At 36.2% G+C, this 57,671-nt stretch carries 43 protein-coding genes and 1 tRNA gene (2 of these 44 only partly in view); 7 read left to right on the plus strand and 37 right to left on the minus strand.

The genetic code is table 11. The features are described from left to right. Positions 1 to 343: the end of a DMT family transporter gene (locus tag Q2T76_RS00690; RefSeq protein ID WP_302083153.1), read on the plus strand. 638 nt of this gene lie to the left of the window's left edge; the window shows 343 of its 981 coding nt (coding positions 639-981); the start codon falls outside the window, past its left edge; the stop codon is at positions 341 to 343. Between the two features lie 15 nt (positions 344 to 358). Next, complete coding sequence (locus Q2T76_RS00695; RefSeq protein ID WP_302083155.1) at positions 359 to 1,414, plus strand: linear amide C-N hydrolase; 1,056 nt, start codon at positions 359 to 361, stop codon at positions 1,412 to 1,414. A gap of 28 nt (positions 1,415 to 1,442) precedes the next feature. Here Q2T76_RS00695 and Q2T76_RS00700 read toward each other — a convergent pair whose 3' ends face one another. The 6 genes from Q2T76_RS00700 to Q2T76_RS00725 form a co-directional block, all read right to left on the minus strand. Next, entirely contained in the window at positions 1,443 to 2,348 is a 906-nt protein-coding gene (locus Q2T76_RS00700; RefSeq protein ID WP_302083157.1) for a DUF5692 family protein, read from the minus strand. A gap of 68 nt (positions 2,349 to 2,416) precedes the next feature. After that, positions 2,417 to 2,971 (minus strand): TetR/AcrR family transcriptional regulator C-terminal domain-containing protein, encoded by a 555-nt coding sequence (locus tag Q2T76_RS00705; protein WP_302083159.1) that lies wholly within the window; start codon positions 2,969 to 2,971, stop codon positions 2,417 to 2,419. 75 nt (positions 2,972 to 3,046) lie between these two features. Continuing rightward, positions 3,047 to 6,712: a DNA-directed RNA polymerase subunit beta' gene (gene rpoC, locus Q2T76_RS00710; protein WP_302083161.1), complete on the minus strand. Its 3,666-nt coding sequence runs from the start codon at positions 6,710 to 6,712 to the stop codon at positions 3,047 to 3,049. Between the two features lie 11 nt (positions 6,713 to 6,723). Continuing rightward, positions 6,724 to 10,353 carry a DNA-directed RNA polymerase subunit beta gene (locus tag Q2T76_RS00715; protein WP_302083163.1) on the minus strand — a complete coding sequence of 1,210 codons (3,630 nt, stop codon included), beginning with the start codon at positions 10,351 to 10,353 and terminating at the stop codon, positions 6,724 to 6,726. Between the two features lie 207 nt (positions 10,354 to 10,560). Further along, a complete protein-coding gene (locus Q2T76_RS00720) occupies positions 10,561 to 13,044 on the minus strand; it encodes an ATP-dependent Clp protease ATP-binding subunit (protein ID WP_302083164.1) in 2,484 nt (827 codons plus the stop codon). A 120-nt stretch (positions 13,045 to 13,164) separates the two neighbouring features. After that, complete coding sequence (locus Q2T76_RS00725; RefSeq protein ID WP_302083166.1) at positions 13,165 to 14,385, minus strand: MFS transporter; 1,221 nt, start codon at positions 14,383 to 14,385, stop codon at positions 13,165 to 13,167. A gap of 272 nt (positions 14,386 to 14,657) precedes the next feature. On the opposite strand from Q2T76_RS00725, the gene Q2T76_RS00730 reads away from it, so the two are divergent. Then, on the plus strand, positions 14,658 to 15,851 hold the full coding sequence (locus tag Q2T76_RS00730) for a multidrug effflux MFS transporter (protein WP_302083168.1): 1,194 nt from the start codon (positions 14,658 to 14,660) through the stop codon (positions 15,849 to 15,851). A gap of 65 nt (positions 15,852 to 15,916) precedes the next feature. Here the strand turns inward: Q2T76_RS00730 and Q2T76_RS00735 are convergent. The 17 genes from Q2T76_RS00735 to pth all read right to left on the minus strand — a co-directional run bounded on the left by Q2T76_RS00735 (position 15,917) and on the right by pth (position 38,541). Continuing rightward, positions 15,917 to 15,987 (minus strand) — tRNA-Gly (locus tag Q2T76_RS00735). Between the two features lie 97 nt (positions 15,988 to 16,084). Further along, positions 16,085 to 17,131 carry a 2,3-butanediol dehydrogenase gene (locus Q2T76_RS00740; RefSeq protein WP_302083170.1) on the minus strand — a complete coding sequence of 349 codons (1,047 nt, stop codon included), beginning with the start codon at positions 17,129 to 17,131 and terminating at the stop codon, positions 16,085 to 16,087. 122 nt (positions 17,132 to 17,253) lie between these two features. Next, the gene (locus tag Q2T76_RS00745) at positions 17,254 to 18,135 is read right to left on the minus strand and encodes a DUF1266 domain-containing protein (RefSeq protein ID WP_302083172.1); all 882 of its coding nucleotides are present in this window, start codon (positions 18,133 to 18,135) and stop codon (positions 17,254 to 17,256) included. Positions 18,136 to 18,163: 28 nt separating this feature from the next. Beyond that, a complete protein-coding gene (locus Q2T76_RS00750) occupies positions 18,164 to 19,078 on the minus strand; it encodes a DUF1266 domain-containing protein (protein WP_302083174.1) in 915 nt (304 codons plus the stop codon). Positions 19,079 to 19,104: 26 nt separating this feature from the next. Then, entirely contained in the window at positions 19,105 to 19,626 is a 522-nt protein-coding gene (locus Q2T76_RS00755; protein WP_302083176.1) for a DUF1307 domain-containing protein, read from the minus strand. A 109-nt stretch (positions 19,627 to 19,735) separates the two neighbouring features. Further along, positions 19,736 to 24,442, minus strand: coding sequence for an InlB B-repeat-containing protein (locus Q2T76_RS00760; RefSeq protein ID WP_302083177.1), 4,707 nt, complete (start codon positions 24,440 to 24,442; stop codon positions 19,736 to 19,738). A gap of 157 nt (positions 24,443 to 24,599) precedes the next feature. Continuing rightward, the gene (gene lysS, locus Q2T76_RS00765; RefSeq protein ID WP_302083893.1) at positions 24,600 to 26,081 is read right to left on the minus strand and encodes a lysine--tRNA ligase; all 1,482 of its coding nucleotides are present in this window, start codon (positions 26,079 to 26,081) and stop codon (positions 24,600 to 24,602) included. A gap of 45 nt (positions 26,082 to 26,126) precedes the next feature. Next, on the minus strand, positions 26,127 to 27,122 hold the full coding sequence (gene dusB / locus Q2T76_RS00770) for a tRNA dihydrouridine synthase DusB (protein ID WP_302083179.1): 996 nt from the start codon (positions 27,120 to 27,122) through the stop codon (positions 26,127 to 26,129). Between the two features lie 72 nt (positions 27,123 to 27,194). After that, positions 27,195 to 28,064: an Hsp33 family molecular chaperone HslO gene (gene hslO / locus Q2T76_RS00775; RefSeq protein WP_302083895.1), complete on the minus strand. Its 870-nt coding sequence runs from the start codon at positions 28,062 to 28,064 to the stop codon at positions 27,195 to 27,197. A 43-nt stretch (positions 28,065 to 28,107) separates the two neighbouring features. Continuing rightward, positions 28,108 to 30,255, minus strand: a complete 2,148-nt coding sequence (gene ftsH, locus Q2T76_RS00780; RefSeq protein WP_302083181.1) for an ATP-dependent zinc metalloprotease FtsH — start codon at positions 30,253 to 30,255, stop codon at positions 28,108 to 28,110. Between the two features lie 75 nt (positions 30,256 to 30,330). Continuing rightward, the gene (gene hpt / locus Q2T76_RS00785) at positions 30,331 to 30,876 is read right to left on the minus strand and encodes a hypoxanthine phosphoribosyltransferase (protein ID WP_302083183.1); all 546 of its coding nucleotides are present in this window, start codon (positions 30,874 to 30,876) and stop codon (positions 30,331 to 30,333) included. After that, a complete protein-coding gene (gene tilS, locus Q2T76_RS00790; RefSeq protein WP_302083185.1) occupies positions 30,863 to 32,215 on the minus strand; it encodes a tRNA lysidine(34) synthetase TilS in 1,353 nt (450 codons plus the stop codon). Before tilS ends, hpt begins: the two co-directional genes overlap by 14 nt. A gap of 35 nt (positions 32,216 to 32,250) precedes the next feature. After that, entirely contained in the window at positions 32,251 to 32,643 is a 393-nt protein-coding gene (locus tag Q2T76_RS00795; protein WP_302083187.1) for a septum formation initiator family protein, read from the minus strand. 45 nt (positions 32,644 to 32,688) lie between these two features. Then, entirely contained in the window at positions 32,689 to 32,928 is a 240-nt protein-coding gene (locus tag Q2T76_RS00800) for an RNA-binding S4 domain-containing protein (protein WP_302083189.1), read from the minus strand. Further along, on the minus strand, positions 32,925 to 34,451 hold the full coding sequence (locus tag Q2T76_RS00805; RefSeq protein ID WP_302083190.1) for a polysaccharide biosynthesis protein: 1,527 nt from the start codon (positions 34,449 to 34,451) through the stop codon (positions 32,925 to 32,927). Before Q2T76_RS00805 ends, Q2T76_RS00800 begins: the two co-directional genes overlap by 4 nt. Next, positions 34,448 to 37,969: a transcription-repair coupling factor gene (gene mfd / locus Q2T76_RS00810; RefSeq protein ID WP_302083192.1), complete on the minus strand. Its 3,522-nt coding sequence runs from the start codon at positions 37,967 to 37,969 to the stop codon at positions 34,448 to 34,450. The genes Q2T76_RS00805 and mfd overlap by 4 nt, the downstream gene beginning before the upstream one ends. 14 nt (positions 37,970 to 37,983) lie before the next feature. Beyond that, a complete protein-coding gene (gene pth, locus Q2T76_RS00815; RefSeq protein WP_302083193.1) occupies positions 37,984 to 38,541 on the minus strand; it encodes an aminoacyl-tRNA hydrolase in 558 nt (185 codons plus the stop codon). Positions 38,542 to 38,671: 130 nt separating this feature from the next. Between pth and Q2T76_RS00820 the strand changes: the two genes are divergently transcribed. Together Q2T76_RS00820 and cbpA are read left to right on the plus strand one after the other, a co-directional pair. Then, entirely contained in the window at positions 38,672 to 39,649 is a 978-nt protein-coding gene (locus Q2T76_RS00820; protein ID WP_302083195.1) for an L-lactate dehydrogenase, read from the plus strand. Between the two features lie 157 nt (positions 39,650 to 39,806). Further along, positions 39,807 to 40,472 (plus strand): cyclic di-AMP binding protein CbpA, encoded by a 666-nt coding sequence (gene cbpA, locus Q2T76_RS00825; RefSeq protein WP_302083197.1) that lies wholly within the window; start codon positions 39,807 to 39,809, stop codon positions 40,470 to 40,472. A gap of 36 nt (positions 40,473 to 40,508) precedes the next feature. Here the strand turns inward: cbpA and Q2T76_RS00830 are convergent, their stop codons facing one another. From Q2T76_RS00830 to Q2T76_RS00855, 6 genes are read right to left on the minus strand one after another with little or no spacing between them, the layout of a single operon-like run. Further along, positions 40,509 to 42,662, minus strand: coding sequence for a hypothetical protein (locus Q2T76_RS00830; RefSeq protein ID WP_302083199.1), 2,154 nt, complete (start codon positions 42,660 to 42,662; stop codon positions 40,509 to 40,511). A gap of 21 nt (positions 42,663 to 42,683) precedes the next feature. Next, positions 42,684 to 43,739: a DUF916 and DUF3324 domain-containing protein gene (locus tag Q2T76_RS00835; protein ID WP_302083201.1), complete on the minus strand. Its 1,056-nt coding sequence runs from the start codon at positions 43,737 to 43,739 to the stop codon at positions 42,684 to 42,686. Positions 43,740 to 43,792: 53 nt separating this feature from the next. Beyond that, a complete protein-coding gene (locus Q2T76_RS00840; protein WP_302083203.1) occupies positions 43,793 to 44,527 on the minus strand; it encodes a WxL domain-containing protein in 735 nt (244 codons plus the stop codon). Between the two features lie 46 nt (positions 44,528 to 44,573). Then, positions 44,574 to 45,221: a WxL domain-containing protein gene (locus Q2T76_RS00845; protein ID WP_302083205.1), complete on the minus strand. Its 648-nt coding sequence runs from the start codon at positions 45,219 to 45,221 to the stop codon at positions 44,574 to 44,576. Between the two features lie 27 nt (positions 45,222 to 45,248). Beyond that, positions 45,249 to 45,830 (minus strand): WxL domain-containing protein, encoded by a 582-nt coding sequence (locus Q2T76_RS00850; RefSeq protein WP_302083207.1) that lies wholly within the window; start codon positions 45,828 to 45,830, stop codon positions 45,249 to 45,251. Then, entirely contained in the window at positions 45,827 to 46,126 is a 300-nt protein-coding gene (locus tag Q2T76_RS00855; protein WP_302083209.1) for an LPXTG cell wall anchor domain-containing protein, read from the minus strand. Before Q2T76_RS00855 ends, Q2T76_RS00850 begins: the two co-directional genes overlap by 4 nt. 282 nt (positions 46,127 to 46,408) lie before the next feature. On the opposite strand from Q2T76_RS00855, the gene Q2T76_RS00860 reads away from it, so the two are divergent. Then, positions 46,409 to 47,845, plus strand: a complete 1,437-nt coding sequence (locus Q2T76_RS00860) for a helix-turn-helix domain-containing protein (protein ID WP_302083211.1) — start codon at positions 46,409 to 46,411, stop codon at positions 47,843 to 47,845. A 27-nt stretch (positions 47,846 to 47,872) separates the two neighbouring features. Here the strand turns inward: Q2T76_RS00860 and alr are convergent, their stop codons facing one another. The 4 genes from alr to murF form a co-directional block, all read right to left on the minus strand. Next, a complete protein-coding gene (gene alr / locus Q2T76_RS00865; protein ID WP_302083213.1) occupies positions 47,873 to 48,979 on the minus strand; it encodes an alanine racemase in 1,107 nt (368 codons plus the stop codon). A 4-nt stretch (positions 48,980 to 48,983) separates the two neighbouring features. Then, entirely contained in the window at positions 48,984 to 49,337 is a 354-nt protein-coding gene (acpS, locus tag Q2T76_RS00870; RefSeq protein ID WP_302083215.1) for a holo-ACP synthase, read from the minus strand. Positions 49,338 to 49,393: 56 nt separating this feature from the next. Beyond that, positions 49,394 to 50,926, minus strand: a complete 1,533-nt coding sequence (locus Q2T76_RS00875; RefSeq protein WP_302083217.1) for a DEAD/DEAH box helicase — start codon at positions 50,924 to 50,926, stop codon at positions 49,394 to 49,396. A gap of 104 nt (positions 50,927 to 51,030) precedes the next feature. Continuing rightward, positions 51,031 to 52,401 carry a UDP-N-acetylmuramoyl-tripeptide--D-alanyl-D-alanine ligase gene (murF, locus tag Q2T76_RS00880; RefSeq protein ID WP_302083219.1) on the minus strand — a complete coding sequence of 457 codons (1,371 nt, stop codon included), beginning with the start codon at positions 52,399 to 52,401 and terminating at the stop codon, positions 51,031 to 51,033. Between the two features lie 125 nt (positions 52,402 to 52,526). Between murF and Q2T76_RS00885 the strand changes: the two genes are divergently transcribed. After that, on the plus strand, positions 52,527 to 53,744 hold the full coding sequence (locus Q2T76_RS00885) for a multidrug efflux MFS transporter (RefSeq protein WP_302083221.1): 1,218 nt from the start codon (positions 52,527 to 52,529) through the stop codon (positions 53,742 to 53,744). A 65-nt stretch (positions 53,745 to 53,809) separates the two neighbouring features. Here the strand turns inward: Q2T76_RS00885 and Q2T76_RS00890 are convergent, their stop codons facing one another. From Q2T76_RS00890 to Q2T76_RS00905, 4 genes are all read right to left on the minus strand, one after another. Beyond that, a complete protein-coding gene (locus Q2T76_RS00890) occupies positions 53,810 to 54,241 on the minus strand; it encodes a GNAT family N-acetyltransferase (RefSeq protein WP_302083222.1) in 432 nt (143 codons plus the stop codon). A gap of 83 nt (positions 54,242 to 54,324) precedes the next feature. Continuing rightward, on the minus strand, positions 54,325 to 54,576 hold the full coding sequence (locus Q2T76_RS00895) for a type B 50S ribosomal protein L31 (protein ID WP_302083224.1): 252 nt from the start codon (positions 54,574 to 54,576) through the stop codon (positions 54,325 to 54,327). A 75-nt stretch (positions 54,577 to 54,651) separates the two neighbouring features. After that, on the minus strand, positions 54,652 to 56,175 hold the full coding sequence (gene abc-f / locus Q2T76_RS00900; RefSeq protein ID WP_302083227.1) for a ribosomal protection-like ABC-F family protein: 1,524 nt from the start codon (positions 56,173 to 56,175) through the stop codon (positions 54,652 to 54,654). Positions 56,176 to 56,961: 786 nt separating this feature from the next. Next, positions 56,962 to 57,671, minus strand: the 3' portion of a protein-coding gene (locus Q2T76_RS00905; protein WP_302083228.1) for a UDP-N-acetylglucosamine 1-carboxyvinyltransferase. 553 nt of this gene lie beyond the right edge of the window; only the last 710 of its 1,263 coding nucleotides appear in the window; the start codon falls outside the window, past its right edge — the gene reads right to left on this strand; its stop codon occupies positions 56,962 to 56,964.

Raw genomic sequence — 57,671 nt, forward strand, 5'->3', positions numbered from 1 at the left:
ATTTTCATTACTCGGTGGTGTATTACTTGTTCGTGTCCTTATGGGTCAAATCAGTATCTCTCTTCCAACAACATGGTGGATGTACTTAGGTGGACCACTAGGATTGCTTTCAATCGCTTTAATGGCTTTATTAGTACGCGGCTTAGGATTATTACTACTAGGATTAGCTTCAACTGCTGGACAATTGATAGGATCCGTTTTAATTGATTGGTTAATTCCTGATTTAGGAAATAAAGTCTATCTATTAACTATAGTAGGAGCAGTCGTAGCATTATTAGGTGCTGGTATTGCGATGATTCCTTCTAGCAATAAAAAAGTTAAACTTGATGAAATTGAAAATTAGTAAAGGAGACTACAAATGGCATGTACTGGTATTGGATTAACAAGTAAACAAGGCAATCCCTTTTGGGCAAGAACACAAGATTTCGAACAGCATTTTGAATACTCTGGTGTTAAAATTCCAAAAGGTTATACATTTTCCTCTGCATTTACACCATTCAAATCAGAAAAATTTGTCATGGGAATTGTATGGGCAAATGACGTACGAGAAGCTCCTGTAATTTTAGATGGAATCAATGAGGACGGAATTTGTGGAGGTTCTTTCTACTTTGATCATTTCTATAAATACTCAGATACTGATTCAATAACTAAATCTGGAAAAACACCGATTCGTGGCGAAGAACTATGTACCTGGATTTTGACTCATTATAGTAGTTTAGATGAAATCAAAAATAATCTTTCGAATGATATTGAAATAACAAATGAACCTGGACCAATGATGGGTATGTCAGTCCCACAACATTGCGTATTCAACGATGAAACTGGCCGTTCAATTGTTGTCGAGCCATCAGTTAATCATGGTTTCTCATTCTTTGAAAATCCTTTAGGAGTTTTCACTAACGCTCCTACCTTTGATTGGCATCTAAGTAATTTAAAAACGTGGTTAGAAAGAATAAGTAAAAGAACCTATTCATATGACGTCAATGAACCAATTAATTCATTTAATTTAGACGAATTCACAACTGGTCTGGTGGGTATCCCCGCTGATTACAAACCAGAATCACGCTTTTTAAGAGCTTCAATGGCAAAATTGTTATCAATCAAAGTTGATGACGAAGATACTTTGAACCAAATCTTTCAACTCTTGACTACTGTGAATACTCCCAAAGGTTTGTTACGTATTCATCAAGAAAAAGAGGTTCTAGTTCCTTGGACTCAATACACATCAGGTTATGATATTAAAAATAAGAAGCTCTACGCTTATACCTATGACAATCAAAATCTTAAAGTTTTGGAGTATGGAGATTTTAAAGATTGGTCTAAAGAAATAGAATATTATACTTTTATTTCACCAAGAAAAGCTGAGCCATTCACAAAAATCAGTGACTGGAAGACTGGTGATATTACATTATAGTAAAAAGACATCCCCAAGGGATGTCTTTTTATTTAACTTCTTCGTAGGCTTTTGTTCCTTGATAAATTTCGTCCTTGAAGATGTTCTTGTGATATTTTCTAACTCTGTAAATATGTAGTATTAGTACTGCTACGTTGATAGCAAGTGCTAAGAAACTAACTATGAATAGTGCTGTACTATTGTGAGAACTTGCTACCGAGAACTGACTGTCAGTTACGAAAGCTGGATAACTCATAGTAAACATCATCCAAAATGCTAATGTTTGAGCACGTGCTTGTAACCAAGTTCCTTTTTTAATAAAGAAAGCTGCAGTTGTTGGAGCAATCAATAATGCTAGTCCAGCATAGAATGCGTGGTCGCCGACACAGTTGTAAACATAAGCAAAGTTCCAAACATCATATGCTATAATCCAAGGCCAAATTTGATCAGGCCAAAGCATGTCTTGATGTTTATCTTTACCAATTCTAATGCCGAACCAACCAGTAATCGTAATAATATTAATTATTCCGGCAATTCCGTTCATGATATTCCATGAACCACCATTCATGAATACTCCGTCAATCATTCCGTGCATTCCTGATACTTGAAAATCACGAATAACCGCTTCACAGATATTAAATGCCAAGATAAATGGTGGGAAAATCAAGAGCCACTTATTAGCTGATAGTTTTGGATAATAACGTAATGCCATGAATCCTAGACATCCGGCTAATGCTGAATAGACTTTAACCCAGTGGAACCAAGTTCCAGTACTACTTCCTGGACCTGCAGTGTGTGGCCAAACAAAAATTGTTAGACAAATAGGTAAAATAATAAATAATAGCACTGACATAAGTTTACTTGATCTAGCAATTTCGTTTAATAACATTAAGGCTAGCATTACTACAATCCATGCAACAATATCTAACCATTGTAAATTATGAAATAAAAACATTTTTCTATCCTCCTTCTTATAACTTAAGTATAAAAATGGAGGAAAAACTTTCATATGGTCATTATTACCTAATTGTCCAAATCAGTATTCTTTTGAACAACATGGATAATTGTTGTGTGAAGCATCTTGTAAATACGTGCGAGGAATTCTTCCTTTGATTCTGACAAACTCGTCGTCAACCATTGAACAATCTGCATAACAATCGCCCAGCCGTAGAAATTCCCAATTTCATCACGCAATTCATCTGAACAGTTGGGATTAATCTCATCAACCACTCTCACTACCATGTTAAACAAATGACCATACAAGAAACGATTCAATAAGTCACGATTTACCGAGCGAAAAGTGTTGAGACAAAATTCTTTATTATCTTCAATGTAATTCAAAACCTTGAGCAAGCCATCGCCCCAGTCACGTTGATTCTGATAGTCATCTAATTGGGCAATCACTTCATGGTCATATATCCAGGTCAGTGTTTCATGGATATCAACAAAATGATAATAAAAAGTATTGCGGGAAACTTTGGCATAGTCGGTTAATTGATTGACGGTAATATGGTCAACAGCTTCAGACTGCATCAATTCTTTCAACGATGTTGCTAGTTTTTGTTTCGTGTCTTCCATGTCGTTACCTCATTTATGCCTCAGCTTTTCTTTTAATTATACAAAAAAAGACATCCCTTAGGATGTCTTTTCAAATTATTCTTGGTTTTCTTGCTCTTCAGCTTCTTTCATCTGTGCTTCGATGTCAGAAATTGTATAAGCACCGTTAACAGCGTTCATTGCCACAGGACCATTTTTCTTAGGTTCCATATGACGATACTTAGCCATACCAGTACCAGCTGGGATAATCTTACCAATAATAACATTTTCTTTAAGTCCAAGTAATGGATCATTCTTACCACGGATTGAAGCGTCAGTAAGAACACGAGTAGTTTCTTGGAATGAAGCGGCAGACAAGAAACTGTTTGTTTCAAGACTGGCTTTAGTAATACCAAGAAGTACTGGTCTACCAGTGGCAGGAATTCCACCCTTGTTAATTACAGAACGGTTGATTTCAGTGAAATCAGCGATATCAAGTAATGCACCTGGCAATACATCTGCATCACCTGGATCAAGAATACGCATCTTTCTAATCATTTGACGAAGCATAACTTCGAAATGCTTATCTGAAATATCGATACCTTGCATACGGTAAACTTTTTGAACTTCAGAAAGCATGTATGTTTCGGTTTCTAATACGTCAGTAATTTGAATTAATTGTTTAGGATCAATTGAACCACCAGTTAATTTACCACCACGTTTGACGAAATCACCTTCGGCAACTTCAACGCTTGAAGCATAAGGAACACTATAAGTTCTAGTATCTGTCTTACCTTCAACGGTAATCTCTCTAGTATGTTCAGCAGGATTTTCATCAATAGCTGTAACCACACCAGCAACTTCAGAAATGATTGCTTGTCCTTTAGGATTTCTAGCTTCCACAATTTCTTGGATACGAGGAAGACCTTGAGTAATATCGTTTCCACCAGCAACACCACCAGTATGGAAGTTACGCATAGTAAGTTGAGTACCTGGTTCACCGATTGATTGAGCAGCAACAGTACCTACTGCTTCACCAATTTCAACTTCTTCACCAGTAGCCAAGTTACGACCGTAACATTTCTTACATACACCGTGTTTGGTGTTACATGTAAAGGCTGAACGAATAGTTACTTCTTCAACACCGGCATCAATGATTTCTTGAGCCATTTCTTCATTTAGTAATGTACCTTTAGCAGCAATTACGCCATGAGTTTCTGGGTTGAAGACAGTCTTTTGTGTATAACGTCCCACGATTCGATCGAATAATGGTTCGATAATTTCATTACCTTCTTTGAAGGCAGTAACTACTAAACCACGATCTGTGTGACAATCTTCTTCACGAACGATAACGTCTTGAGCAACGTCGACCAAACGACGAGTTAAGTAACCTGAGTTAGCAGTCTTCAAGGCGGTATCAGTCATACCTTTTCTGGCACCGTGAGTTGACATGAACATTTCCAAAACAGATAGTCCTTCACGGAAGTTTGAAATAACAGGAACTTCCATCATACCACCGTTAGGAGCAGCCATAAGTCCACGCATACCAGCAAGTTGGGTAAAGTTAGAGATGTTACCACGAGCACCAGAATCACTCATCATACTGATAGGGTTAGTTGGATCAAATGAATCAATCAATTTTTGTTGAATTGAATCTTTAGCATCATTCCAAATTGAAATAACACGATCATGACGTTCTTCATCAGTAATCAAACCACGACGGAATTGTTTTGAAACAGTAGCAACTGAGTCATGTGCTTGAGCGACGATTTCTGGTTTTTCATCTAGTTCTGGAACGTCTTTAACACCGACAGTTAATCCAGAAACGGTACAGATTGTGTAACCTAATTCTTTCAAATCATCAAGTAATTCAGATGTTCTTTGAACTCTGTATACTTTGAAAATTTGAGCAATGATGTCACTTAGGAAACCACTCTTGAATGGGTCAATCAAAGGAGCATCACTAAGATATTCTTTGATATCTTCACCAGATTCAAGGAAGTACTTATCAGGAACACCATTTTCAATATTATCTTGAGTTGGTTCGTTCAAGAAATTGAAATCTTCTGGCAATACTTCATTAAAGATAACTTTACCAACACTAGTTACCATAATCTTATTTCTTTGATCATCGGTAAATGGTTTTTCTGGCATTGAGTTAACTGCCAATCCAATTCTTGAATGGAAGTGAACACGGCCTGTACGATAAGCCATGATAACTTCATTAGGGTCTTTAAAGATTGTTCCTTCACCACTACGTCCTTGTTCTTCAATAGTTAAGAAGTAGTGACCTAAAACAACGTCTTGAGAAGGTGTAACAATTGGTTTTCCATCTTTTGGTGCCAAGATATGATGGGCAGCAAGCATTAACATTCTAGCCTCAGCTTGAGCTTCATCAGATAGTGGCACGTGGACAGCCATTTGGTCACCGTCAAAATCGGCATTGTAGGCTTCACAAGCAAGTGGGTGAAGACGCATAGCCTTACCATCAACTAAGACTGGTTCAAAGGCTTGAATACCTAATCTATGCAATGTAGGGGCACGGTTAAGAAGAACTGGTCTTTCTTTAATAACGTCTTCTAGAACATCCCAAACTTCATCATCTTGACGTTCGATTTTTCTCTTAGCGTTCTTGATGTTTGAAGCAATCTCACGATCAACCAATTCGTGCATTACAAATGGTTTGAATAATTCAAGTGCCATTTCACGAGGTAATCCACATTGGTAGAACTTAAGTGTAGGTCCAACATCGACAACTGAACGACCAGAATAATCAACACGTTTACCAAGTAAGTTTTGACGGAAACGTCCTTGCTTACCTTTAAGCATGTGTGAAAGTGACTTCAATGGGCGGTTACCTGGTCCAGTAACTGGACGGCCACGACGACCGTTATCAATCAATGCATCAACAGCTTCTTGAAGCATTCTCTTTTCGTTTTGCACAATGATACTTGGAGCATTTAAATCTAACAATCTCTTCAAACGGTTGTTACGGTTAATAACACGTCTGTACAAATCATTTAGGTCAGATGTAGCAAAACGTCCACCTTCTAATTGCACCATTGGACGCAAGTCAGGAGGAATAACCGGGATACAATCTAAAATCATCCATTCAGGATTGTTTTCAGATTTCTTGAAGGCATCTAAGATATCTAAACGACGAATTGCACGAGTTCTCTTTTGTCCTTGTGCAGAATTAAGAGTTTCTTTCAATTCTTTAATTTCTTTTTCAAGGTCTACTTGAGCTAACAATTCTCTGATAGCTTCAGCACCCATTTTGGCTACAAAAGTATCACCGAATTCTTCAACCTTCTTACGGTATTCAGCTTCAGTCATTAATTGTTTTGCTTCTAGATCTGTCTTACCAGGATTGATAACAACATAAGCAGCAAAATAAATAATTTCTTCTAGAGCACGAGGTGACATGTCTAAGACAAGTCCCATACGACTAGGGATACCTTTGAAGTACCAAATATGTGTAACAGGTGCAGCAAGTTCGATATGAGCCATACGTTCACGACGAACTTTAGATCTTGTAACTTCAACACCACAGCGATCACAAACAATTCCCTTATAGCGAATACGTTTGTATTTACCACAAGCACATTCCCAATCTTTTTGAGGTCCGAAGATTCTTTCGTCAAAAAGACCGTCACGTTCTGGCTTTAAAGTACGATAATTAATTGTTTCTGGTTTCTTAACTTCACCATAAGACCAACTACGAATCTTATCTGGAGATGCTAAACCAATTTGCATACTTTCAAATTTATTAACGTCTATCACTTGGTATCCTCCTATTCTTCACTATTATCGACATCTTCAGTTGCTGGAGCCGATTCAGGTATATTAATTGTTTCTTCAACTTCGTTATTTTGAGCTTCTTCTTCAGCTCTTCTTTGTTCTTGTTCTTGAGCAAATTTAGAAAGTGCATCAACACTTACAACTTCGTCATCATCATCCATATCACGTAGTTCAATTTCTGTATGATCAACGTCTAAGACTTTCATGTCAAGACCTAGAGCTTGTAATTCTTTAACAAGAACTCTAAATGATTCAGGAACACCTGGTTTTGGAATTGGTTCACCCTTAACAATTGATTCGTAAGTCTTCACACGACCAACGATATCATCTGACTTGTAAGTCAAGATTTCTTGCAAGGTATAAGCAGCACCATAAGCTTCCAAAGCCCAAACTTCCATTTCACCAAATCTTTGTCCACCAAATTGTGCCTTACCACCAAGTGGTTGTTGTGTAACCAATGAGTAAGGTCCAATTGATCTAGCATGAAGTTTGTCTTCAACCATGTGAGCTAGTTTCATATAGTACATAACACCAACAGCAACACGGTTTTGGAATGGTTCACCAGTGCGTCCATCATAAAGAATTGATTTAGCGTCTGAATCCATACCAGCTTCTTCAACAATATCCCAAAGATCTTTATCGTTAACACCATCAAAAACAGGTGATGCAACTTTGATACCAAGTTTTCTAGCAGCCATACCTAAGTGTAGTTCTAGAACTTGTCCAATGTTCATACGTGATGGAACACCCATTGGGTTCAATAGAATATCTACTGGAGTACCATCTGGTAAGAATGGCATGTCTTCTTCAGGAACAACGATTGAAACGGTACCTTTGTTACCGTGACGACCGGCCATCTTATCACCGACTTGGATTTTACGTTTTTGTGCGATGTAAACACGAACCATCATGTTAACACCAGGACTTAATTCGTCTCCTTCTTCACGAGTGAAGATTTTAACGTCTTGGATGATTCCACCACCACCGTGAGGTACACGAAGTGAGGTATCACGAACTTCACGAGCTTTTTCACCGAAGATAGCATGTAATAGTCGTTCTTCAGCTGATAATTCAGTCACACCTTTAGGGGTAACTTTACCAACTAGAATGTCACCATCATGAACTTCAGCACCAATACGGATAATTCCATCTTCGTCAAGATCTTTCAAAGCATCTTCACCAACATTAGGAATTTCACGAGTGATTTCTTCAGGTCCTAATTTAGTATCACGAGCTTCTGATTCATATTCTTCAATATGAATTGATGTATATTTATCTTCGCGAACCATCTTTTCAGACAAGACAATCGCATCTTCATAGTTGTACATGTTCCATGTCATGAAGGCGATAATTGGGTTTTGTCCTAAAGCCAATTCTCCGTTTTCCATTGCTGGTCCATCAGCGATGATATCACCGGCATCAACCTTGTCACCAACTGAAACAATTGGTCTTTGGTTGTAACTCTTACCTGAGTTTGAACGACGGAATTTAGTTACATTATAGGTTTTAACACCTGATTTTTCTTTAATTCTAATTTCTTTAGCGTCAACGTAGTCAACAACACCTTTTTCATCAGCAAGAAGTGCTGAACCAGCATCGTGAGCAGCTGTATATTCCATACCAGTTCCTACAAGAGGTGCTTCTGGTTTAATCAATGGAACAGCTTGACGTTGCATGTTGGCACCCATCAAGGCACGGTTAGAGTCATCGTTTTCCAAGAAAGGAATACATGCAGTAGCAACAGAAACTACTTGTTTAGGAGAAACGTCCATGTAATCAAGTTTTTCTGGAGTTGTTTCAATATTGTCATCTTTGTGACGAGCAAGTACTGTTTCTTCAACAAATGAACCATCATCATTTAGCGGTGTATTAGCTTGAGCAATGATGTAGTTATCTTCTTCGTCAGCAGTTAGATAATCAATTTTGTCGGTAACTTTATGAGTCTTCCAGGAAACACGACGATATGGTGTTTCAATGAAGCCATAACGGTTTACAACCGCATAAGTTGCCAAGTTATTAATCAAACCGATGTTAGGTCCTTCGGGTGTTTCAATCGGACACATACGACCATAATGAGTATAGTGAACGTCACGAACTTCATATCCGGCACGGTCACGAGTCAAACCACCAGGTCCAAGAGCTGATAGACGACGTTTGTGGTTAACTTCACCCAATGGGTTGGTTTGGTCCATGAATTGTGAAAGTTGAGCTGAACCAAAGAATTCTTTGATTGAGGCAACAACAGGTCTGATATTAATTAATTGTTGAGGTGTAATAGTATCAACGTCTTGAATTGACATTCTTTCGCGAACAACACGTTCCATTCTTGAAAGACCAATTCTAAATTGATTTTGTAGCAATTCACCAACTGAACGAATACGACGGTTACCTAAATGGTCGATATCGTCAGTGTTTCCTAAACCTTCTTGAAGGTTTAGGAAGTAATTTAAGGCCGAAAGAATGTCTGCAGGTAGAACAGTTCTAACATTTTCAGGAATGTGACCATTACCAATTATCTTAATTACTTTTTCAGGATCTTCTTTTGAATAAACTTCAATTGTTTGAAGAGTAATAGGATCCTTTAAAACACCATCTTCTGATGGTTGGTATGTAGTAGTCTTGAAGTCTTCACGTTCTAAGTATGGAGTTAAAGTATCCATAGCTTCACGGTTTAAGACCGTATCTTTATCTAAGATAACTTCACCAGTATCTGGATCAGCAAGTGTTTCAGCCAAAGTTTGACCCATCAAACGAGTTCTCAAGTTAAGTTTCTTATTGATCTTGTAGCGACCAACTTCTGCCAAGTCGTAACGTTTTGGATCGAAGAAACGAGCATAGAATAACGAACGAGAACTGTCCGCTGTCTTAGGTTCACCAGGACGAAGTCTTTCATAAATATCTTTCAAGGCTTCATCGGTACGTGAATCAGACATTTCTTTATGAACATCTTTTTCAAGTGTTAGGTTAAGTGAATCACTTTCACCAAACATGTCTAAGATGTCAGCGTCAGAACCGAATCCTAAAGCACGCACTAATTCAGTCACAGGTAACTTTCTAGTACGGTCAATTCTTACATAAGAAATATTCTTTGCATCTGTTTCGTATTCTAACCATGCACCACGGTTAGGGATTACGGTAGTACCGTAAGTTACACGACTGTTCTTATCAGTATCTGAGTTAAAGTAAACCCCAGGTGATCTAACAAGTTGAGAAACGATAACACGTTCAGCACCATTAATAATGAAAGTTCCTTCACTAGTCATGATTGGGAAATCACCAAAGAACACGTCTTGAGTCTTGATTTCACCAGTTTCATGGTTAGTCAATTTCAAAGTAACGTGTAGTGGAGCTGAATAGTTAGCATCGTGGTTACGTGCTTCTTCAACCGTATACTTAGGTTCCAATAACTTATAGTCGACATATTCCAATGAAAGATTTCCTGCAAAATCTTGGATTGGCATAATGTCTTCAAACATTGAACGTAGACCTTCGTCCAAGAACCATTGATATGAATTCGTTTGAATTTCAATCAAGTTAGGAAGTTTCAAAACTTCTTTGATTCTTGCATAGCTACGTCTAGTTGTCTTTTTTCCAAATTGGACGTCTTGTGCCAAATTTTCCACCTCTTCATTAAATTCGAGAAATATTACAATTTGATTACAATTTCATATTCTATGAAATTTGGGCAAAAAAAATACAAAAGTAACGCTGTTACTTTTGCTTTTTATTACCGTTCCTGGACAATAGATCAGGATCGATTGCGACATTTCATCACTTATGAATCTGTCAAATATATTACTCTCTTTCACTAGTAAAGTCAATGACTTGGCTTACTGTAAAACTTGTTCAGAATTTGTAACTTTTAATTCAATTACACCTTTGTTGGAACCGACAGTTACGACGGCATGATCGCCAATTTCACGATTCAAAATCAATTCACTTAATTTATCTTCAACTTCTCGTTGCAACTCACGTCTTAAAGGACGTGCTCCATATTCCTTGCTGTAACCTTTATCAACGATGATATCAAGAGCCGAAGCAGTGAACTTCAAAGTAATATCTTGTTGTTGCAAACGTTTGGTGATATTTTTTGCCATGATCTTAACTACTTGACGAAGTTGCTTCTTATCAAGTTGTTTAAAGACAACAAACTCATCTAAACGATTCAAGAATTCTGGTTTAAAGAAACTCTTCATTTCTTCAAAGATAGTTTTCTTCATAGCTTCATAGTTTTGAACGTTGTTGCTGTTGCCAAAACCAACATTCTTCTCTTCTTGAAGCTTAGTTGCACCAAGATTAGAAGTCATGATGATAATTGTATTTCGGAAATCCACTCGTCTTCCTTTGGCATCAGTTAGATAACCATCATCTAACACTTGTAACAAAATGTTGAAGACATCTGGATGAGCTTTTTCTACCTCATCTAAAAGCAATACTGAATATGGATGATTACGAACTTTTTCAGTCAGTTGACCACCTTCTTCATAACCAACATAACCAGGAGCAGAACCAACCAACTTAGAAGTAGAATATTGTTCCATAAATTCAGACATATCAACACGAATCATGTCATCTTCTGAACCGAATACTTCAGCAGCCAATGCTTTAGCCAATTCAGTCTTACCAACACCAGTTGGTCCTAAGAATAAGAAAGAACCAATTGGACGATTAGGATCTTTGATTCCACTTCTTGCTCGACGAATCGATTTAGAAATAACATCCACCGCTTCGTCTTGTCCAATCACTCGTTTGTGCAGTGATTTTTCTAAGTTGATTAGACGTTCACTTTCTTTTTTGCTCATTTGTTCAACTGGCACACCTGTCCATTGGGAAACCACTTGAGCAATATCCTCATCACCAACTTGAACATTCTCATTGATGCCATTAGCATTACGATCATTTAGCTTAATTAATTTGTCTTGGAGCTTCTTTTCTTCTTGACGATAAGTTGCTGCCAATTCGAAATCTTGGTTTTCTAAGGCAGTATTTTTTTCGTCAATTTTGGCTTTCAATTCATCTTGAATCTTATCAACTCGTTTAGCCTTTGAACCATTAGCAGCACTAATTCTAACCTTGGCAGCTGCTTCATCAACCAAGTCAATTGCCTTATCTGGCAAGAAGCGATTGGTTAAATACCGACTCGATAAGTCAACCGCAGCCTTAATAGCTTCATCAGAAATCACAATTTTGTGGAATTCCTCATAATTCTTCTTTAGACCTTCAAGAATTTGATATGATTCATCTTTACTTGGTTCTTCAATTTTTACTGTTGCAAAACGACGTTCAAGAGCAGCATCTTTTTCAATGTATTTTTGATATTCATCAAGGGTTGTTGCACCGATTAATTGTAACTCGCCACGAGCTAGTGCTGGCTTCAAAATATTGGAAGCATCAATTGCACCTTCAGCTCCACCGGCACCAACCAAGGTGTGCAATTCATCAATGAATAAGATGACTTGTCCATCATCATAAATTTCTTCGATGATTTTTTTAATACGATCTTCAAATTCACCACGATACTTAGTTCCAGCAACCAAACTTCCCATATCTAACATCATGATTCGTTTGTTTTGCATATCAAGTGGTACTTCTTTGTTGATAATTGCCGTTGCTAATCCTTCAACAATAGCTGTTTTACCAACACCAGGTTCACCAACTAAGACTGGATTGTTCTTAGTACGACGACTTAGAATTTGAATCGTTCGCTTCACTTCTTTTTGGCGACCAATCACTGGATCTGACATCTTTTGACGAGCCACTTCAGTAAGATCACGAGCTAGTGCATCCAAAGTAGGAGTTCCTGCTTGTTCTTGATCTGAAATGTTTTTCAGAGCACGCTTAAATTGCTCACTATTCCGAGCTTTCTTAGGTAGTCCGATTTCATTAAAGAGATGTTCACGAAGTTTGGTGACACTAACGCCCAAATTAATAAGAATCCGATTAGCCAAGGAATCGCCGTTGGTTAGAAGTGCCAATAATAAATGTTCAGTTCCAATATTTTCTGTTCCCATGAAAGCAGCTTGTTCGTCAGCTGTCTGTAACAAAGCACGAGATTTGGCAGAAAAAGGAAGTTCGATATTTTTGACTGACTTAGATGAAGTATTGCCGTATCCAGTCAAGCTTTCGATTTCTTCATCAATATCGTTAGCTTGAACAGCCATATCACGAAGAACAATTCCGGCAATTCCATTATTTTCTTGCGTTAGACCAAGCAAAATATGTTCAGTTCCAACTGCATTATGTCGATATCTTTTTGCGGCTTCTTGAGCCAATGCCAAAACGGTTTTGGCGCTATCTGAAAATTTGTTAATCATTCATTGCCTCACTTAGTTATTTCTATCAATTATAACAATAGTTTAAACAGTATAAAACTTTCTGACTTAATTGCAAAATAAAAAGCCATCAAAATTGATAGCTTTCATATTTATATTAAATTAATCGCCGAAATAACTAGCTGCCTTTAAATTCTTAACCGTAAGCATGACTATGAAACTAAGAATATAGAGTGCTGAAATGAAGAACATCACGGTTGTTACTGAATAGTTGTCTAAAATCCAACCAATAATCAAACTAGAAAACCCACCAACACATCGTCCCACATTCATAATTACATTATTGGCAGTGGCACGCACTTCGGTTGGATAGAGACGACTGACAACCGCACCATATCCGGCAAACATTCCGTTTGAAAAATACCCAACCATTGTTCCAACAAATAATAATGACATCATATCTCTAGGCAATGTTAACCAGAAGACTCCTAAAGCTGAAGCAACTAAGAAAATTCCAAAAGCTACTCGAGGACCAATCTTGTCTAAGATCCATCCAAAAGTAAGCATCCCTATCGACATTCCAAAAATAGTCGATAACATCCAACTTGATGAACCTGCAACTGATAAGTTTAATTGCTTCTGCATAATTGTGGGCAACCAATTCATCAAGCCAAAGTATCCGGCAATTTGAACAATTGCCATAATCATTAGTGCGATTGTTTGATATGCTAAGGACTTAGTTTGAAACAATGCTCTTATTTGACCTCTTTGTTCTTTTTCTTTCTTAAAAGTTGCGCTCTCAACTAAATGCTTTCTAATAAAGAAAGTTATTACAACTGGAAATAGTCCAAAGAGGAATAATACATGCCATCCGTACATTGGTAAGATAAGTGTTGCCAGTAATGATGCTCCAATTGCTCCAATCTGACCAGCTATCCCAACATACGATGAAACCTTTCCTAATTGTTTCTTAGGAAAACTTTCTGCTAAAACTGTCATACCAATTCCATACTCACCACCAGCACCAATACCAGCAATGAATCTGCAGAGATAAATCGTCCATAAATTATTAGCTACGGACATCGCTGCAGTCGCTAAAGCAAAGATGAAAATCGTATATGTAAATACCTTAATTCTACCGATCCGATCGGCTAAAACACCAAAAAAGACGCCACCCAACAACATTCCGATATTTGTTACCGTTGCTATTGATCCTGCCTGCATACTACTTAAATGCAATTGACTGATTATAGATGAAAGAGCAAAGGACAAAAACATCACGTCCATATTCTCTAATCCAAATCCTGCAGTGGTAGATGCTACTACCTTAGCTTGGTATCCACTTATCCGATGTTGGCTTGGCGCCGTCGTCATAGATTTCATATTCAATTTTCCTCCAAAAGGGATGCTCTCTGTCATCCGTTATTTTAGTTCTTAAATAGACTATCACAGCAAGGTTATTGCTGGCAATGGTAAATTGCTTTGAATCTCGATTCATGATATTCTCGTATGCATTGAGCAAGTAACTAAATACTTGCACACAGAAAGGGGTGATTACATGAATTTTTATAATTGGATAAAAATCATGATTCCACCATTTCCCTGTAGAGGATGTTTTTTTCCCAGATAATTAACGAATTAGGAGTTTTAAAACATTGGAAAAAAACATCGAAAATAATAAAAGTAAGAAAATTAGTCTAGCATTACTCATCTGTCTAGTTGGCTTTCCACAAATCAGTGAAACCATATATACACCTTCATTGACAGAGATTGCTCGTAACTTCAACGTTCAACTGAATGTTGCACAGATGACCTTGAGTATTTATTTTGTAGCGTTTGCTTTAGGAGTTTTCTTTTGGGGAATCAGTTCGGATTATATTGGCCGTAGAAAAGCTATGAACTTTGGAATTTTGATATATATCCTTGGTTGCATAATGTGTGTACTTTCAAGAAATATTGAATTACTTTTTGTTAGTCGCTTTGTGCAAGCATTTGGTGCTAGCACCGGCTCTGTTACAACTCAGACAATTCTGCGAGATAACTATCAAGGTACAGTTAGACATCAACTCTTTGGTAAAATTTCGGCGGCACTTGCTTTCTCACCAGCAATTGGTCCGTTGGTTGGTGGATTCATTGGTGATTATTACGGATTCAAAACTGTTTTCGTATTCTTAGTAATAATAGGGATGACCCTACTCTTCTGGAGTTTAAGTAAACTTCCCGAAACCGGAACGATTACATCAACAAAATTTGACGTGAAGAAAAATTTAAATATTGGTAAAAGTATATTATTAGATCGCTATACAGTCGTATTTGGCTTCTTGATTGGAATTTTCAATGGAATTCTTTTTAGCTATCATTCCGAAGCTCCTGCTGTCTTTATTGAAAGATTTCATTTCACTCAGAGTCAGTATGGATTCATGGGCTTTGTCGTTGCGACGGCAACCATTTTAGGAGCTTGGCTTTCTAATCACGAATTAAAGAAAAACAAACCTCAACTAATAGTAGAGCGTGGCATTAAGTTGGCACTCTCTGGTGCTCTTTTTCTAGGAGTTATTTCATTATGTAATCTAAACATAACGATTCAAATAGTGATGTATATATTGGGAATCTTTATCCTATTAGCTGGAGTCGGAATGGCACTCCCCAACTGTTTAAGTTTAGCATTGGTGAAATTCGCAGAAGTTGCCGGAGCCGCAGGCGCCTTCTTAAGTCTCGGTTATTATATTATTGTCAGCATTTGTACTTTCATCATTAGTTTGCTTCACAACGGATCATTATTTGTACTTCCGGCTTTTTGTTTCTCATTGTTACTTCTCGCATTAGTATCAATTAAATACGCAAAATAAAAAAAGTACCTCGTTTTAAGATTATACAGTCTTAATTCGAAGTACTTTTTTATTTACATTAATTAAGCGGGTGACGAGAATCGAACTCGCGACAACAGCTTGGAAGGCTGTGGTTTTACCACTAAACTACACCCGCATTACTTAAATAATTCTAAAACTCCCATCACTATTTAGCAATAGTTTTTTGAGAAAACAAAAAAGCCTGGCTAAAATAACCAAGCTTTTTAATTTATTTATTCTTTACTAAATCCAACCAAAATTTTTGCTTGTGATTTATCATTTGTCAAAGCTTCAAATCCATCTTCAACAATATCATCAAGAGCAATTTCTTTAGTGATTACCGGTTCAACGTTAATCTTGCCACTAGTTACCCAATCAACTGTCTTTTGGAAGGTTTCTCTTGAGTAAGCAATTGTCGTAGTCATTTTTACTCCTGAGTTCATCAATTGCATTGGATTGAATTCAATTGGATGAGCAAAAATTGAAACAATTGTCATCATTCCTCTAGCCTTAGTTGCATCAATTGCTTGTTCAAAGGTTGGTTGAACGCCGGCAACTTCAAATGATTCATCGACGCCACCAGGAACAATCTTTTTAATTTCTGCAATAACGTCGCCATCTTTTGGATTCAATACATGAGTTGCACCCATTTCCATAGCTTTCTTCAAACGAACTTCAGAAAGATCAATCACGATAATATTCTTTGCTCCGGCAGCCTTAGCCGATGCAGCAACCAAAACTCCAATTGGTCCTGAGCCAAAGATAGCAACTGAGTCGCCACTTTGAACTCCTCCTTCTTTGATAGCTTGCATAGCAACAGCTGTTGGTTCAATTGTAGCTGCTAATCTTAATGGGAAATCACTTGGTAGTGAATATAGATTATCTTCAGGTACATTCACATAATCTGTGAATCCACCATCACAACTCAAACCGATGAAACTGTATCCTTCATAGATATCAACATCATCTGGCAAATTTCTTCTAGTAACTGTCGGATTGATAGATACATGGTCACCAACTTTGTATTTAGTAACGTCCTTACCAATCTTTTCAATCACACCAGAGAATTCGTGACCCATTGTTAATGGTGCTAAGCCTCCGGTTAATTCATCTTTTTTATCAACTGGGATAAACACTGGTCCTTCTTGATATTCATGAAGGTCACTTCCACAAATACCCGTCCAAGCAACTTTTACTACTACTTCATTGTCTTTAAGTGGCTTCAATTCAACATCTTCAACCCTTACATCTTTAACTCCATGCCATACTGCTGCTTTCATACGGTAAACCCCTTTTCTTTTATATTATATGTTTTGTAATCGCTTACAATGCTATTATAATGCCTAATTAAGCGAATTCCAATGGGTAAATAAAAAAACACTCATTTAAAAATGAGTGTTTTTTAGAATGGAGCATTTTGTTTTTCTAAAACTTTATGAACAGCATAACTGGTTTCACCGGCTATATCATCAATATCAAACCCATCAAGAGTTCTACCCAATAAGAATGATACTCCATATTCTTCCCAGCTTTCACCATTCTTCTCTGCCAATGAGACAGCTTGAGAAAAATAACCATCCATTTCTTCTCTAGAGATATAGCCTAGCCAAAACGACCACTTAGCTAAAGCAACCAATCTAACTATATCCCATCCGTATGTAAGATATAATTCTTTCACATTTTTAGGTTTAATTGCTTTAATGGCCTTCTTTTGTGCTTTTGCATATTCTTTACTATCAAAGAAATATTTTTCTGGGATTTCCGGTTTAATGGCGTCATTAGCTACTAGAGTCATTAACATATCTTTGATTTCTAAATCCTTAAGATCTGGATTTTCATCCTTGTACTCTTGTGCAATTTTTAATAAAGAGGTCAAAATCCCCTGGGCTTCTTCATCTGACCGAGCACTAGCTTCTAACCCTTCAACAAGATAGTAAGCTTTTTGTGATTTCGAACGTTTTAACTCTGCAAGCATATCCAATCGTACGATTGCTGAATCATGATCAAAAATTTCCCATTGTTGCCGTAATCCACCTTCATATTCAATAAAGTTAATCTTCTTTTCAGATAATCCCTGAATGTTACCTTCCATTCGGTACTCAAAGAGAGGAAGTCCATAATTAATAGCTTTCTTCTCGATCGCATTCATTTCATCATCTTGAATGAACTGAGCATTAGCACCTTTCTTCTGATTGATTTTTTTACTCTTGCTTGCCATAAAAGTAATGTAAATGATAAAAACTACTGCTACTCCGACGATTATATAAATTATATTTGTATCCATGTTTTATCTCCTTGTTTATGTAATTAAATTATTTGAATTGTACATTTTGCTTCTCGAGTACTTCATGTATCACATACCTAGTTGAGTCGGCATAATCATTAATATTTAGTCCGTCAAGAGTCAATCCCAACAAAAATGACACTCCATATTCTTCCCAACTGTCACCATTTTTCTGTACTAACTCGCGACAGGCATCAAAACATCTATCCATCTCTTTTCTAGAAATATAGCCTAGCCAAAACGACCATTTTGCAAAAGCTGATAATCGGCAAATGTCCCAAGCATATGTTGAATATACTTCTTTAACCTCACTAGGTTCGATTACTTGGAGAGCTTTTTCTAAAGATCGAGCATATCCAGTATTTTCGATTAAATATTTATCAGAGATTTCTACATCAATAATTCCCGCCGCTAAACATGTAACCATTAACTGATTGTTACTTACTCTTTCAAAATTGTAACTGCTCATTTCGCTCTTATACATCTGTGTTGCATCATTTAATCGTTCCAGAGTTTTTCTAGCAAAATCATCTTTGCCAGCTCTAGCTTCCAATTCATCAACCAAAATCCTATCTCTTTGCCAATTTGAATTTTGCAAATCTGCTAGCAGACCTAATCGATTTATTGCCGAATCATGTTCACTAATTCCCCAACGCTTGCGAAGATAATTCTCATACTTATAGATATCAACTGGTTTTTTCTCAGTTAAACCTTGAATGTTATCTTCTTGCTGATATTCAAACAATGGCAGACCGTAACTTAGTCCGACAATTTCAATTTCATTCATCTCATCATCCTGAAGAAATTGGCCATGAGTTTCTCTTAACTGATCTTTTATTTGAGTATTTTTATAATCTCTGACAATGTTTTTCATAATCAAAATGAAGATAACGATTGCCATTGCAATAATAATGACTATGAGCATTACAGTATTCAAACTCATAACTTTGCTCCTTATCTATCATATTCTTACCTTCTTTCTGTAGTTAAAGAATCAACCATTTTTTCCTTTTCTTCAAATTTATATAACTTTAATTCTTTTGCAGTCTTTTTAAGACTATAATTTCCATTTTTGTCTGTTCCAACTATTACTGATAAATCGAGTAATTTCTTTTTATCTACTTTCGTATAATCAACGATTAGAGTTCTAGTTGCAGTATTCTCTTGTTCATTAAATTCGAGTTTTTCTTTCACTCCTTTTACACCTTGATGTTCCTCAGATATTTCTCGGAATCTTTCCTTGGTCTTATCCACGGAGCTTTCGCTATATTCTGAAAAATTATATTCACTTCTCTCAGTGGATTTAAAAATTTTATCTCCGTGAGCATAATAAGTTACTACATTTTTTGCCCTTTTATTTTCATTAACGAAAACTTTATTTATTACTTTTTCCGATTGTTTTGACTGACTAGTAGATTTGTTATTTCCACAACCAACTACCAAGCCAGTTATTAATAACAACGGTAAAATTATTTTTAGTATTTTTTTCAATAGTTAAATCCTCTTTTCCCATAATATAGACACAATCATTTGTTAGTTATTTAATTATCATTTTAGAAAGAGTAAAAAACGTCGTAATGTTACGGCGTTTTTTTACTATCTATTTGTTTTCTTTTCTACGATTCAACCTTGCTAAACCAAGAATTGATAGTAGGCTGACCCCAAGAATACTAAATACATTCCCTAGAATTCTCTCATCACCAGTTCTTGGTAATGCTTTTTTGCTTGTTTTCACAGTCTTAGTTGTAGTTGTTACTTCTGTTTTTGTTCCAGGTTTGGTGAGATCTTTAGCTACTGGATCTTTAACATAAACAAAACTAATTGTCTGTGCTTTTGAAGTGAATACGCCTGTCATCACAGTCTTAATCAGACCTTGTTTGTAGGTGTATCCTTTAATCTCCAATGGATCAGGTGTTGTGAAACTTTCACCCAAGAATCCCTTAAGTACAACATCTTCAGCAAGTTTGTTTCCTTGCTCATCAACATGTTCTACTGTTACAGGAGCTGCAGCTGTTTTTTCCCAGATTGCATATAGTGTAACTGTATCACCATGTTTCTTAGTCAAAGCAGATATTTCTTGTCCGTCTTTGAATTCAACTTTACCATCGGCAGTTGTTGACCAACCTACGAAAGTATAGTTTTCGTTAGTGAAAGTATTTTCTGGCAAGTTAACAGCGGCATTTTCAACAACTGATAAGTCGGCCATGGTACCTTCACCACCATTGGCGTCAAAGGAGACAGTGTAATCAATATCTTTCACAACTACTTTAACTGTTTTTTCTTGTCCATCTTTTGTCTTAAGAACAACGTCATAAGTTCCAACTTTATCAAAGTTCACTCCTGATAAGTCAGCAGTCACGTCAATTGCTTTACCGTCAATATCAGTAGCCTTAGCTTTGAAATCATCAACTGCTGGTTTAGTTTCACCTAGACGATATTCGAAATCTTCACCTTCGATGGTTCTTAAGTCAGGCAGAACGGTCACAGCAGCTTTAGCGGTAACTCCATTGTATGAATACGTAACTTCATATTTACCTGCTTTGGTGGTATCAACCGCAGAGGCTAAAGGTAAAGTTACTTTATCAATTGTTACCTCGTTACCGTTTTGGTCTTTAGCTGAAACAAAGTTATCCTTTGGATCCCACTTGTCACCAACATGAATAGTTGAATCTTTAGCTTTAATTTCGGTTAAATCTTTTTTCCACACGGCATAGAATTTGAATTGCTCGCCTTCTTCAGTTGCTAAATTAGTCACTTCATCTTCGTCTTGAAAAGCAGCTCTTCCATCCGGAGTTAGTGCCCAACCTGCGAAGATGTAGCCTTCACGAGTATATTGATTTTTACTCAAGTTTTCCGTAACATCATAGATTCTAACTTGATCAGCCATGTAGCCTGTTCCACCATTAGGATCAAATACTGCCGTGTATTGATTAGCTTTCCAAACAGCATAAACAGTCTTATCGGTCAGAAAGTCGATACGTGTTCCATCGTTGAAATCAGGTGTTGTAGCAGCTTTTGAACTATTCCAACCTAAGAATGTATAGCCAATTCTAGTTGGTTTTGTGACATCGGCTAAATTAACATTGTCGCCAATATCATAGTTCTTCACTGTTTTACTAGGAATAACTCCAAAATAACCACCACCGTCATAGGTAACGTTAACTGATTTAGCTTTCCAAACAGCTTGTAAATCAATCTTATTAATACCGTTACTGAATGCAACGTTTTCACCTGGTTGATAGCTCTTGCTGGAATCATTTTTATCAACCCACTTCACAAATTCGTATCCAGGCAAAGTTGGAACATCAGTTGAGAGTTTGATTATTCCATTGCCAAAGACATCTAATAGTTCACCTTGACTGACAGGGATGTTGGTAGCATGCTCGACACCTTCAAGTAAAAATCCAGGTAAGTTCTCTTCATAGTTCACTTGTGCAACTTCAGTACTAAAGGTTATTAATTTACTATTAGCGTTGAAAGTTGTTTCTGAACCAACTTCTTTAGCTGAGTATTGGAATTGATTAATAGCTTTTTGATTATTAGCATTGGGAACTAAGAAATTCAAAACAGTATCCAATGATTCATTGGGTTTAATTGTGGTGGCATCAAAATCAATAAATACCGCAGTTACTGTTGATACATCAGTTGGCTTAGTTGTTGTAAATCCATATGAACTTAGTTTCGCTGCGTTCCAAGTTTGTAAGTCAGTATCATATTTTGGCAAATCTGAAACTGGTTTGGTTGTGTAATAAACCTTGGCACCGGTCAATGCACTGTCTAATCCAGCGAACGCAACTTGGCCAGTTGAACCACGACCATCACTTATTGAAGGAAGAATATCATACAAGCGCACATTACCAAAAATGGTATTCCCAGTGTTTTCGATTGTGGCTTTCATTTGTGGTGAACTACCCTTGTCAACGGCAAAATTAGTTAAGCTTGACCATGCATCACTCACACCTTTACGACCAGCACTAGAGCCATCAATCTTACTTGCGTTAGCAACGTTCATTGCAGTGTTTCCAGTTGTATAACCTGAATATGAGCTTTCTTTTGAGTTATCGTAACCCATTTTTTGAGCTATATCGTTTGCTAGGTTATTTGTTGCTTTAGACAATTGAACAAACGATGGTTCATTGTGACTGGCTGCCACAGCTTTAATTGGATACGTTGCTACTGGTGCGCCACTCTTGACCTTGAATTGAACTGGGATACTAAATGAAATAATTGACGTATTTTTATACCCCACACCATTTGCATTGAATTTGTAATAGTTATAGTTACTATCGGAGGAAACCAGAGTTACTTTTACCGATCCTGGATAAGTATGTTTATTCTTTTCATCCACAAAGTCTTTATAAGCTGAAGGATTCTGAAGTTCGAGAACCTTTGGCACAGCTACAACTACTTCTGGATTGGTCCAATCACCGATAGCCCCAACTTCGTTATATCCTTGAATTTGATAATCAACTGTTTCACCCGGTTTTTTATCTTTAGCATTGCTACTTACAAATTGAGCTCGGGCTTGAGTTGACTGGCTAGGTGCATAGTAGACAGTTCCAGCATCCTGTTCAATAACTGTTGGAACAGTTTTTGATGGATTAGTTTCATCATCATAATATTTGGCTGCACCTGTTTGAACTGTATATTTTTGATTCTTTAGAATATTCGTCCCATCAGGCCATTTATTATTTCCCCAGTTTTTTGCAGAATAAGCTACTGCAATTCCATTTTTAGGATTTAAGTGCCCTTCAGTTATTCCATCTGCACCCATAGGAATAGTATGAATTTTATCAATATATTCATTGTCATTTAAGTCAGGTAACTGAGCATCAAAAGTTCCCATTCTTGGGAAATTTTCAACTGTGCGAGTTGTCTTTGTTAAAGCATTTTTGATTTCAAATTTAACTTTCCAATATGTTGGCAGTACTGCTTTAGACTCAGTGAACCCTCTTACAGTGAATTTCTGATAATTAATTTTTGAAGAATCAGTATTTTTTTGATAAACAACAAAATTAGTATTCTTCACATCTTTCGTACCAATGTTTTTGAATGTCCACTGATGAACATATGAAGTCCAACCAAAAGTACTAATACTTCCCGAGACACTTGCAGGATCAGCTAAATTCACAGTTGCAAGTCCAACTGAATCTGCAACTCGATGACTTGTAGTTCCTTGATATACCTTAAATTCTGATTGCTCCGTTTTTGTAAAATTCTTACTACTGGATACCGTTTTTTCTTCACCATTAGCCTTGGTGTAGATCATTCCACTTCCAATATGAAAACTGTCGCCTATCTTAAACGTATTCGGTAGTGTGAATTTTAATTCTAAGTCTTTGAAATTTGTATTTACATCATTCGCATAATTCCAATTGTTGAAGGTGTTCGCATCATCAGTAATCGTTCGATAATATCTAGTATAGCCAGTTGGAATATTGTTATCATCGGCAGAAGTGAATCCTTGTGTGCTGTAATAGCCGTTAGCTCCTTCTATTACGGTACCAGTTGGTACTTCAATAAATAGCCGGTTATTCTTTGTACCATCTAATAAAGAAATGAGATTCTTGTTGTTATTATAGATAATCCTCATGCCAATTTTGCCATCAACATACTTATCATCAATAGGTGTTCCATAAATTTGGTAAGTATTCATGCCATCTACTGCAGTGGATTTAATCGTTTTTATAGCTGATTCACTAATGACACTTCCGTCATTTTTATCAATTACGGTAGCTTTTAAGTTGTTCCAAATAATTTGTCCAGCTGGAATTTTGGCATTGTATTTGTCGTTAAATTTAAATCTTAAATTTAATGTTTCAACACCTAAGTTTGATTTCTTTAAATGAATAATTAGCTTTTGATTAGTTTCGTCATTTTCATATGAAGAGACAACTGAACTGGGCTCTAGTACACCCGGATCAATAAAACTAAAGATTGGATCGCTCATTGAAAAATTCTTGAAGACTGGATCTCCAGAATTAGGATTGAATCCATAAGGCACTTCAATTACGGTCTTATCTGAGATTTCATGGTTAATAGCAACATTCAGTGAAACATTTACTTCCTTTGGACCTACATTGGTCACTGGATCCACATATGTTTGGAAGGTAGTCGGTGCATTTATACCAACCTCCACAGGCTTTGTAGCTTTAGTCCCCTTATCTGATTTCATCAGACTTTTTTGGGCGTTCATTTCCAGCGCTTGGCTGTTAGAAATCGCTAAGACTGGTTCAACCGCCACGGCAGCCAAAACAGATAGCACCATAATCAGGCTATTTGCGGAAATTCGCGCTCTTTTCTTCATACCGTTTCCTCCGAGTGCATAAATATATAATTATGCCTAGTATAACAATAAAAAGTTAATCAAAAAAGGATTTTTTACGCTTCATTCCTAGCTAATTGTTGAATTTGAACGTCTTTTCAACCAACGAAAATAAAAAACACCTCACTTTGGAGGTGTTTTAGTCATTATGATGTTCTGGTTTCATAGTTGGGAATAACAAGACATCCCTGATTGAGGCAGCGTCAGTTAGTAGCATTACTAGACGATCAATCCCTATACCCAATCCACCTGTTGGTGGCAAACCATATTCGAGCGCTTCAATGAAGTCTTCGTCAATTCCTTCGGCTTCATCATTTCCAGCATCACGTTCTTCTGCTTGTGATTCAAAACGTTCTCTTTGATCAATTGGATCATTCAATTCAGTAAAGGCATTAGCATACTCATTACCAAGGATGAATAATTCAAAACGATCAGTGAATCTTGGATCATCGGCATTTTTCTTAGCTAGTGGTGAAACATCAACTGGATGTCCATAAATAAAGGTCGGTTCTTTGATTGTTTCTTCAACAAATGTTTCAAAGAATTCATTAATGATATGACCAACTTGCCAGTATTCTTCATACTTAACATGTTTTTCATCAGCTAATTGACGAGCTTCATCAAGTGTCATTTCTTTCCAGAAATCAATTCCGGTCACTTCTTTAATTGCATCAACCATATGTACACGATGGAAAGGTTTTTCCAAATCAACAGGTTCTCCTTGGTAGGTGAACTGTAAAGTACCCAAGGCTTCTTTGGCAGCAAATTGGAAAATCCCTTGAGTTTCGTCCATCACATCGTTGAAGTCAAAGTAAGCAGCATAAGTCTCTAACGAAGTAAATTCAGGATTATGATGAGTGTCGACTCCTTCATTTCTGAAGACACGGCTCAACTCATATACTCGCTCCATTCCACCAACGATTAATTCTTTTAGTGGTAGCTCCAGAGCAATTCGCATATACATATCGATATCTAAGGCATTGTGATGAGTAATGAATGGTTTGGCAGCAGCTCCACCAGCGCGTGTTCCTAAAACTGGAGTTTCAACTTCTAAGAAGCCTTCACCATCTAAATAACGACGAACTGCAGAAATAATCTTGGTACGTTTAACGAAACGATCATAACTTTCTTGATTGGTAATCAAATCAAGGTATCTTTGGCGATATCTTTGTTCGATATTTGTTAGTCCATGATATTTATCTGGAAGTGGACGAAGAGCCTTGGTAAGCATTGTCAGATGAGTGGCTTTGATAGTTAACTCACCCATATCAGTCTTCATAATTTCGCCAGTCACACCAAGAATGTCACCTAAGTCACTACGTTTGAAAATCAAATAATTATCTTCACCGACAACATCTTTTCGAACATATATTTGAATACGTCCAGTACGATCTTTAATATCAGCAAATCCAACTTTACCCTTACCACGTTTGGTCATCATTCTTCCTGCAATAACAGTTGTAAGAGCTTTTTCATCAAGGTCTTCTTTTTCAGAATCGTTGTATTTTTCATGGATTTCTGCAGCAGTGTTCTGCACTTCAAATCTTGAACCAAATGGATCAATTCCTAGTTCAGACAATTCATTCATTTTGTCTCGTCTGGCCTTTAATTGATCATTCATTTGTCTTTGTTCACCAGTTAGCTTTGCCAAAATATTTCCTCCAGTTTATTTATTTGTTACTTCTATTTTTTCAAGTTTCTCAATAAAGTCATCTAAGATATCAAATACTTCTTTACGAGTATTTACTTTCATTACGGCAGCTCTGACACGAGCAGCACGTGGAATTCCTTTTAAGTAATAAGCAGCTTGTTGTCTAAATTCTGGAACCGCGACATACTCACCTTTTAAATCAATCAAACGGTCTAATTGAACTTTAGCTGTTTGAATTTTTTGTGATGGAGTTGGCTCAGGAATTAATTCACCTGTTTCTAGATAATGATTCATTGCTTCTAGGCGCCATAGGTTACCTAAAGCAGCCCGACCAACCATTACTGCATCAGCCCCAACTTCTTCAATCATAATTCTCGCATCTTCAGGAGTTTTGATATCACCATTTCCCATGAAAGGAATAGTTAGTTCCTGAGCAACATCATGTAAAATATCCCAGTCTGCGTATCCAGTATACATTTGCTTACGAGTCCGACCATGCATAGCAAGCGCTGCAGCACCAGCTTCTTGGGCAGCCAAAGCATTCTCTACGGCAAAAATATGATCTTCATCCCAACCAGTTCTCATTTTAACAGTGACTGGTTTATCAACAGCAGATGTTACTGCATGCACCATTTCATATACTTTATTAGGATCTAGCAACCAACGAGCACCGGCATCAGTTTTGACAATCTTATTAACTGGGCAACCCATATTGATGTCAATAATATCTGCTTCTGTATTTTCAGCAACAAAAGAAGCCGCTTCAACAAGCGTTTCTTTCGTGCCACCAAAAACTTGAATACTAACAGGATGTTCTTTAGGATCAACAAACAACATATTCAAAGTTTTCTTATTACGATAGATAATGCCTCGATCACTGATCATTTCGCAAACAACTAATCCAGCCCCGAACTCGCGGGCGGTAAGGCGAAACGAAGCATTTGTAATTCCTGCCATTGGTGCAACAACCACTTGATTAGGGATTGTCACATCACCAATTTTCCATTCCATTTATCTAATATCTCCAAAGTTTTTTATCCGATTAATGATAGCAAAGAAATCAAGGCGTGACAAGATTGAGTTCTAGACTAATTCCTTTAATTCGTCAGTCGTGAACTGATATTTCTTACCACAGAACTTGCAGACCGCTTCTGCTCCTTGATCAGCATCAATAATTTCTTGTAAATCTTTTTTATCAATCGATGCTAAAGCATCTTTGAAACGATCCTTAGTGCAATCACATTTGAACTCTACATCCATCGTTTCTAATACCTTGACGTTATCTTCATCAAATAAATCAAAAATAATTTGTTCGGGAGTTTTGCCTTCACGTAGAGATTTTGAAACCAGAGGCATGTCTTTTAGCTTTGCTTCTAAGTTAGTAATTGCATCTTCGTCTGCATCAGGTAAAGTCTGCACCAAGAATCCACCTGCAGCTTCAACACTCTCTTCTGGTTGTACAAAAACAGACAAGCCAATTGCCGAAGGAGTTTGCTCAGATTTAGCCATGTAGTAAGTGAAGTCTTCAGCAATTTCACCAGAAACTAGCCCTACTTGACCAGTAAATGGCTCTTTAAGTCCTTGATCCTTGGTTACAGTCAAACTTCCTTTTGTTCCTAATGCCGCTGCCACATCAATTTTTCCTTGAGCATTACTGTCTAAACTGACATGAGGATTATTAATATATCCTTTGACTGTTCCTTTAGAATTACCATCAGCAACCACACCACCAACTGGTCCATCACCGATTAAACGCACGGTTAATTGATCATCGTTTTTTAATAATGCTGTTGAAATCAGAAGTGTTCCAATCAAAGTACGTCCCAACACTGCGGTTGAGTTTACCCACGTATCGTGTTTGAGATGTGCTTCTTGAACTAATGCAGTTGCATCCACACAATAGACCCGGAAGTTATTATCTTTGGTTATTGCTTTGACTAAGTAATCTTTCATTGTTATTCCTTTCATAAAAAAAGACCCCCAAAGGAGTCAATTCTTACTCGTCATCTTTAGTATCAGATTTTGGAGTTTCTTGATCAGTAGCTTCTTTTTTTGAACCTTCTTCGGATGGAGTATCGTTTTTAGCGTGATCTTCTTGATCAGTCTTTTTCTCGATAGTTCCTTCTTCAGTTTGTTTTTGAGCATCTTTTCTTTCTAATGCAGCTTTAGCTTCATCAAAAGTTGCTGCTGTTTCGCTTGGGAATTCATCAGTTTCTTTTTCTGGCATCTTACCATTATTAAAGAGACTAAGAATTTCAGCTTCATTAAGAGTTTCATACTTCAATAAAGCATCAGCGATTGCTTTGTGTTGTTCACGATGTGATTCGAGAATTTCACGAGCACGTTTGTGCTGGATATCGATAATATCTCTAATTTCGTTATCGATTTCTTTAGCAGTTTGTTGTGAATATAGCGGTTGACCATATCCTCGTTGACTTTCTTTTTCAAGCATAACTGTACCGAGTTTTTCAGACATTCCATATTCGGTAACCATTTCGCGAGCAATGGCAGTTGCTTGTTCAAAGTCATTAGAAGCTCCAGATGACAATTCATTAAAGATCATTTCTTCGGCAGTTCTACCACCTAATAATCCAGCAATTTGTTCATCTAGTTCCTTCTTGGTTGCTAGGAATTGATCGTCTTTTGGAAGCATAATTGCATATCCGCCAGCACGTCCACGAGGCACGATTGTAACTTTACGTACAATACGTGAGTCGCTTAATACCAAACCAATCAAAGCATGACCAGCTTCGTGGTATGCAACAACATTACGTTCTTTGTCATTGATAGTTTTATCCTTCTTAGCAGGTCCAGCAATAACACGATCAGTTGCTTCATCAATATCCTTGTTATCAATCTTTGTCTTACCACGTCTAGCAGCAACTAGAGCAGCTTCGTTAAGTAAGTTTTCAAGATCGGCACCAACGAAACCTGGAGTTGTTTGAGCAACAACTTTCAAGTCAACATCGTCAGCCAATGGTTTGTTCTTAGAATGAACTTTCAAGATGGCTTCACGGCCCTTAACATCAGGACGACCAACCAGCACTTTACGATCAAAACGACCAGCACGAAGTAAGGCTGGATCTAAGACATCAGAACGGTTAGTAGCTGCAATGACAATTACACCTTCACTACCAGTAAATCCATCCATTTCAACAAGTAATTGGTTAAGGGTTTGTTCACGTTCATCGTTTCCACCACCCATACCGTTACCACGTTGACGAGCTACGGCATCAATTTCATCAATAAAGATGATTGATGGAGAGTTCTTCTTAGCGGTTTCGAATAAGTCACGAACACGACTAGCACCGACACCAACGAACATTTCCACAAAGTCTGAACCAGAAATTGAGAAGAAAGGAACGCTAGCTTCACCAGCAACAGCTTTAGCAAGTAAAGTCTTACCAGTACCAGGAGGTCCCTCTAACAAGACACCGGCTGGTATTCGAGCACCCAGAGAAATGTACTTACTTGGGTCTTTCAAGAACTCAACAACTTCAACAAGTTCTTGCTTCTCTTCTTCTGCACCAGCAACATCAGAGAAACGAACCCGATTCTTCTTAGGATCTTCTGGTTTAACTTGGGTCTTACCAAAGTTCATCATTCTGCCGGCTCCGCCACCTTGGCCACCACCAGATTGACTCATCATCATGTACAAGAAGAAGAACACGATAATAGTAGGTACAATTAACAAGGCAATGTTAAGCCATGCACCAGTTTGTGATTCTTCTTGTGCCTTTACTTTAACGTTATTTTTGACAGCTAAATCATTAATTGTCTTTAAGGTTGCATCATTAGGAAGCACCGTTGTAGTAAAGCGGGTTGCTTCAGATTGAGATGATTTAGACGAACCATTCAATAAATCTAAAACGGAATTTGGAGCTTTTTGACTCTTTTTATCTTTTTTATCAGTTTTCTTATTCTTAAATTCACCAGACACATGATAAGTTCCATTTGCTGGTTGCATTGAAAAATCTTTAACTTTGTTTTTTTGTAATTTGGAAATGAACTCTGTAGAGCTAACAACTTTAGTTTGTGAACCGCCACGATTACCGACAGCCCAACTCATTCCTAATACCAAAACAACAAAAATTAAAATGTAAAATAGGCTGTTATTTAATAGCCGATTTCTGTTGTTCTTCAAAATGTTGCCTCCTAAATTTTTATAATCAAAATAGTACCATAACAATATAAATTTAGCTATTTATATACTATTGAACTAATTTTGATAAACCTCAGGTTTCAAAACACCAATATATGGTAAATTACGATATTTCTCAGCGAAATCCAAACCATATCCTACAACGAATTCGTTCGGTACGGTTGTCCCCACGTAATCACTCTTAATGTTAACTTGACGATTTTCTTCTTTATCTAACAATGTACAAATTCTCACTGACTTAGCTTGACGAGTTTTGAATAATTCAATTAAATACTTCAAAGTCAAACCAGTATCAATGATGTCCTCAATGAAGACTACGTCACGACCAGCGACCGATACATCCAAGTCCTTCAAGATTTTGACATCCCCTGAAGAAGTCATTTCATCACCATAACTAGAAACATCCATAAATTCAATTTCTACCGGTGAATCCATCTTTCTCACTAGATCCGTTAAAAATAGTACAGCTCCTTTTAACACGCAAACAAAAATTGGATTTTTTTCAGCGTAGTCGGTACTCAATTCCTTGGCTAGTCGGGTATTAATTGCTTCTAGTTGTTCTTCACTAATTAAAACTTTCTCAATATCATCACTTAGTTTCATTGAGATCTCCTTTTATTTGTAGATAAAAATTTTGTTTATTGCCCTTTTCGTAATTCGAAATATTATATATTCCGTCTACCCATACAATTTTATCATCAAATGTCAGAATCAAGGCTTTTTCTTTTTGTTTTTTTGATAATTTTAAGTCAATCATTCTTTTTTTTAATTTTTGATGCTTATTATCGTTTAAAGTAAGCACATCTCCAGGTTGTCTGGTTCTCAAAACAATTTTTTTAGGAACCTGGTCCACGGTGATTTTAATTGAATTACTGACTTTAAATTCATCAGTTAACATTGCTGTTTGAACATTGTTGTTCAATTTAGCTCGTTTATTCATTTTCAAAGCAGTATTAATAGGAGGAAAAGTTTGTTTTTCTTCCAAATAAAACTGGTCATGGTCTTTTACAAAAACAAGGTTATCATCTAAATCTACTTCTAGATTAGGTTTACTTGATTTTACACAATCACTAATTTGTTCAATTTGCCGATCATTTAATGAAAACAACTGTTTCTTTTTCTTATACAAATTCCAAAATAGGATATTCTCTTGGTAACTAAGTGTTTTTAAGTTTTTTAGAGTTCCTGAATGTAAGTCTTTAGTCAGATCATTTAAGAAAATCGGTTGAAAATATTTTTCAACTACCAAGTTACTTGTTTGCAATTGATTGGCAAATTCGTTGAAATGCTCTAATAATTTAGAATTTTCTTTCTTTAAAACAGGTAATACTTGATTTCGCAATCGATTACGAACTGTAAAGTTTTCTGAATTTGTTTCGTCTTCAAAGTAAGTTAATTTTTGATTTTTGGCGTAGTTAATTAATTCTTGCTTAGAAAATTTTAGCAATGGTCTTAACAAGTTATTCTGTTTCAAATTTCGAATTGGCAACATTCCTTGAACTTCCGCAATATTGCCACTACGAATTAACTTCATCAAAATTGTTTCTGCTTGATCATCACTATGATGAGCTAAGACTAGATTGTTAATTTCTCGATCTTGTAATGTCTCAAGGAATTTTTGGTAACGAAAATTGCGGGCAGCATTCTCATTACTCCCCGATTGTTTCTTATCTTCAGTTTTCCAATTATAAATATGTAATTTGATATTTTTTTGTTCACAAAGTTCTTGTAAGTAATCCACTTCACTTTGACTTTGCTCACGAAGTTGGTGATTAATTGTCACTACTTCGAATTCAAACATAAACTCACGTTGCAGTTGTTCAAATAAATCTAACAACACCATTGAATCCACACCGCCAGAAATAGCCAAGAGATATTTATTCCCAGTGATAGTTTCATTCAAATTGATTAATTCTTTTTTAAACTGATTGTATAAATCCACAGTTGTTCTCCAATAAAAGTGCCATCATGATGATTTTACTTACTATCTGATTCGATATTATCCCCACCAGGGATGGAGTAAATCTGTTCGCCATCCTTGGAATAGTAGTATTTCGAACGAATGATTTTTTGAATATAATCATCGTCTTGTAATTGCTTAGCTTTAATCTTAAGTTCTTCGTTTTCTTTCTTTTGTTTCTTTAATTTATCTTGAGTGGTAATAATCGTATTATTAATTTCATTTTGAGCCAATTTTGCCCGAATGATTTGATAGCCAAAAAAGAGTACCACAAGAGAAATCACCGTAGTAATTGCGATGACTCGACGTTTGTGTACCGTTTGAACATATGTTAAAGGCTTTTTATCTTGTTTTTTTGTACGACTTCTAAGTGAAACAATCTTCTTAGAATTATCGTTACCTTTCTTCATAATTATTCACTTTCTTAACTTAATTCATCACCACAGTATAGCAAATTATAACTGGCGATACATCAACTCAGCGTCATTTTTCTTGGTAGAATCTTGAATACTTAACACTTCAAAGACACTGTCGTTAGTAGCAAAATGAATTGTCACTTTGTCACCAACCACTACATTTGAAGAAGATTTTGCCACTCGACCATTGATTTCAATTTTTCCTTGATCGGCAACGTCTTTGGCAATTGTTCTTCTTTTGATAATCCGACTTGTTTTTAAAAATTTGTCTAATCTCATTTTACTATCCTTTTCAAAATTGGGAGGTCACTTAACTCTTCTTTAGTAAAAACTTTTAATTTCAAAATAACTATTCCGTAAACTAAAACACCTACGATAATCCCAATTACTGTTACCACTATACTATCAAGTCTGGAATCATTTAACCATAGATATGAAATTTCGGTTGCTCCCCAGACTGTTAATGTCATAACCAATAGTGCAAAACTAACTTTGAAAATAAATCCATTCTGAACAAATACTTGTTTAATGCTGCGATTACTAATCAAAAGCATGGCTATTAATAGGAACACCAAACTGATATTAGTTGACCAACTAACTCCCATCAAGCCCCATTGTTGAATCATGAAGTTATTGAGAACAGTTTTAATCACTAATGTAATCACGATAAGTAACAGAATAAGTTTGTGATGACGATTGTCATTCAAGGTTACCAAAATATTAACTAGCGAATATAAAGCAATTGAAATTAAGAAAACCGCAATTACATCAGAACTTTTAGTATCTTTAAAAAACATAATATTGATTGGTTTAATCAACAGACATAACCCAACTGTTTCAGCTAAAGACAAACCGATACAGAATTTCAAAACTCGATTAATGACTGTTTGATCTTTGTTAGCTTGTTTAGCGGGCACCAAGACCGATAGGAATGATACTACCACCACAATTCCGAGTTGGGCTAACGGTTGTGCACGATCAAAAATTCCTTTCTGAATACCAGCATCCATTACCGAATAGCCATTCTTTAATAGTCCAGGAACAATTGTTAATGAATCGATCATTTGAAAGAACACTAGAATTCCTGTAACTAATATTATTCCTAGTCCTTCGACAAAGATTTTTTGTGAAAGATTCCAATTAAAACTTGGCCAAAGATTCAACTTCACTGTCTTATGATGAAGGAAAAAGATTACTAAGTAAATGCTAGCAACAATGGCTGCCACTACCGAACCAAAGTTGGCCAGTGCTCCCATGTCATAAACATCAAAAGCATTTCTGGTAAACAAGACGGCCACAATCAATATCAATGTCACTCGCACAATCTGCTCGATAACTTGAGACATGGCACTAACTTTCACATCTAGTCGACTCTGATAATAACCGCGAATTACTGCTTCAATTGGCATCAATAGGTAAATCAATGCCGTTACTCGTAGTTCCTCGGCAATATTCTTATCACCCATCATTTGCGCAATTGGCTGAGCAAAAATTTGGATTATCATCACCAAGAAGATTGCTACATACATTAGTAGCCAAAAGACATCTCGAAAATTCTGTTTTAGTTGTAGTTCAGAATTATTTGAGAAGATTTTAGAAATCAACAATGGGAGTCCCGTTAATGACAGCACTCCAAAAATTCCATAAATTGAATAAATTTGTTGATAGACATAATAACCATGGTCGCCAACCATATTTTGTAATGGCACTCGATAGACAGCACTCAGAATCTTTGAAAAAATTGCTGCAAAAGCCATCATCCAGGTACCGGTTAAGAGTTTCTGATTGATTTGATTACTCATTGATTGCTACTTTCTTTTGCACTAGTAATTTCATATAATCCACTGACAAAACTTTCTAACTGATCTAATAACTCATTATCACTGACTTTGTTTACATCCTTGAAAACAAGCTCAAACTTATCATCAACTTGTTTAACGTTGGCTTTCATATTAGTAAAGGACAAGGCTTTAAAAATATCTTCGCCACTTAATTGACTTGAAATGTCGACTGATAATATCAAAATCAATTGGTCATTCTTACGCATTAACGATTCTACTTGTGAATGATCTAAGAATGACTTGATGTAACTAATTCGAATTAACGCCTCAGTTTGTTCAGGAATTTCACCAAAACGATCGATTAATTCAGCTTGGACTTCTTTGACGCTTTCTTTCGAGTCAATTAACTTAATTCGTTTGTACATTTCAATTTTTTGTCGGTCATCGTCAATATAATCACTCGGAATATAAGCTTCAATTTTAAGATTCAATTCACTATCAACGGTTTTCTGTTCTTTGACACCACGTTTTTTATTCACCGCATTAGTCAACATTTGCATATAAAGGTCATATCCAACCGAATCAATAAATCCATGTTGTTGTTTACCTAATAAGTTCCCCGCACCACGAATTGAGAGATCACGCATAGCAATCTTGAAGCCAGAACCTAATTCGGTGAAGTTCTTAATTGCTTCTAAACGATTCTCACTAACTTCGGTCAAGACTTTATTAGGTTTGTAGGTGAAATATGCATAAGCCACACGATTGGAACGACCAACACGTCCACGTAGTTGATATAACTGTGATAGGCCATAACGATCAGCATTCTCGATAATCAAAGTATTAGCATTTGGCATATCAACACCAGTTTCAATAATGGTGGTCGTTACTAGAACATCATATTCACCTTGTAAGAAGTCATAAATAACTCCTTCTAATTGAACTTCAGTCATTCGTCCGTGAGCATACGCAACTCTGGCATCAGGTACTAGTGCCTCAATTTGAGCAACCGTTCGTTCAATATCATCAACCTTATTATGTAAATAAAAAACTTGTCCATTCCGTTCCATTTCTCGATTGATTGCACTAGCAATCGCAGAAGCATCCTGTTCCATTACATAGGTTTGAATTGGGTAGCGATTACTTGGTGGTGTTTCAATAACGGATAAATCACGCACTCCTAGCATCGACATATTTAAAGTTCGAGGAATTGGAGTAGCTGTTAAAGTTAGAACATCAATTTGTGATTTCAATTCTTTCAAACGTTCCTTATGTTTAACCCCAAAACGTTGTTCTTCATCAACAATTAATAGTCCTAAATCCTTAAACTCAACATCTTTTGATAATAAACGATGAGTCCCAACAACTACATCAATTGTACCGTTTTTCAAATTCTTGACGGTTTCTTTAATTTGTTTGGCTGTTTGAAAGCGCGACAAAATAGCAACATTAACGGGAAATTGTGCAAAACGTTCTTGCATAGTTTCGAAATGTTGCTGTGCCAAGATTGTTGTTGGCACCAGAAATGCTGCTTGTTTTTGATTTTCAACTGCTTTAAAAATTGCTCTTAGCGCGACTTCGGTTTTTCCAAAGCCAACATCCCCAACCAACAAGCGGTCCATGGGACGTTTTTGTTCCATATCGTGCTTAATCTCATCAGCACTACGAATTTGATCAGGCGTTTCTGGATAGGCAAAACTATCTTCAAATTCACGCTGCATCTCATCATCTTTTGAGAAAGCAAAACCAACTTCTGCTTCTCGTTTCGCATATAAATCAATTAAGTCATCCGCAATGTCTTCAATACTATTTTGGACTTTACTCTTAGTTTTTTGCCATTCAACTCCACCTAATTTATTTACCTTAGGAGTTTTTCCTTCTGAAGCAACATATTTTTGAACTAGGTTTAACTGTGTAACTGGCACATAGATTGTGCCACCATCACGATATTCAACCGTAATGTAATCTTGGAACTTGCCGTCAACTTCCATGGTTTGAATACCGGTAAATTTACCAATTCCGTGATTCACATGGACAACGTAATCACCCGGCTTCAATTCATTGTAGCTCTTAATTCGTTCAGCATTGTTTAGACTTGGTCGACGACGTTTCTTCGAGACCTTATTAAAAAGTTCGGCTTCAGAAATTACGACTAAACTCTCATCATTAAATTCAAATCCATTAGCAAGTGATCCATGAATAATCTGTGTCGCTTTTTTTTCAATTTGGCCATCCCGATTGTAAGTTGCTTTAACCTCAAAATCAGCCAGCGTGTTTTGAATATTTTGAATTCGATGGTTATTTTCAATCAAAAATACAATCGTGTTATTTTCTTTTTGCCAACGATTAACTTCACTTCGAATTAATGGCATTTGGCTAAAGAACTTGGGAATACTTCTGACACGCAAGTTTACTAATTGATCGAGTTTTAATTTTCCGAGACTCTTTTGTAACATCGACAAATAAATTTGTTGATGTGCATCACCCTTAATCACATTCATGAAACGTTGACGGATAACTTGATTAGGTAATGCCTTACCCATTTCCATCTGTGCTGTTAACCACGTTTCTTGATCTTGAGCATTCTCATTCATTTGATCAATCAAACGATTATAATCGTTGAAAATCAAGACATCATCATTATCCAAGTAATCCAAAATAGAGTGTTTCTTTTGATAAACATAATCAACAAAAACACCCAGTTTTTCGGGAATAATTCTTTGTTTGAGTTTTTCGATAATTGGCGAAATATTCTCAGTTAAATTCTTTTGTAGTTCTTCACTATCAGTTTTTTGTAAGATTGCTTGTAAGTCAGTCTCGATTTTTGAAGCAACACTAGGCAGTTCACTTAACTGGACTATCCTATCGGTGGCCGAAATCACTTCTACAGAATCGATATCACTAATTTTTAGTTGCGTACTTTCATCAAAATAACGAATGCTATCAACTGTATCACCAAAAAACTCAATTCGAATAGGATTATCCAAATTCAATGGATATAAGTCGACAATATCTCCACGGATAGCAAAATCCGTTGGCTTAGCAACGATACTTTGTCGTTCGTAACCCATAGCTGTCAACATCTCAGGGAGACTGGTTAATTCATAGTCGGAATCTTTTTCAAAAGTTATTTTGGCTGCATTAAATTCTTCAGGAGAGCTAATGACGTACTCTAACCCCGCCACACTTGTAACCACAATTCCTGCTTCATCGGAATTCAAAAAATTCAAAGCATCTAATCTTTGTGCCAAGGAATCATAAGAACCAATTGCGGCTTCAGTAGCAATACCTTCTTCAACCGGAAAAAGATGAACTAAGTTTTCATCTAATACTCGATTCAAGTCATCAAAGGTCTGATTGGCATGAAAATTGGTGTTCTCTACCACTAAAATTTGTTGTTTCTTGCCCAACAATCCAGCAAAAAAAAGCGTATTTGCGGATCCTGACAATCCGGTCAATAAACTTTTGGTATTATCTTCGACTTTATTTACAAATTCTTGAATTTGTTGATTATGAAAGAATTCTTCGACTAAGTTCAATTTATTCCTCTTTATTAGTTGTATTGGTTCATGACTTTTTCAAAATTATCGTTCTTGATCCAATCAACGATTGCTTCAGTTGCTCTATCTAACCCACTCAAAGCTTCAATTTGTTCATCTTTACTAAACGGTGTTAATACCCAGTCAACCACACTCTTCTTATCTGGATGTTGAATACCGATTTTTACTCGCTTGAAGTCATTTCCACCGACACTGTTGATAATACTCTTGATACCATTATGCCCACCGGCTGAACCTTTAGGGCGTAATCTAACCTTACCAATTGGTAAATCCATGTCATCTTGAATCACTAACAGCTCATCTCTTTGAATTTGAAAATAAGCCATTAACATGCCAACGGCACGACCTGAATCATTCATATACGTTAGAGGTTTAACGAGAAAAATATCTTCTCCCTTATATTTAAAACGACAATATTTGGCATCGAAATCATTTTTATTTAACGGTTCACCAAATTCTTCGACTAGTTTGTCGATTACTAAAAAACCCATATTATGTTTTGTGTTTTCGTATTTTTTTCCTGGGTTACCTAAACCAACTATTAATTTCATGTTAATTCCACCATTTCAATATTAAATATTATATCATGTAACAATTCTTTAATTACAATTTTCACCTTTTTTTACGGCCAAAAAAACAGTATAATAGTCCTTGATGTAAAATACTAGGAGGCCTAATTCTATGACATCTACAAACTCAAAGAACCACCAAAAAGTAATTCTTGTTGGTGATGGCGCAGTTGGTTCATCTTTTGCTTACGCTATGACTTTACAAGGTATTGCTCAAGAAATCGTAATCGTTGATATTGCAAAAGAAAGAACCGTTGGGGACGCATTGGACTTATCTGATGCTGTACCGTATACATTCCCTAAGACAATCAGAAGCGGTGAATATTCAGATGCAACTGATGCTGATATCGTTGTTATTACAGCTGGTGCACCTCAAAAACCAGGTGAAACCAGACTAGATTTAGTTAACAAAAACTTGAACATCCTAAAAACAATTGTTAATCCAATTGTTGAATCAGGATTTAATGGTATCTTCTTGGTTGCTGCTAACCCTGTTGATATCTTGACATATGCAACCTTGAAACTTTCAGGTTTCCCAAGACACCGTGTTATCGGTTCAGGTACTTCTCTTGATTCTAACCGTCTACGTAAATTCGTGGCTGAAGAAGTTGAAGTTGATCCTCGTTCAGTTCATGCTTACATCTTAGGTGAACATGGTGATTCAGAATTCGCTGCTTGGTCACACGTTACAATCGGTGGTCTAACTATTAAAGAATGGATGGCCGCTCATCCTGGTAGCTTCACACATGAAAGACTTGAAGAAATCGAAAAACGTACCGTTAATGCCGCTTACGAAATCATCAGTGGTAAAGGTGCTACTTTCTACGGTGTTGGTACAGCCTTGGCTCGTATCTGTCGTGCTCTTCTTAACAACGAAAACACTGTCCTTCCATTATCCGTATACATGGATGGTCAATATGGACTAAACGATCTTTACGTTGGTACTCCTGCTGTTGTTAACAAAGACGGTTTGAGACAAGTTCTTGAAATTCCATTGAACGAAGAAGAAACAAAACGTATGCAAGAATCTGCAACAGCTTTGGAAAAAGTTATTGAAGATGGATTCAAAGCAACAGATATTAAAAGATAATTTTTAAAAAGAACTTAATTTAGATTAAGTTCTTTTTTTGTTAACATTTTTTTAATCTGCAAAATTCGATAGTTTAAGGCATTACAAACATTTTTATGCTAATATTAATTGGAGAGATTAAAATCTACTTAAAATACTCTAGAGGAGTTTACAAATAATGCTTATTGAATCTCTAGTTATCAAAAAAGATAAATTAACTACCGTTCAAGCAGACTATACTATCCAAGACGCCTTAGACGTTTTAGAAAAGTCCGGGTACCGTTGCGTTCCTATTTTAGATAAAACAGGCCAAATTTTTCGGGGAAATATTTATAAGTCACATATCTATCGTCATAAGGCAAATGGTGGTGATATGTCACTTCCTGTAACTGATCTATTAAAGAATACTACCAAAACAATTCAAATTGATTCACCTTTCTTCAAGGTTTTCTTCAACATCAAAGATTTACCTTACATCGCTGTACTCGATGAAAAAAATACTTTCTTTGGAATCTTGACTCACTCCAAACTTTTAGACATGCTTTCCGATGCCTGGAACATGAACTTGAGTAGTTATGTTTTAACTGTTCTGTCAGATGGGAAACAAGGCGATTTGGCATTAATGTCCAAAATAATTGGCAAGTATGTTTCTATCGGCGGTTGTATGACCCTTGATGCAAAAGAAGATGTTGGCGTTAAACGTCGAACACTTTTCACTTTGCCAATTGGAACATCTAGCGAAATCCTTGAAAAAATTTCCAAAAAATTAAACCGTAAAGGCTTTAAAGTTATTGAGGTTGATGACCTTCAATCAGGGACCGTGCTAAGTAGTGAAGATAATTAAAAAACCACTTCAAATTCGAAGTGGTTTTTTTAATACCTATGGAGCATCAACTAGAGTCCATGTAACCTTAGATTGATAATTACCAGTATGTTCATAAGATCTGAACGGTAATTGGAATCCATCAAGGCTTGTCCATCCTAATTGATACAACGTTTCATCATCAGAACTTTTTACCATATCAACATCTACTGGTTTTCCAACAGAAAGTGAAATATAATTTCCAGCCTGATTCTTATAACGCATATTTGTTGAAAGTTGTTTGTTAGTAGTTGAATCAATAAATGCTTGATCCTGTGTGGCTTGTAACTTCCAAGTTGGGGTTGCGCCTGGCTTAGTCACAGTGTCACTTACATCTACTTGCCAATCTTTCGCATGATAACTATAACCTGTACCTGAAGCCAGAATTCCATCATTAAATGACGAATTACTTGCTACCGTAGCAAATTTTAGTTCACTAGTTTGCATAGTGAATTTAACAGTTATGACACTGGATTTTCCACCATCAGAATCTGTTGCTACCACTGTCATACTATTGTTACCATTATTCAATTTATCTACAGGAACTGACATATTTATTTTAAAAGGAACGGGGGATCCTTTAGTCGTATTGTCAAAAGAGTCACTAGTGGTCGTAGTGTTATCTTTGAACGTAGAAGTGAACTTAACAGAATCACTGTCTTTGTCAGTGAATTTTCCTGCAAGAACAAAATCATAGGTTCCACTAGTTTTACTATCAAGTAAGATTGAAGTGCTATCTAGAGTAAAAGTTGGTGGTTCGTTAGCTGCAACAGGGTTAACAGTTACATTGAAATCAACTTTTTGAGATATATTGCCGTCAGGGTCTTTAGCCCAAAAGACTAGTCGATTAGTTCCTGGCACTAGTTTGCCAGCCGGGGTGGTAAAACTAAGACTAAAATCATTATCTTTTCCTTGATTAGTATTATCAAACGTATTGTTAGTCAAGCCAACATTAGAATTATCAGCATAAGTACCAAAAATAGTAACTTTTGAACTATCAATATCGTTAAATGTTCCCTTAACATTCAAGGTGTACTGTCCATTCGAAGTTTCATCAACTTGAACTTCAGCTGGATTCAATTTCAACACTGGTGGTGTAGTAGCTTTTTTAATCGTCACATGGACGGTTAAATCGGCTTCCTGAACAATTCCATCAATCGTCGTAAAGAACTTAACTATGTGGTCACCATCTTTATCAATGGTTTGATCTGATTTTGATAAATCAAATTTAGTTGAGAACTTTTTGTTAGTTTGATCGATATCAGAACTTGCTATTGTTTGCTTAGCACCGTTGTCAACTTGGTACTGCATGGTAGCTGTCTTACTTCCAGAATAATTTGACCAATTACCACTTGCGGCATTGATTAAAGTACTGCTGTTCTTGGGGTCAACTGTCATAGAAAGTTCAGGATTGTCTAACGTTAAATTCCAATCGGTAATCTTGTTACCTGGTAAATTAACACTCAAATCATCAGTAAATTGTCCACCATTTGCACTATCATAAAAACCACTGGCAATAGTGAAGGAATCCTTCCCTACAGCATCTGGAGTAATTTCACTGTCATAACTGGCAGTAACCTTATCACCTGATTTTTTTAAGTTTTCAAAAATCGCTTGTTTTGAAGTAGGGATATTATTGAATTGCGTTGCAAAACCATCAGTTGAACCTAAAGGAATTCCTTTAATAGCCTCGTAGAATAACAAGACAGTACTAAGATCATTCCCTCCCATAGGAACTAACTTCATATTATTGGTTCCACTTGCTTGAAGTGTCCCTGGAGTCGTGATTTTAAATCCTTGTACTTCATTTGGATAAGGAATAATCATTGAACTATTCTCATGTCCAGTCATATCTCCGTTAGTATAAGATTCAATAGTAACATCAACATGGACTTTATCACCAACTGAAGTAGAAGTTGCACTACCAGATTTGCTTACTGAAAGAGTCAACTTTGCTCTGTTTTCAAAGACAAAAGCAGTCTCAGTATCTTGAAAGCCTGTATCATCTGTTGTAGCTTGTTTATTTTTATCTATAGTCGCAGATTGTTTCTTAGAAGAATTAGCTACGTGGGTTGTAACATCTGTTCCCTTCGCTTGTAAAAGCATGTAGTTATTGGGAAAGACACATAGTAATACTGCCAAAGAAATAATCCACTTTGTTAATCTTTTCAATCAATTCACCTCCCCAAACAACTATTTGTCGGTATCCTTAACTTGACCTTCTTTGTTACGTTTTAGTTTAAGAACTAGCATAACAATTACACCGATAAGTATTAATAATACAGCGATTCCTACATAAATTAACCAAGTGTAGTCTTTTTTAACTTCGACAGCTTTAGCATTTAATTTGTTGGCTTCGTCTGATTTAATTGTGAAATCTTTTGAGAGATTCCATTTGTACTCACCGTTTTCAGCACTTGCTTTGACGTGCATGGTGTATTTTCCAGGTTTAATTGCATTCTTGTTCAATGAAACTGGAAGATTAAAGTTCGAGTTAGGTGCCATTGCCATTTGAGTCTTTGAAGTTTTGTACAAAACCTTCTTTTGACCCTTTGGAGTAATCTTAGCATCGATATTTAGTTTATGAATAATTGTTGCTTTAGGATTTTGCAAGTTAGCCAAGATGGTTGTATATGAATTATCTAAACCAGCCTTAGCATTTAGCAACTTCAAATCTGGAGTCACTGCATCACTTTTGTTTTGAATCGATAATCCAATCACAAAGGCATAGCGGTTTTTAATCATAACTTTCTTGTCACTTGCTTTGGTATCTTTAACTTTCTTTTGTACATAGAATCCACCCAAAACAATTCCTTTGAATTCCTTCTTAGGCATGTTGATTACAAACGGAACATCCATTTGTTGACCAGCTTCTAAAGTAACTGTTTTTGTATCAGGTGAAATAATTTTGTCTAATTTGTTTTTCAAGGAACGATCTTTGTTTCCTTTGTGTTTACTATAGTCAATCACACCATTTTTATTAGTTGTGGCTTGATTAGGACTAATTGTAAAAGTACTACGTTCATTAGATGAATTATTAATGTGTACATAGATTGTTTCTTTACTACCAGGATTTAATTGGAGATCAAAGTACGAAACATCGTGATTAATCTGAGAAGCTGGTAACTTGGCAGAAACAGAATAAGCCATATCATTATTTTGAGTTGCAGCATTAGCAACCATAGAAGGCGTAAACATACTGAACCAAGCCAGTACAACGCTCAATATTAACATTTTTTTAAATCGCATTTTTGATCCTCCCAAATCTAAAATCCCATTATTACTTTACTCAATTGTTCTGCTTATTTAGGTGCGTTTGATAGTGTCCAAGTAATTTCAGCTTGATATTTTTGAGCAGTTGCTTGTCCACCAGGAACTGTCAATGAAATGTTTGTGTTTTCTGTTGCAAGATCTTGTGATCCACCTTCAAAAACATCCAACCATGTTCCTTGACCTTTAGTTGCATCAGCATTTAACATTGTAACTGCTGTTCCATCAGCATCTAATGCAATATCAGTAGCTGTTGGTGCTGGATTAGCATTTGCTGAAGGAGCTTTAATAGTACCGTTCTTCCAGTTCATAACTGTTCCGGCAAGTTTTGATTTGCCATCAGCACCAGTAAATGGTGTTGTCATAGCAGCTGTCAAGTTCCATCCATCAGCGTTAGCTCTTGTATCACTAACTTGAACGTATGGGTTTCTGTTGATAGCGTTGAATGTTTCTTCACTACCATTAACTTCGTGTGTACCAAAGACAATGTTTGAAACGTAGTCTAATGATAGAGGTCCTTTGTTACCAGTTCCTGGGTTATCAGGATCAGCTGGGTCACTAGGATTGTTTGGATCTTGAGGTTTGTTAGGATCGTCAGGGTTCAAAGGATCTGTTGAACCTGAGTTAGGATCAAAAGTAATAACTGCTGTTGATGTTGAAGCTTCTGGTGTTGTTGAAGCATCAGCAAATGTTGTTGCAGTTGAAAGTCCTAATGATAGTAATACTGCACTAACTGAAGTTAGTGAAACAATTGATATTTTTTTCATGATATTTTCCGCCTGTATTTTAAATAATTAGTTATTGAATATTAAATTAGAATCCACTTGGAGCATCTGTTAATGTCCAAGTAATTGTTGCTGAGTATGCACCTGGTGTTGCACCAGCTGGAATGTAAAGTGTAGTTGGTGTGTCATACATTTTGTCCATCCATGAACCGATACCAGCATCTTTTGCAGCTGTGAACAATGTAGCATCTGAAGCATTTAATTTAACTTCTGATGTTGTTGGAGCAGCAGATGTGTTTGATGCATCAACAGCTTCAGCAGTACCTGCTGGCATTGTCATTTGTGCACCTTTAAGTGTCTTTGTACCATCTTCTGTTTTGAAGTCAGTAATCTTAGTTGATAGAACCCAACCAGAATTGTTTTCACGTAAGTCAGTAACTTGTGTATATGGTTTTGTTTGTGTAGCATTCAAAGTCATTTCTTTTCCTGTTACCATTTGTGTTCCAAAATCATAGTCAACTGTGTGATCAAGTGTGAAAGGTCCTTTTTGTCCTGTGTCTCCACCATCACCGTCGCCGTCACCACCCGGGTGAGTTGAGTTAGGATCATCCATAAGTGTTACTTTACCTGTAGTTGTTTCTGGTGCTGGTGCTGTATCTGCAGCAAAAACTGAGATTGATTGTGCTAGTGTTGCTACTGCGATTAATGAAATTCCGAATAACGCTGTTTTTTTCATATTATATATTCTCCCTAAAATGTTTTTTTATGGTGTATCTGATAATACCCACGTAATTGTCGTAGTATAGTTACCTTTTTTACTGTTTGCAGGAATAGTTAGTTGAGCTGAATTATTGGACGCAAAATCTGCTGTCCAGGCCCCCATACCTTCACCAGTATTTGCTGCAATAAGTGTTTGCAACGAATCATTTACGTCGATATTGTTACTACTTGGTACGCCAGTTGAATTTTTATCATCATCTGCTTTTATCCCGATTGGTGCTAATTCTAATTTTGCACCAGTTAAAACTAATGCAGGATTATCTGAATCAACAAAGTCGGTCATTTGCACTTGAACTTTCCAACCAGCGCCACTGCCTCTTAAGTCGGCAATTTTTAAATCTCCGCTTCCTTTACTCTGTGCCACTACTGGCTGACTAGAGATCATGAGACTACCGAAGTCAAAAGACGGCGGTGTCGCCATAGTTAAGTTATCCGTAGATTTTTTAACTAATTTAAAAGTTGTATTTGTGTCTGCTGTACTATCAGCCAAAACTCTATTGGTCGAGATTTGACTGCTAAAAAAACCAATTAACAAAAACAAACCAAAAATTATTTTCTTCGTCATTCGGTATCCCCCCTTCTACCAGAGAAATACCAAATTCCAGTTGATATAAGTATTGCGTAACCAAGTGCAACACTTATCGAACTCGTTTGTTGCTCACCTGTTTGTGGAAGCCGATTATGTCCATTACCGTTGCCTGAACCGTTATTACTTGGTGGCTTAGGTAAAGTCCCATAAAATCTTATGCTTGCACTACTAGTAGCCGAGCTGCTAGCTGCTGACACCGGACTCCCCCTCACAATCAGTGTGAGAAACATTAAAAGAAAAATAATTGGCATTACAATCCAATTTTTTTTCAAATTTTCATATCCCCCTTCCCGTTTTTGTTTATGGCGTAGTATTTCTAACAAGTGGAAATAATACCCATGCGATATTTTACTAGGTAAACAATTTATTTAAAGTTCAAATTTTAAATATCAGAAAACCATTTTTAGATATTTCAAATTTGAGTCATTTATCTTAAATTGAAAACTACTTTGCGCTTAAAAGTGCATAACATTTGGAAAAAAGGGAATTTAAGACTACTATATTTTATAATCATATTCTTATGGGGAATTATATTCATTGAGAGGAACTTTATTATGTTTGGACTAGAAAAAGAGACCACTCTAAAAAGGGAAATAGTGGAAACTCTTGATCAAGAATCAAAATTTATTACTACTGCCGAACTGCAATCTAAAATCGGTCATGGCAGTACCAACAAGATTTTACAAACTTGCCGAGAACTAAAAGAAATTTTTAACCTATTATATCCTGATCAAAATTCACAAATTAAAATAGTAATTAATAAGCATAGCGGAATTTGCTTGCAAAGAAATACGAACGACTTTCATCTATTCTATATCTACCTATTTAAAAACGATATCAGTTACCAGATAATTCGGAGTTTAATTATTAGCGAAGTTGTTTCCGTGACTGATTTACAAGATAACTTAGGAGTTAGCTTTTCTGGACTACAGCGAAAGGTTCGAGCAATTAACGACTCTATCTCAGTTTTTAATCTCCATATCTCAGGAACTAAAAATCTGTATTTAAGAGGGGAAGAAAAAGAAATTAGAATTTTCTTCTTCATTTTCCTATGGGGAATTCATCGTCAAATTTCAAATATTGACTGGATAAAACAACCTGACATCTATCAAAATGCTGCCGAAAGAGTCGGTCGTTATCTTGACCATCCTTTATCATGGATAAAAAATGAACAATTAGCTATCTGGATGTATATTTTTTGCTTGCGTATTAATTATCAAACTCAAGTTTCATTTGATAATTTGGAGCAAAAAATTGTTAATCTTCATCAAATGCCAGAAAAACCAGACTTTTTGGAGCGCTGGACTCAATACGATTGGCAATTTTTGCTGTTAATCTTATGGCATTCAGGAATTTTTGATTTCAAATTTACCTTGAATGAAGCTGAAGTTGTCAAATTTAAAAAACTCAATTTCATTAACATTTGGATTGAATTATTCGAACGAGATTACATAAAGCTATCTGAACGTCAGCGTGAGTATGTGAAACGAAAACTATTACAACAATACGTTATTTCGGTTTTTGGAAACTTTACGGTCACCGATGCTTCCCAACAAGATTGGCTATATTACTTTGATGGATATCTAGACCCGGCTGCCCTTAAACATCAAAAAGAGTATTATCTTTTTTGGAAGGAATTCGTTAAAAAAGCCCATCAAAGATTCTTACCAGTTACTGGATTGAATTTCTTATTGTTCCAATCAATTCTTCCGTTTAACTATTTCTTACCAAAGGTAAAAGTATTTTTACTCTCTGACCTCAATGAGATACTAGAAGATACTATTAAACAGCAATTAAGCTATACTTTTAGCCACAAATACAAAATTAATTTTGTAACAAATATCAAGTCTGCCGATATCGTTCTTAGTACCGTCCCATCGTCAGATCCCAAAATAAAGAAATTAAAACAACCAACTATTTTTATCCGATCACGATTATTTAGCAATGACATACAAAGTATTGAACAAGCGCTAAATAAACAATTGCAATAAAAAAAACTCTCAGCAATGAGAGTTTTTTTATTTATATATTCTAGGTAGTCTTTCTGACAGAGAACAAATAATTTCATAATTAATTGTTCCAGCATATTCTGCTGCCGATTCAATCGTTATTGTATCATTGCCGTTCTTACCTAGTAAGGTCACTTGAGTTCCAACATCGTATTTTTGAGGAACTTTGATCATTAATTGATCCATACACACTCGACCAACAATTGGGCAACGCTTGCCATCAACTAAAACTTCAAATCCTTGCATGCGACGTAACCATCCATCAGCATAGCCAAGTGGAATAGTAGCAATCCATTCTTCTGCTTGAGCTTCGTATGTAGCACCATAACTTATCTTAGTTTTTGGTTCCACTTCCTTAATAAAGACAATTTCACTGTGCAAACTAAAAGCTGTCTTTAATTCATAAGGCAATTCAATCGCACTTCCTGACGGATTCAAGCCGTACATAGCAATTCCTAAACGAACCATGTTGAATCCTGAATCATCACGCCAAAGAGTCGTAGCCGAGTTCGCAACGTGCTTATATTTAAAGTCAATTGGTAAATCAGCAGTTATTTTTTTAAATTTGTGAAGTTGTTCTTGGAAATAGCTGTCATCAACTTCATCGGCGGTTGCAAAGTGAGTAAAGATTCCTTCAGCTTCAAAGTGATTGTCTTTTTGCAAAATTTTGCAAGCCTGGAGCAATTCCTCTCGATTGGTGAACCCAATTCGACCCATTCCTGAATCAACTTTGAGATGAATCTTGAGTGTTGCAAAATTTTCTCTTGCTGCTTCTTTTAACCAATCGGTTTGTGCTACCGTTAACGAAATGTTTTGTTGCGCTGCTAAGGCCGCATATTTCACATCGGTAACTCCTAACACCAAGATTGGCTCAATAATATCGGCTTCTCTTAAGGATAGTCCTTCATCTAAAGTTGCCACACAAAGCCCGGTAGCTCCGGCTTCGATAGCCACACGACCAGCTTCCACAGCACCATGACTATATCCATTTGCCTTAACGACTGCAAAAATTTCTTCATTGTTTTTTAAATGTGCTTTGATATTTTTAACATTCTGACGAATGTTTTCGAGATTCACTTCGATATATGAAGGTCGATGAATTGATGGACTTAACATTACTCTACTCCTCAATTATTATTTGCGTGAATACTAAATCTTCTGTGTGAGAAATTGAAATATGAACTGGTGAAGTAACTTTGTCGGTAGTAACGATTGGCTTGCCGAGCTCATTATCAATCACTGAAAGATCTTGAAATGATACTTCTTTACCGATGCCAGTTCCATAAGCCTTGGAGAATGATTCTTTGGCCGAAAAACGTGCAGCCAAATACTCAACTTTTCGTTTATCTGCGAAAGCTTCACACTGTTTCTTTTCCGCCGGAGTCAAGATTCGGTCAATAAATTGATCGTGATTTTCCATCATTTCTTTGACTCTAGCAATCTCAGTAATGTCGACTCCAATTCCTTTTATCATAAATTTCCTCACAAAAAAATAGTGTACCCGTTTGAATACACTATTTTACCACAATTCTATGCATTTGTTCTGATTGTGAAACTACGGTTCTTCTTCTTAGCACCAGATTTAGCTGGCTTAGAATCACGAGAACGACGTGGTTTAGAATCTTTATTGTTTCGACGATCACGGTCATTATAGTTCTTCTTATTACCGTAACGTTTGCCACCTTTATTGTTACCATTACCACGGTGGTTATTATTGCTACGACGACCATGACTTTGCTTACGAGATGGAAGTGGACGTTCCGGAGTAATCTTAACCGGAATATCTTCGGCACTCTTACTAATTGTCTTAATATATGCTTCAACCAATTGTTCAGCAGTATATTGGTTCAATAAGTCTTTAGCAAAATCAGCATATTTTTCTAAATCGTTACTTTCAATTGTCTCAATTACTTCACTCCGAGCAGAATTGAATTGTCCAACCAAAGCTTCTTGATCTGTTGGTGGCTTCAACGGCTCCATGCGCACCTTAGTTAATTCTTCGATAGTACGAAGGTAACCCATTTCGTTAGGTGTAATGAATGATACCGCCACACCAGATTTACCAGCACGACCAGTACGTCCAATACGATGAACATAGCTATCTGGATCTTGCGGAATATCATAATTGTAGACGTGAGTAACGCCAGAAATATCTAACCCACGAGCAGCAACATCAGTTGCTACTAAGAATTCAAGCTTACCTTCTTTATATTGACGAAGGACACTCATTCTCTTTTGTTGAGTTAAATCACCGTGAATACCTTCAGCCTTATAACCTCTAGCTTGTAAACCTCTGGTTAGTTCATCAACACGACGTTTGGTACGACTGAAAATAATTGATGATTCTGGTGATTGAACGTCAAAAATTCGAGTCATAATATCGAATTTTTCGTAGTCTTTAGCTTTAACATAATATTGTTTAATATTCTTAGCTGTTAATTCTTTTGACTTAATTTTAACTACTTCAGGATCTTTCATGAAGCGTTTCGTAATATTCAAAATTGGCTTAGGCATCGTTGCTGAGAACAATAATGTTTGATGTTCATTAGGAACAGTTTCTAAGATACTTTGAATATCTTCGATGAATCCCATATCAAGCATTTCATCAGCTTCATCCAAAACGATGGTGCTAACATGATCTAAACGTACGGTTTTACGATTGATATGATCTAGTAGTCGTCCTGGTGTACCTACCAAAATCTGAGGATGATTTTTCAGATTATTAATTTGTCTTCTTATATCTGAACCACCATAAACGGCTTGTACTTTGATTCGCTTAGGTTTACCTAACCGATATAACTCTTCTTGAGTTTGAATTGCTAATTCACGCGTTGGTGAAATAATTAATGTTTGAATATGATTGTCTTTGGTATCTGCTTTGTCTAGCAAAGGTAGACCAAATGCGGCGGTTTTTCCGGTTCCGGTTTGGGCTTGACCAATGACATCGATTCCTTTAACGACCAAAGGAATTGTTTCTGCTTGGATAGGAGTAGCTTCTTCAAACCCTGCATCTTGAATTCCTTTTAAAATTTCAGGGCTTAAATCGAGCTCACTAAATTTCAAATGTTTTCCTCCTGGATATTTTTTTGAACTATTTTCATATTGCTTTCTGAAAACGCACTAAATAATACTATCACTGAAAGGCGATAATATCAAGTAAATAGCGATTATTGAATTTGTTCAACTACGTTCTCTAAATGAATTCCGTGACTGGCTTTTAATAAAATCAAATCGTCTGGTTGTAAGTCTGCTTTAATAGCTGTAGCTAATTCAACTAGTTGATCTTTGTCAAAATGTTTTAAATTACTTTGATCATATTTATCACTTAATTTTTGTTTTAGGTAGTTCATATCAGGACCAACTAAATATACTTCTTGAAATTCGTTGGGTTCAAGATAGTCAGCAATCGCTTCGTGCATGGCTTGTGATTGCTCACCAAGTTCCAACATATCTCCTAATACTGCAATTTTGCGTCCTTTGACATCAACTTTTTTGAGGTTAGTTAGAACGTCTTTAACTGCAGTTGGATTAGAATTATAGACATCACTCAAAATATCAGCGTCATTGAAAGCTTTTTTCCACTCGGTACGATTCTTCGTAGGTTCGAAATTCTTCAATTGTTCTTGAATCTCTAACTCCGGAATTTCAAACTCTTTGGCAACAGCAATCGCAGCCATGGCGTTATTAACGTTGTAATCACCCATTAATGGCAATTCAAAAGTTGTGTCGTCATAAATGTTAACTTCAAAACTAGTAGTAGTTTTTTCACTAGCCTCACGGATTGGATAGATGTCATTCTTATCTTCAAATCCAAAAGTAACCTGCCTTTGAGGGACTTTTTCAGCCTTTTCTCTAACCATTGGATCATCGCCGTTGTAAATAAATGTTCCGTATTCACGAAGATGATTAGTTATTTCAAATTTGGCATCGGCAATCTTGTCACGAGTTCCAAAGAACTCAATATGAGCTTCACCAATCATAGTGATTACAGAGATGTCTGGTTCAACTAACGCACTCAAGGCATCAATTTGTCCAGGGCGATCCATTCCTAGTTCTACTACCAAAACTTCGGTATTGGTTTCCATATTTAAGACGGTGACAGGGACACCAATTTCATTATTGAAGTTGGCAAATGTTGATACTACATTCATTTCTGAGTGTAGTACCGATGCTACCATATCTTTGGTAGTAGTCTTACCATTACTTCCGGTAATAGCCACTACTTTAGGATTAACTTTATTTAAATAATATTTTGCCAAATTTTGTAAGGCTACTAACACATCGTCAACATAAATTAGTGGGATTTCTACACCTTCAGGAACAGGATGATCCTTTTGCCAAAAGCTGGCACTTGCTCCTAATTCTTGAGCATTCAAAATAAATTCATGTCCATCTCTTTCCCCAGTTAATGGTAGAAATAGCGATTTTTCCGTGGTCTTACGACTATCGAAGCTGACGTTAGTTACAATCGCATCATCATTTTTTGTTTCTTGTTCTAAGTGCAAAGCCGTGATTACTTCTTTGACTGTTAGTTTCATTAATTTGTACTCCTAATAAAATTTGTACTATACTTAAATAATCCTTAAACGAATTCTACAACATTATACTTACATTTGTTGTAGAAATTCAAATAAAAAAGAAATTTGAAATGGAGGCGAAACTTTTGGGACGTATTTCTAATTTCTTTTCAAAAACAAAACCGCAATGGAAAAGGAACCTACAAGTTTTATGGTTTGGTAACTTTATGGTGGGAATCGGATTTTCGATGATTACCCCATTTATGTCGCTTTATATTGATGAACTTGGAAACTTTTCCAAAACACAATTAAATCTTTGGTCAGGACTTATCTTCTCATCAACTTTTTTGGTTATGGCTTTTATCTCACCAATTTGGGGAAGAATTGCCGATCGTCGTGGTCGAAAAGTCATGCTGTTAAGAGCGGCTCTTGGAATGGCAATTGTAATTTCATTAAGTGCATTCGTGCAAAATGTTTATCAATTACTACTTCTAAGAACACTACAAGGAGTCTTTTCTGGATTTATCAGTAATGCCAATACTTTAATCGCGACTACTACTCCTAAAGAAGAAAGTGGTCGTGCTTTAGGAACCTTGACCACCGGTAACGTTTCAGGAGCCTTAATTGGGCCAATGCTAGGTGGAGCAATTGCTCAGATCTATGGTTATCGAATACCATTTATGATCACCGGAGTTGTCTTGTTCATAGCCTTCTTGTTATCCCTATTCTTTGTTCACGAAAAATTCACTCCCGTTGAAAAGAAAGATCAAATTAGTGCTCGGGAATTATTCGGCGGATTAAAAAATAAAAAAGTAATCTTTGGTATGTTCATTACTACCATGATTATTCAAGCCTCCAATAACTCAATCAATCCCATCTTGAGTCTCTATGTTCGCCAACTTCTAGGTGGTGGTGACAATGTCGCCTTCATCAGTGGAATTGTTGCCGCGATTCCCGGAATTGCCACAGTAGTTGCTGCGCCAAGATTTGGAGCATTGGGAGATAAAATTGGTACGCAAAAAATTATTCTTGCCGGTTTATTACTAGCGTTTCTAGTTTACTTACCTCAAGGATTTGTAACTAATGTCTACCAATTAATGTTGCTTAGATTTGTCGTAGGAATTTCTGATGCAGCATTGTTACCACAAGTGCAAACATTGATTGCTAAAAATTCACCACACGAATCAACCGGTCGAATATTTGGATATAATCAATCCTTCCAGGCAATCGGAAATGTTACTGGGCCATTATTAGGATCGGGAATTTCCAGTGCCTTTGGTTACGGAGCAGTCTTCTTGAGTACCAGTGCATTAGAGTTAACCAACTTTATTATCGCTACAAAAACAACTAAAAAAGACGATTAAAAAAACTCAGAGATAACATGAATACTAAAATAAAAGGTCGAGAATCTAAAAGATTCTCGGCCTATTTATTTCTTCCAAAACATAGAGATATTTAATTCTCCAGTTTCTTCTTCCAATTCTTCACTAAAAATTTGAAAATCTTTGGCAAGATAAAAGTTTACAGCTTTTTGATTTTTCTTGTAGACAAAAAGTTTCAGAGTGTCATGCTGATTTTTTAACTCTGCAAGTAGTTCACTCCCAATTCCCTTACCACGCTGACTATCGGCTACAAAGAGTCCTTCGATGTATTCCTCTTTAACTCCGGTGAAGCCTAGGATTTCATCTTCTACTTTGTAGGCCAAAATTTCCGCTTTTAGCAATGCTTGTTTGACATAATTAACATTACGCAGCCAATAACTCTTTTTAATAAAATTATGGACTTCTAAATTAGAGTCCAGCCAAATCTTTGTTATTTGTTCAAAATCATTTTTTGTTAATTGTTTATTTGTAATAATCATACTTCTTCCCCTTACATGCCCTAAATAATACCATAAGTATTCATTTTTTGGACAAAATAAAAAACAGCCTTGCGGCCGTTTGTTTATTTGCTTTCTGATAAACCATATTTTTTGTTGAAACGATCGATACGTCCATCTGCTTGAGCAAATTTTTGTTTACCTGTGTAGAATGGATGTGAATCTGATGAAATTTCAACACGTACTAATGGGTATTCTGCACCTTCGAATTCAACAGTTTCTTCTGAAGTAACAGTTGAACCAGCAAGGAATTTTGCACCAGTTGATGAATCCATGAACACAACTGGATGAAAATCTGGATGTAAATCTTTTTTCATTATAAATTTCTCCTTTGCCCTAAACTGTTTGCCAATTTAGAGATTAATTACTGACATTTAAAGAGTTTATCACGTTTAGGCGTCAGTTTCAATAGTATTACCAGGTTCAAAAGTAATTTTTTTGTCAGCAATTTCATCAATAAAGGTTTGGTCATGTTCTACCACCAACATACTTGGATGATATTTCTTAATCACTTCGATAATCTGACTTCTAGTTATGACATCCAAATAATTCAAGGGTTCGTCAAAAATATAAAAATCTGCCGGAATTAACAATGTGATTGCTAACGCGACTTTCTTTTTTTGCCCTTGGCTCATCGTTTCTACTCGATTATGGAATAATTCACGTTCAAAACCTAGTTTACGTAAATTGTTAAAAATATCTGTTTCTGATAAATCTTTTTCTTCTGCTAGTTCAGAAATGGTGCCTGATAATTCATTAGCATCTTGACTTAAATACGCAACTTTTAAGTTCTTGTTGAATTGATATTCACCAGTTGCTTGCGCAGCCGTTATTTGGAGTAACTTTTTCAAAAAAGTCGACTTACCAGTCCCATTCACTCCTACCAAGGCAACAATTTCACCTTTTTTCATTTTAAAAGTTAATGGTTTGTTCAAGACTTTTTGATCAAAGTTTAATTGTAAATCTTTCACGGTTAGAATTTCTTTGGTATGCACATCGTCTTGATAATTTAATCGCAACGGTTCTTCAACTTCAATATTCTTGAGAAGTTCTTCTTTAGCCGCCACGTCATTATCAGCTCGTTGTTCAATTTGTTTGGCACGTTTCATTACTCGGGCCGCTCGAGAGCCGATAAACCCTTTATCCAGTTTGGCATTTTCCATACCTGGTTTTTTGTATTTATCTTTCTCTTTTTGTTGAGACCAATTTTCTTTTTTAACTGCTGACTCTTTTAATTTTTTTATTTCTTTTTGTAACTTCTTTTTTTCTTGCAGTTCAAATTCGTCTTGTTGGGCTTTATTATCTTGCCAAGTATCAAAGTTACCACGATAAACTTTGATATCATTGCGGTTAATAGAAATCACATGGTCAATAACTTTGTTTAAGAACTGTTGATCGTGACTTATCACAATGAATCCTTGTTTAGCCTGTAGGTATTTTTCAACCGTCTGCCGTCCTTGAATATCCAAATGATTGGTTGGCTCATCCAGTAGTTGAAAATCATTTTGATTGGTAAACATCGCAGCTAATTGCAATTTCGTCTGTTGTCCCGGACTTAGTTCTTGAAATGGAAGTAACAAAATCTCATCAGCCAGATTCAGCTTAGCCATTTCAACTTGAATTTGCCACAAATCATAATCTTCCAATCCGGCAATTTGTAAAGCTACTTCCTGAGCAGATTGTTTCTTATCTTTAATCTCTTGAGGGAAATAAGTAAAATTAAGATTGGTAATTATTTCACCCTGATAGGATAACTGTCCTTGAATAATCTTGAACAGTGTCGTTTTTCCTCTACCATTACGACCGATTAATCCTAGTTTCCAAGATTCGTCGATTTGAAGATTAACTTGGTCGAATAAATTTTGAACCATGTTTGGATATTTAAAACTTAAATTTTGTATTTGAATTGTTCCCATAAAATCACCTCGTTTGAATCGAATCAATACAGGCTTTTACAACTATAAAAAAAAGACACTACAAAAGTAGTGTCAAATAAGACTTTGAGTCCTTGATACTACCAAGTTGAAAAGCAAATAAACATACTGATTCGTATATTTAGTTTTGTCTTCAACTTAGTTTCTCAACGGCTTCACATCCTTTAAATTTATTAATAGTAATATAGCAGATTTTTGTTAGATTGACAATTGAGATTATTATTTTACGGTGCTATACTTTAGATGCAATCAAAAAAGACACGGTGATAGCTGCACCGTGTCCTTGGTAACAGAACTGCGTTGAGAGTGCGACTACTTCTGTAAGTAGTCTTTTTTTATTCGATCAATTAAATCTAACAAGTCATTGGCGATATGTTTGATAACATAATCAATCATAATGAGTATTAATAAATCACCCATCAGCTATTCCCTTAAACGTTTTTTGCATTCGACCATCTCCATTTCGTTTTTAAGACGAGGGACGATGGAACGCAAAACTATTACCAAAAAGAAATTACGCAAAAGTTTTGAAACGCGCTCCAAGAAACAAAAATCTTCGCCTAAGCAAAAAACGAGCCAACTTCTTACGAAGTTAACTCGTTTTTTCCTTAGTGCTCGACTTTTAAACGTTTCTCGTCGCGCTCTTTAGTCTTCGTCCACTAATGTTACANAAAAATCTTCGCCTAAGCAAAAAACGAGCCAACTTCTTACGAAGTTAACTCGTTTTTTCCTTAGTGCTCGACTTTTAAACGTTTCTCGTCGCGCTCTTTAGTCTTCGTCCACTAATGTTACATCAGCACCTAAATTACGCATTTTCCAGATTACTCGGTCATATCCGCGCATAATGTTTTCTGCATCTTCAATAACGGTTGTACCATTAGCCATTAGTCCAGCGATTAACAAGCAAGCACCAGCTCTAATTTCATCCGCTGAAACTGTTGCTCCTTGGAGCTGTTTAGATTCGCCAACAATTATCAAATCATTTTCGTTACTAATATCAGCACCCATCTTCACTAATTGAGGAATATGACGAATCCGCTTAGGATAGATGGTATCGGCAATAATTCCTTGTCCATCAGCTTTCAATAACAACGGAGTTATTGGTTGTTGTAAGTCAGTTGCAAAACCAGGGTATGGCATAGTTTTAACTTTAACAGCCTTTAAGCTCTTAACGGGGTTAACATAAATACAATCTTCACGAATATCTAATTGCACACCCATTTCTTCTAGCTTAGCTATGTAAGCATCCAAATGTTCAGAAATAGTGTTTTTGATTAGAACTCCTTCACCAACAGCAGCAGCCATTGAAAGATAAGTTCCGGCCTCAATTCGATCAGGAATAATTGTATGTGAGTTGTGTGATTTTAATGAATCAACTCCCAAAATACGAATTGTTTCCGTACCTGCTCCACGAATTTGTGCACCCATGTTGTTTAAGAAGGTTGCTAAATCAATAATTTCTGGTTCTTTAGCAGCAT

Origin of the sequence: Lactobacillus sp. YT155 (genome assembly GCF_030504545.1) — a bacterium.
Taxonomy (GTDB): Bacteria; Bacillota; Bacilli; order Lactobacillales; family Lactobacillaceae; genus BQUT01.

Coding starts and splice junctions, on each gene's coding strand:
- Q2T76_RS00695 (WP_302083155.1), top strand. CDS start 359: ATGGCATGTACTGGTATTGGATTAACAAGTAAACAAGGCAATCCCTTT.
- Q2T76_RS00700 (WP_302083157.1), bottom strand. CDS start 2,348: ATGTTTTTATTTCATAATTTACAATGGTTAGATATTGTTGCATGGATT.
- Q2T76_RS00705 (WP_302083159.1), bottom strand. CDS start 2,971: ATGGAAGACACGAAACAAAAACTAGCAACATCGTTGAAAGAATTGATG.
- Q2T76_RS00720 (WP_302083164.1), bottom strand. CDS start 13,044: ATGATTAACAAATTTTCAGATAGCGCCAAAACCGTTTTGGCATTGGCT.
- Q2T76_RS00725 (WP_302083166.1), bottom strand. CDS start 14,385: ATGAAATCTATGACGACGGCGCCAAGCCAACATCGGATAAGTGGATAC.
- Q2T76_RS00740 (WP_302083170.1), bottom strand. CDS start 17,131: ATGAAAGCAGCAGTATGGCATGGAGTTAAAGATGTAAGGGTTGAAGAT.
- Q2T76_RS00745 (WP_302083172.1), bottom strand. CDS start 18,135: ATGGATACAAATATAATTTATATAATCGTCGGAGTAGCAGTAGTTTTT.
- Q2T76_RS00750 (WP_302083174.1), bottom strand. CDS start 19,078: ATGAGTTTGAATACTGTAATGCTCATAGTCATTATTATTGCAATGGCA.
- Q2T76_RS00760 (WP_302083177.1), bottom strand. CDS start 24,442: ATGAAGAAAAGAGCGCGAATTTCCGCAAATAGCCTGATTATGGTGCTA.
- lysS (WP_302083893.1), bottom strand. CDS start 26,081: ATGAATGATCAATTAAAGGCCAGACGAGACAAAATGAATGAATTGTCT.
- dusB (WP_302083179.1), bottom strand. CDS start 27,122: ATGGAATGGAAAATTGGTGATGTGACAATCCCTAATCAAGTGGTTGTT.
- hslO (WP_302083895.1), bottom strand. CDS start 28,064: ATGAAAGATTACTTAGTCAAAGCAATAACCAAAGATAATAACTTCCGG.
- hpt (WP_302083183.1), bottom strand. CDS start 30,876: ATGAAACTAAGTGATGATATTGAGAAAGTTTTAATTAGTGAAGAACAA.
- Q2T76_RS00795 (WP_302083187.1), bottom strand. CDS start 32,643: ATGAAGAAAGGTAACGATAATTCTAAGAAGATTGTTTCACTTAGAAGT.
- Q2T76_RS00800 (WP_302083189.1), bottom strand. CDS start 32,928: ATGAGATTAGACAAATTTTTAAAAACAAGTCGGATTATCAAAAGAAGA.
- Q2T76_RS00805 (WP_302083190.1), bottom strand. CDS start 34,451: ATGAGTAATCAAATCAATCAGAAACTCTTAACCGGTACCTGGATGATG.
- pth (WP_302083193.1), bottom strand. CDS start 38,541: ATGAAATTAATAGTTGGTTTAGGTAACCCAGGAAAAAAATACGAAAAC.
- Q2T76_RS00820 (WP_302083195.1), top strand. CDS start 38,672: ATGACATCTACAAACTCAAAGAACCACCAAAAAGTAATTCTTGTTGGT.
- cbpA (WP_302083197.1), top strand. CDS start 39,807: ATGCTTATTGAATCTCTAGTTATCAAAAAAGATAAATTAACTACCGTT.
- Q2T76_RS00835 (WP_302083201.1), bottom strand. CDS start 43,739: ATGCGATTTAAAAAAATGTTAATATTGAGCGTTGTACTGGCTTGGTTC.
- Q2T76_RS00840 (WP_302083203.1), bottom strand. CDS start 44,527: ATGAAAAAAATATCAATTGTTTCACTAACTTCAGTTAGTGCAGTATTA.
- Q2T76_RS00845 (WP_302083205.1), bottom strand. CDS start 45,221: ATGAAAAAAACAGCGTTATTCGGAATTTCATTAATCGCAGTAGCAACA.
- Q2T76_RS00850 (WP_302083207.1), bottom strand. CDS start 45,830: ATGACGAAGAAAATAATTTTTGGTTTGTTTTTGTTAATTGGTTTTTTT.
- Q2T76_RS00860 (WP_302083211.1), top strand. CDS start 46,409: ATGTTTGGACTAGAAAAAGAGACCACTCTAAAAAGGGAAATAGTGGAA.
- alr (WP_302083213.1), bottom strand. CDS start 48,979: ATGTTAAGTCCATCAATTCATCGACCTTCATATATCGAAGTGAATCTC.
- acpS (WP_302083215.1), bottom strand. CDS start 49,337: ATGATAAAAGGAATTGGAGTCGACATTACTGAGATTGCTAGAGTCAAA.
- murF (WP_302083219.1), bottom strand. CDS start 52,401: ATGAAACTAACAGTCAAAGAAGTAATCACGGCTTTGCACTTAGAACAA.
- Q2T76_RS00890 (WP_302083222.1), bottom strand. CDS start 54,241: ATGATTATTACAAATAAACAATTAACAAAAAATGATTTTGAACAAATA.
- Q2T76_RS00895 (WP_302083224.1), bottom strand. CDS start 54,576: ATGAAAAAAGATTTACATCCAGATTTTCATCCAGTTGTGTTCATGGAT.
- abc-f (WP_302083227.1), bottom strand. CDS start 56,175: ATGGGAACAATTCAAATACAAAATTTAAGTTTTAAATATCCAAACATG.